This is a genomic window from Pedobacter sp. ASV1-7, assembly GCF_040203335.1.
In the GTDB taxonomy this organism is placed as follows: domain Bacteria; phylum Bacteroidota; class Bacteroidia; order Sphingobacteriales; family Sphingobacteriaceae; genus Pedobacter.
Genome location: NZ_JBEHBV010000001.1, coordinates 576,715 through 634,385, shown reverse-complemented (window position 1 = coordinate 634,385; position 57,671 = coordinate 576,715). Strand labels below are relative to the sequence as shown.

Genomic DNA, 57,671 nt, shown 5'->3' with positions numbered 1-57,671 from the left:
CTTTCCCAGAAGCACGTTTTACTGAGAAAGAAAGTTTTAGTACCAATCAGGCCTCAAATAGAATTTTAAGCAGATTAATTTCACTACTAGATGCAAGTAATGAAGGTGCGTTCGTTTACATCTCCGTTTATCAGATTAACCATGATGATGTACTGAATGCACTTAAAAGAGCAGACAACAGAGGGGTGCAGTTGCGTATCCTGGTTGACATGAGCAGATTAGAAAGTCAACGCATTAACCCTAAAGCTCTTAACTATTTAAGAAATCCTGCTCTAAGTAATACACAGGTATGGGACACCAATAATGACATTGCTGATGCAGCCCTAAATGAAAACAAGTTTGCTTTGTTTAGCGAAATTGAAACCACCACAGGAATGAAGCAGCACATAGTATTTCAGACCTCTCATAATTTTACAGAAACAGATTCACACATGGGCCATGATGCACTTACACTTTCGCATGAAGGGCTATATAATGCTTATCTTGTTTATTGGAATGAGCTAAAAAACAGGGCTGTTTCTGGAATGAAAGACTATAATTTCGCGACTTATAAATCAGCACCAGACGGGATAGAAGCCTATTTCTTACCACAAAGAAATAATGGCGCTACGATAAGTGGAGATTTAAGCCTTGACCTGCTGAACAAGATCAGCAACCCTGCAACTGCAGAAATCAAGGTAGCGATGTCGTTCTGGGACAATACACGCATCGCTATTCTTACCAAACTGGTTCAATTGCAGCAAGCTGGTGCAAAGGTGGAATTAGTGATAAAAAGTAATATCTCAGCTACACAATCCAGCTTTGAAGCATTGGAATCAAATGGTGGTTTTATCCGCATGTTAAATGTGAATGATAACAACAGACCATTAACCAATATGGATAATCGTTTTACGCTTATAAAGGGCACATTCGACGGAGTCCCTTCTAAAGTAGTAATCACCGGCACTCTATCATTCACAGGAAACTCCTTAAATAATAATAATGAAATAGTTTTATTATTAAAAAATGATGAGATATATGATCAGTATGAAGAATTCTTTGGTGAGTTAAAGTCACTTCCAGAGTACCGTACAGGTGGAATAATCTATCAAGGCTTTCCTGAAACCTTTGAAACTACAGATCCCAATTTTGCCAATGTTTATAAAGCAGGAACCAATGTGATCAATTTATCAACCGGTCAATGGAAATTTAATGATAGTGGATTCAGAGGGGATGCAGTTGATAAAATTGTGAGTGGCCGATATGCCTGGAGAAGTAATTTTAATATTAACTACTCTATTTACCTCGGTATGGAGTTTGATGTTCCAAATGCTTCCAAAGTAAGTTTCTACTACGGCGCATGGGGTACTGCTACCACTGGTGCAGCCTGTACTTTTGTATTGGAATATTCAACAGATCAAGGTACAACCTGGACACAAACAGGTAACCCGATTACTCAAGCGGTCTACACTCCAACACTGGCTACATTCCCTGTAGATTTCAATGTTCCTGTAAGGTTCAGAATTCACAGAAAGGGGCAAGTGGCAACAGGTGCAGGAAATGGTCGTTTAAACATTGATGACTTCTCGGTATACAAACAACCAACGAACTAAATAATGCTGGGAGTATTGGAAAACTGCAATACTCCCGCATTATACCAGACAAACATTGTTAAATCACAATAAATAAGTATGAAAAGGATAACGATTTCAATGGTATTTTTACTTTTTATTTTACCATTTACCAGTTTTTCACAGGAAAATAAACTCTATGCTAAATTTCCGGAGAGTTTTGAATCAGATAATAAATTAAACTACCAGATTGACGATGTAAACCTGCCGAGTGGTACATGGCGACTGGATAATGCGGTTATTCAAAGTCAGAAATATGAAAATCCAACCTCTGGAACTCATGCCCTTCGCATGGCTATGAATCATACAACATCAGCGTATGCTCAAATGATGTTTGACCTTCCTAATGGAGCCTCTAGAGTTTCATTCTGGTACAAATGTTTTGCGCTAGACAAACCCAGTATGTGCCAGCTGGAATATTCAACAGACAAAGGTAGAAACTGGCATGCTGTAGGTGACTTGATTGTGGCTACCAACAAAAATAAATATACAGAAGCTGTATTTGACCTTGAAATTGAAGGCCGTGTGCGTTTCAGAATTAACAAAATAGGTTTAGGTGACGGTTCAAAGAACCCTGACATTTCTAATGGTCGTCTAAATATAGACGATTTCGCAGTTTACCACAAATAGACATGCATAAGAACATGAAAAAGTATTTATTTGCAATGATCATTTGCTGTTTATATGCTTGTGGTAAAAAAGAAAATGACCCTAATGACCAATGGCTTTCTCCGATAAGAATAGCTAGCTATAACATTCAATATGACAACACAGTACAGGCACCTGCAAGTGTATGGAATAACCGGAAAGACATATTTAAAAAATTGGTAGAGAGACATGATTTTGATATCATCGGTGCACAGGAGCCTTACCTGATACAGCTAAATGATCTGAAAACACTATTACCTCAATACGCCTATATAGGTGTAAGCATCATTGGAGAAACCAGTAACCTCAGGCAACATTATACTCCTATCATTTATAAAAAAGACAAGTTTGAAGTTCTTGACTGGGGCACATTTTGGTACTCTCCAAATAGTACAACACCAGGTAGTATCGGCTGGGATGCCTATTCACCCAGAATATGTACCCGCGCTTTAATGAAAGATAAAACGACGGGAAAAATATTCACAGTCTTAAATTCTCATCTTGATCATATCGGAACTACGGCAAGAGATTTAAGTGTTCAGATGCTGTTGTCTTTAATTCCTGCTGTTTCTGCTAAATATCCAGTTATTCTTACCGGTGACTTCAACTTTAACCAAACCAGTGTAAATTATTCCAGAATAATTAACTCAGGCTTACTAAAAGATAGTTATAACCTTGCACAAACCCATACCAATAAGGATCGGGGAACACACAATAATTACGATTTAAACAGCAATACAACAACTAGAATAGACCATATTTTTCTATCAACTGGCAACGGATATGCTGTAAAAAGCCATAACATCATTACTGATGATTTTGACGGTAAATATCCATCGGATCATTTCCCAGTAATGATTGAACTGCTTTTGAAGAAATAGAATTTTCTTTATTAAAAGAACGGGTTGTATGAAATTATACAACCCGTTCTTTATTTGATGTCTTTTATAATTGTGGCACCAGTTTATAAATTTTACCGGGCGACTCAACAGCAATATAAATAAAGCCATCTGGTGCCATTCTCACATCTCTTACCCTACCAATATTCTTAAACAGAATCTCTTCTTTCACGACCTTGTTGTCTTTAAGCACAGAACGCTGCAAGAATTTAAACCTTAAAGAACCTGAAAGTAGATTGCCTTTCCAGTTTTTATACTTATCACCTGTTACAATTGCTAATCCGCTGGGTCCTATTGAAGGTATCCAATAATGAACAGGTTGTACCATTCCTTCTTTTGCAGTAAGGTTACTGATTGGTTTTCCATTATAATTGATACCGTAAGTTATAACCGGCCAACCATAATTTTTACCAGGCTCCTCAATATTAACTTCATCCCCTCCTCGTGGCCCATGTTCATTGGTCCATATTTTCCCCGTTACCGGATGAATAGTCATGCCCTGAGGATTTCTGTGACCATACGCGTATATCGAAGGACTAACACGCTTATTTTTCACAAAAGGATTATCTGCGGGAATACTACCATCGCTTTTAATTCGGTGCACTTTACCAAGACTATTTCCTTTTATCTCCTGTGGATTTCCCTGTTCATTTCCACGATCACCAACAGAGAAATACAAATATCCGTCTTTACCGAATTGCATTCTTGAACCATAATGATGCTGGGTTTTAGAATATGGTTCTGCGACGAAAATATCCTTTTGCTCCGATAATGTATTCCCATCCAGCTTTGCCCGCATAATTGCCGTGGTTGCCAGCACAGCACCATCCACATTTTTATACTTAGAATAGGAAAGGTATATCAATTTATTTACAGAGAATTTTGGATCTAAAGCAATATCCAACAACCCTCCTTGTCCTTTAGCAAGTACTTCCGGCACACCATTTATAAGCTGTAAAGATTTATCTGCTTTCACCTTATAAAACTTCCCGTTTCTATCAGTTACCAGCATTTCACCGGCAGGCAAAAATGCCATTCCCCAGGGAATATCCAACCCCTCTGCAACGGTTTCCAGCTTTATGGTCATTTCCTCTGTTTTAAACACATCAGAAATGGGTTCAGTAGCAGTTTTTGTATATTTATCTACATTCTTAATAGCATTCAGAATATAATCGGCAAGACCATTGATTTCCTTATCTGTTAAGCTTTCACCAAAAGCAGGCATCCCTTCATTGGCATGACCGAATGTAACCGATCTAATCAGATCTTCTTTTTTATTACCAAACTTCCATTTACGGTCAACAAACATATCTATTTTTTCACCATGACAACCGGCACAAAGATTCTTGTAATTTGTTGCCGGATCAGCAAGTAAAACAGCATCACGATGTGCTACATTAACCAGAAGATTCTTTTTTGCCGCATCATCAGTTCCATTTCCGAATCCAAAGCCTATCATTAATCCCGCACCTGTAATTGCAAATGCACCAATACGCTTTATACTAGCCATGTTCAACTATGCATTTTGGTTGATGAGCAATTGGGAAATTACAGGAATTAGCAATAAAACACATTTTATGTGCTTCATCGTGTAAAGCATTTGCTTTTTCAACTTGTGATTCGTCAGTAATAATCACAACTGGATAAAGTACAACTTCTGTAAAATGTCCGCTACCATCAGCGTTTTCCGTCATTTTTCCTACAGGAGTATCCTTATAATCCATGACAATGATCTCATTTTGAGAACAAAGGTGCAGATACCACAACATGTGGCATGATGAAATGGAAGTCAATAACAAGTCTTCGGGATTATGTTTGGTTTTATCACCAAGAAATGCAGAGTCAGACGAACCGAGTATATCAGCCTTATTATCAATTGAAATGATATAACTTCTGTCGTATGACCTGTAATCCATTGTTCCCGAGCCTTTGTTGCCCGCCCATGTAAGTGTCGCTTGATATTGATGTTCTTTAGCCATAACTGATCTCTTTTAGAATATTTACCAATTTAAACATTCTTATTTATCATTGGTAAATATTCTAAAGAATTCCTCCCATAACCGGATCACTGAAACTTTCCACTCCAGTTTCTACCCTTCCGGCGTACCGCTCTTCAAAAGCATCAATACCATCAGCTAAAACACTAAAGTCGTACCAACCATGGCTTTTTTTAAGATCAAAAACAAGCTCAGCAGTACCAGAAGCTGCAATTTTCTTCTTAACAGCCGCTTTTCCATAACCTTGATCTTTAATCGTAACACTAATTGGCTTAGCCTGTTTATTTATTAGTTTTAACAGGACATCTCCAGTCAGCTTCCCATTAACCTGATGATAGGCACAAAGCACGGTTAGTACATTTAGCTGCCCATTCCCTTTAAATTCTCTGTAATATCCATTCGGACCATTTACCCTCAGGTGATAATTTCCACCTTCAAAATGTTCTATCGGCCAGCTATAAGTTAAAGTATCACCTGCAATTGCTGCAAATGACCAATTTCTACAAATTTCGCTGGTTTTATCATCTTTAAATTTCACAGGTGCATAAACCGTGAAAGGCACACCTGCAGCTTTTTTACCAAACACAGCATTGCCTGCCTTGAATTTGATCTCAAAAGCTTTTTTATCCGCAGTCAGTTTTCCGTCTGAATAAATTTCATAAGGAAGTGCACAAGACGGTCGGATACCTTTTTCCTGAACAGACATCACATCACTTCCACGTGGGTTGGCATTAAAAGCAGTGATATCAGCTGCTGATAATTTCTTGAATCCGGATGGATCAGCTTTAAACTTTGCATTATAAATTGTTTCAACCATATTATTACGGTCGAGGTAGTTTATTTTACCTGGCTTCTCTCCATTAAAAGGATTAAATACCGAAGTCAGGTCACCACAAATGGTTCTTCGCCATTTGCTGATATTATCAAGATGGATTTTCTTTTTCAGCTTGTTACTAAAAAACACTTCCAAAAATTGCAAAGTAGAAGTATGATCAAACACTTCAGAACATACTCTTCCTCCCCTGCTCCAAGGCGAGGCAATTAGCATTGGAACTCTAAACCCTAGACCAATAGGTGCTTCTCGAGCTGCTTTTTCCGGAACACCTTGTTTCAGTTCATTAGCTAGCCTTACATGTTCTATTTCAGTATCAATCCCTTTAGAGACCAAGCCCGTTTCTGGTTTATTTTCATCAGGAATAGAGAATGGAGGTACATGATCAAAATAACCATCATTCTCATCATAAGTAGTTATAAAGATGGTCTTTTTCCATACCTCAGGATCTTTGGTCAAAATATCAAGCACTTCAGAAACATACCAGGCACCATACCATGGAGCACTAGGATGATCGGAGAAATTTTGTGGCCCTGCCAACCATGACACTGCAGGTAATTTACCAGTACTTACATCAGTCCGAAACTGATGTAAAACATCACCTTTAGGAACAGTTACCTCCCTTTTGGTTTGCCCTTCATTATAAGTCAATGTAGTGATATCTCTATACCCCGGATCCCCAGAATTAATTACAAAAGCATTTTTAAACAATTCCTTTTGTTGATCTGTGAGTTTATTATATGCGTCCTTACTCCATTTTTTTAAGTCTTCAGTTGCATTATCCAATGCTTTCATTTTATGGCTCAGGTCTGCCTGTATTTTTTTTGCAGCAGCCTCAGAAGAAGGGCTTGCTTCTTGTAACTTATTGATTTCACCAGGAAGTGTATCAACTAATTTTTGGAGATTTTCTACATTACGTTTAGAGAACTTAACATTATAAGCTGCAAAAAATTCGAGCAGATTACACCCAAAATTCCCTAACCAGGCACGTTCTTCACCTTTATATCCACCACCGCAGCTCAAGTCATTCTGGTAGAATCTCCAGGCAATTTTATTTTCCTGTAGTAGTTCAGGGAATGTCTTCCATGGTAATTTGCCATAGCTAAAATCATCATTTCTAATATTCACTTTCTGTAAACCATCCAGGTCATAACTAACCTTTCCTGTCCAGAAGAAAGACCGATTTGGTGTTGTACTGGTCATACCCGAACAAAAGTTCTGATCACAAACAGTAAAAGCATCTGCCATAGCATAATTAAATGGCAGATCTTCACGATTATAATGCCCTAAAGTGAGAGGCATGCCTTTATATTTTTTATTACCAGACTTTTTGGTGTTCAACCACTGGTCATACTTCCCATTATTATTGGCATCAACCTGGCTAGCCCTTGAGTGCGGTAAAGAGCCTATCCAGGTTACTTTAGAGTCTTTTATATTTAATCGGAATGGAGCATAGGTATCGCCAAGAGCATCCGTCTGCATCCATACAGGCTTCTGATCTGGCAAGGTTATAGCACGCGGGTCATTAAAACCCCTTACCCCCTGTAAAGTACCAAAGCAATGGTCAAAAGATCTATTTTCCTGCATCAGGATAACAATATGCTCGGCATCTAAAAAGGTACTACCTAATTTCGGATCAATTGCCAAAGCACGTTGTATAGATGCAGGCAACATAGTAGATAACCCTGCTGCTCCTGATAGCAACAATGATTTCCTAATAAATTCTCTTCTGGATTCCATAATAAATAACTTGTGTGTGTGCGTGTTGCTTAATGTTTTATTAAGTTTCTAATTTCAGGTTTTCAAGTTACGAATCCGATCGTTTAATATAAAACTTCTGTTAAAAAAAGATTAAAATGCTTTCATTTAATTAATACAACTTTCATTTCATTTCAATTGGTAAGCCATTATCGACTTTTTAAAGAAGGTAGGAATATATAAAATCTTCTTAATTGGGTCATACCCCAGATCGGCTGTATTTATCTTTTCTTTATTGGTATCCAGCAACAAATCGTATTTACCGTTAGCATATACATAATATACATAACCGCTCCAGCTTGTGACCAAAAAATCTCCATTACCAATTGGCTCCAGACCATCGCCTCCATGAGGCAGTTCAGCAATATTGGTCACGTTTTTTTTAGCATCCACTTTCATTACCGTTTTTCCACCAGCAACAAACAGATCATTACCTATAGCTTTTAAACCATTTACTCCGCTTATATTTTCCATATATACAGAAGGTATATTTTTTTCAATCTTGTGAATTAGCTTTCTCCTTGTATCAGAAACATATACTATTCCCTTATCACTAACTGTGATGTCATTTAAAAATACAGCACCTTCAATAGGAATCTTCTTAATCACTTTTGCCTTCGCAACATCAATGATGACCACATCTGTTAAATCGGCAGCATACATTGTATTACCCAATCTTGCCAGTCCTTTTGGCGCATTTAATCCGGTAATCCAATCCAGATCAATAACTTTACCGTCTAACCCAATTTTAGCCACCCCACCAATGCCATCCTTATCATTCGGACTATTTCCCATGACAGAGGTATAAAGCACTTTATTTTTTATATCCGGCAATACCGATTCCGGCATATTAATTACAGTATCAGTTTCCCAGATCTTTTCAATACGATGCTGAGCCTGAACATTTACAGATAAGGCCACAATAAAGGCCAGACCAAGATACTTCTTCATATATTTCAAATTAAAATGAATAATTACGGTTTTAATTTACATAATTAATTCAATTTCCCGATTTACGTAACAATCACACACTGATTTCATAAAAAAATACTGTTCCGTATTAGCCATGTTATCAGCGATCTTACCTATAAATTCCAATTTCCTTTCAAAACCCGACAATAACAGCTCCGGCTGTCAATACACAATTTTTAAAGCTTTCTATAAACCTTAACTTTAATTGGATAATTAATCAATAACCAATCAAAACATAAGAAATCAACATATAATTATGTACAAAAAACACATTATAATTATACTCTGGATTACGACTTCCCTAACCTTTAGCAATTCTGAAGGAATTTATGCTCAATCTAAGGCGGCCGATTTAAAAAACTGGCCTAAAGGCACTTCACCCAGGGAAATAGGTAATAGGATTGCAGAGCATTTTAATGCTACTCCACACACCAACTTCAATAGAACTACTCCTCCCCGTGTGATTACCTACCCTGAAAGCTGCACCTGGTATGGCGCCCTTACTTTTGCCGGAGAAAGCAAGAATAAACAACTCACGAAGAAACTACAAAAGCGCTTTGAACCATTGTTTAATGAAGAAGCGAAGATGATTCCAGTACCGGATCATGTAGATTACTGTGTATTTGGTGCTGTCCCATTAGAACTGTATATGCAAACCAAAGAAAAACGATATCTGGATATGGGCCTTGGCATTGCCGACAAACAATGGGGACCACCTGAAGGGCCAAGAGTAGTCAAAGAATCACAAGGATATTATGATCAAGGCTATACCTGGCAAACCAGGTTATGGATAGACGATATGTTTATGATCACCGCGATACAGGCTCAGGCTTTCAGAGCTACAGCCGACCAGAAATATATAGATCGTGCAGCTAAAGAAATGGTATTTTATCTTGACCAGTTACAAAGACCAAATGGTCTTTTTTATCATGCCCCTGATGTTCCATTTTACTGGGGACGGGGAAATGGCTGGATGGCAGTGGGTATGGCCGAATTATTGAGGTCACTTCCAGAGAACAATCCTAATTATGATAGAATTATGAAAGGCTATAAAGAAATGATGAGCTCTTTATTAAAATATCAGACTGAAGAGGGAATGTGGCGACAATTGGTTGATAAACCAGAGTCCTGGATCGAAACCTCAGGAACAGGAATGTTTACTTTCGCTTTCATTACAGGTGTAAAAAATGGTTGGCTGGATAAAGAGTTATATGGAAAAGCCGCCCGTAAAGCATGGCTTAAGCTGATTACTTATATTAATGAGAATGATGATATCACAGATGTTTGTGAGGGCACCAACAAGAAAAACGACTATCAATACTATTTAGACCGTAAAAGAAATACAGGGGACTTACATGGGCAGGCTCCTTTACTATGGTGTGCCACTGCACTGTTAAGATAATCTTGAAAAACACAATCTAAGATGAAAAAAATATTCATAATACCAGTTTTGCTATGCACAATGGTATTTTTCACACTCTATGCATTTAAGGAGATTAAAACTTTCCATAGCCCATCTCCAGATGCCGATAACGCAGGGCTAAAATTACCAGAGGGTTTCGGAGCTTTAAAAGTAGCAGATGTAGGTGCGAGAGCAAGACATATTGTTGTCACTCCACAAGGCATCATTTACGTAAAACTAGCTCGGGTTAAAGATAAAAAAGGAATCATTGTCTTAAAGGAAGATAACGATGGCAAAGCTAAAATAACAGGCAGCTTTGGCAATTATGGAGGAACCGGTATTTATTTAAAAGATGGTTATCTATATGCCTCTTCCAATACTGGAGTATTCAGATACAAGCTGAATGAAAAAAATGAAGTTGTAGATCCTGAAAATCCAGAAACTATTGTTCAGGGACTTAAGATGGGGCGCCAGCATGAGACAAAATCTCTTGTTTTAGATAATGATGGTAACCTATATGTAAACATAGGGGTTCCGTCTAATTCCTGTCAGGAAAATGACAGAGGCCTGAAATCACCCGGAATACCAGGTTGTCCGCTTTTAGATTCTGCAGGTGGCATCTGGCAATTTAAAGCAAACGAGTTAAACCAGAGCTACGCTCAGGGCAATAGATATGCCACAGGCTTAAGGAATGTGGTAGGGTTAGACTGGAACCAAGAGAACAACCAGCTTTTTGTAATGCAGCATGGAAGAGACAACCTAAATAGCTCCTGGCCAGACTTATACAACACCAAAGAATCCGCAGAATTACCAGCAGAATGCTTATATGCTCTTAAAAAAGGAGATGATGCAGGCTGGCCATTTATGTATTACGACGGGATACAGGGCAAAAAAATTGTAGCCCCGGAATATGGAGGTGACAAGAAAAAAGAAGCCAGCGCCAAATACCTGAATCCTGCAGCAGTTTACCCAGCGCACATGGCTCCAAATGGACTGCTATTTTATACCGGAAATATGTTTCCAGAGCGTTATAAAAACGGAGCCTTCATAGCCTTTCATGGTTCATGGAATCGTGCGCCAGAACCACAGAAAGGTTTTTTTGTCGTGTTTCAACCCTTTATAGACGGTAAGCCATCGGGCAACTGGGAAATTTTTGCCGATAATTTCGCCGGCTCTGCAGAGAAAGCAGCGATGAATAAAGCGGATCATCGTCCATGTGGACTTGCCCAGGGGGCTGATGGCTCTCTTTATGTTACTGATGATGTAAAAGGAAGCATATACCGCGTGGTTTATAATAAAAAATAAGAAAAATGAGATTCGTTTTCATCACAACAATACTGATCACTTTAGGTGGAATAAAATCAGCATCTGCTCAGACACAAAAAGGGGAAGCCACAGCTGTAAAAAATCAGATAATTAGTTCGACAGTAATATCAAACGGCAAAAAAATATATCAGCAATACTGTCTTACCTGTCATATGGCAGATGGCGCAGGAGTACCGAACATGAATCCCCCCCTGGTTAAAACAACCCGCGTTCTGGGTGATAAGGCAAAATTGATTCGAGTGATTCTTAAAGGATTGAATACTGGAGAAGAAATTGATGGGGAGACATATACCAACGTAATGCCTCCTCATAATTTCCTGAACGACCAGCAAATTGCCGATGTCCTGACATTTGTCAGAAATAGCTTTGGTAATAAAGCAACTAAAGTTACCGAAGCAGAAGTAAAAGCTGTACGCAATAAAAAAACAGAATGATATGATCAAACTCCCTGCCTTATTGCGCGGGGAGCTTGCCTTCACCAGCCCAATTTTTCAGCAATTCGTAAATTGTCCCGTTTCTTTGAGCTGCAGTAGTTACCTGATTAACAGCAGCACTACCCAGACGATCATTTAATTGGGCTATGTATAAGCTTCGAGGTAACACAGGCGTTCCCCAGCTTTCCCAGTAACCCGCACCATTCTTCTTCACAGCCACACAACCAATCCCCCAATTCATTGCACCTTTAGGACTCTCTACTTTGATCTCATAATTTGGGGATTTACAATTCCAGAACATGGTTTGTGCACCTGCCCATCCATGACCTGTACCCATTGCTTTTCGGTTCTGAACGATGATCTGCCCGCCATAAATATTATCAAACAAAATTCCTGTAGCCCAGCGATGATGCGGACCAATATCCGCCTTTGTATTTATAGAATAACTATCAAGAAAGACATTCGGACCTGGAACTGTTGACCCGGTTACATAATCGTGTCGGCCACCACTGGTATAACAACGCTGAAAAAGATTGAAAGATGAACCACCCTCAAGATTAAAAGAATATTTCCTACCGCCTGTTGTTTGCGATTTAGGGTCAACCATAGCACATTCTTCTATAGTATTATTTACTGACATTCCTGTAAGTGACACACAAGCATAACCAAAATACTGTGCCGTCACTTGTTTTACCCAACAATTTTCTGTTCTATTAAGCTCAATTCCATTCCAGCCGTGTAACTCATCATTGTCATTCGCATAAACAGATACCAATCTGATATTCTCCACGCCAGAATTACTGATCCGACCGGTTATATTCGTTTTAAATATATACCCACCTCCATATTTGCTTTGCATCGGATCAACCACAGGAGCATTTAAGGTAATCACATTACCATTAACTCCCATTATTATGCGCTCAAACCGAATCGCATAATTACTAAAAGTCCAGCCATACTGGCCCATAGCCAGATCATCGATCCATGCCTGATTTGGTGTGCGATAAATGGCAATCTGATCACCAACAGTATATTCAGCAGCTGATTCAACAGCGAGGCTCATTGCTCCTGTAGGTACATACTCAGTGGTGATTTTCTTTCTTGTTCCACTAACCTCGGGCATCCCGGAACCTGAACCATTTATCTCAATAAGATTATGTTCAGCTGTTTTAGTAGCCTTAATAACTGTTCCCGATAAACCTTGTCCCACTCCCCTTAACACCACGCCACTTTTGTCAATAATAAGTGTCCCATTTACCTCATAAGTACCAGCCTCCAGCAATACAGTTCCCCTATATCCATTGCCATCCTGAGGAAGATTTTTAACTTCATCAATTGCATTCTGAATATGAAGCCGGTTATCACCAGCAATTGGCGTAATGGTTTTCTTAACAGGGACATCAGGTAAAGCAACTCCGGCTCCTTTATAACCAGCATTAGAAAAATCAGGAATAACATTGTCTTTATTCGTTTCACCTTCATTTGCATACTTATTATAGGCTAATTTATTTGCAGAATTGAGGTACACCATAGCTGTTGCATTTTCCGGTGGTTCAACGACTGGAGGGGTTACCACAGGTGGCTGGGTTTCATTTACAGGAGCCGTTTTTTTCTTACAAGAAAATACATTAAAAAATACTAAGCCTAAAAGGCAGCATGTGAATATTCTATTCATAATTCAGAGCATAAAATGAAAAAAAACAGCCTCTGGAATTTAAAATAAATACACAGAGGCTGTTTTTAAAATGAATTTCAAAACTTATTAATTAGGTCTTCTAAATGGGTAAACGGTTGCACCATAAACATGTACCACACCATTAGTTGCAATATAGCCCCCAGACCTGTTTTTAGTCACACCATTAATTAATATAGGTGCTAAATCATCATTATTAACCAATTGCAGATCCATCTTACCTTCCTGGTCAAAGCCAAGCCCTCCATTTAAATAGCCAAGCATAGATGTTTTAGAGGCCACTTTACCAGGTGGCAATAAAGTCTGGGCCGTGGTATTGGTAATTGTGAGTTTATCAAAGTTATAATCGCCTTGTAGCATTAAATAAAGAAAATAGTTTTTTACATCTTCCTTCGGATAATCTTTCCAATCTGTTGCTGGCCTCGTGACAGGCACTCCAGTTGTGGGGTTAACACTTGTCACAATAGGAAAATCAAACCATAAACCTTTTGTTACTTTTTTAGTTTTAGAATCCCATACCATAATTGCTTCATTATGTAAAAGAATGAAGGTTCTGCCTGACTTTTCAAATTCTGCATAATCAATTTCAGCGTAGTCAAGCCCTTTTCTCATCCATTTGAAAATAGTGTCTTTTGCTGTCGGGTCGTAAGAACCGCGACTTTCTAGAAATTGCCTTGCCGAAATGCCAATATGTGGATCTAAGGTTTTATGTTCATATTTATAATTTTCCTGAAGGTCAAGACCAAACATTGAACACCCCGACAATAATATAACAGATGCCAAAGCACATCTTGTTGCTATTGATATTATCTTTTTCATATCACTTAAATTTAATCTGTGTAACCAGGATTTTGTTTCAATTTACTATTTGAGTTCAGGACATTTCTATTAATAGGCCAATAAACTCTTTTATCTGGATCAAGAAAGCCCGGAGCATTTATATTTCCACCATCCAATTGCCTCCTTTTAAGAATAGGATCCATCACTTCTTTTACATGATCAGTACGAACCAGGTCAAACCATCTTTTTCCCTCACCAAACAATTCTAACTGTCTTTCATTTAAAATCGCATCTTCCATTGCTTCTTTATTAGCAACCAAAGGATCAGTACCCAGATATTCAGCTACTCCAGCTCTTTTACGAACAATATTCAAGAACTTCAATGCATCGCTCAATTGATTATTTCCATTTAGAGCTTCTGCATAGAGAAGGTAAATATCAGCCAATCGGTACATCACGAGATAAACGGGCTCAAGCTCTCTTGAGGCGGGCCATTTATCAGCAGCCGTAGGATTTGCGGCAGTATTATACCATTTTATAAAACGATCTCTGTTGGGTTTAGTTTGAGCAAGAAATACATCAGCGGTTTGTTGTGGACGGATATCTGTAGTACGAGTGGCAACTTTGTACTGAGGTTGAAACCATTTCGCCCATATATCCTCATCAATTACGATTTGTTTATTATTAGAAGTCCATGATGTTTGCATACATGCACATCCATTCTTTTGATAATCCCAGTGTATACTCCAAATTGCTTCCTTACTGTTTGCGGGATTGGTAAAAACATTCTTCCAGGTTGCAGTAGCTTCGAGATTAGCAATAGTTGGATCAGCAATATTTTTAGCAAGGAATAAGTTTTTAATCCATATAATGGCATTAACATAGTCCTTTTTCCACATATAAACATCTGCGAGTGTAGCACAAACCGCAGAGCGGCTTATTCCATAAATACCGGATGATGGCGCGTTACCTGTACCAAATAAATCATAAGCTTTCTTTAAATCCGGAATAATTACCTCATCTATCACCTTATCTTTTGAAACCCTTTCTCCTTCAGAAGGGGCTTTTATATCCTCATATGGTTCCAATCTCACTACTGCATCACCCCAAACACGAACAATATAAAAATAACTCATTGCACGCATCGCATAAGACTCTGCCATATAACCATCAAAAAATTTAGTTGTGATTTTCGGATCTAGTGCTGCTGCTTGTGGAATATATTTAATGTTATTATTTGCTCTGCCAATTACAGCGTAAAGGCCTGTCCAATCAGAAAATTGATTAGTTGGCGTTAAGCTATTTAATACGATTTCATCAACATAATCTTTTGTATAGATTACAAATCTGTCAAAATTATCCGCGCGATACTCCCCCCAATACAAATACTTTTCCATGTATTGTTTATTGCCTACCATTTCTAGCTGGAAGGCTGAATACATCCCTGCTATAGCGGCATCAACATCAAATTGACTTTTGTAGAATTCTCCTAAAGTCACCTGCGTTAATGGAGCTTCCGTTAAGAACTTTTTACATGCTCCAAACATCATTATGGTTCCTAAAGCTCCTATTACTATTATTTTTTTCATCTCAATTAGAAATTAACATTTATACCAAGACCAAATTCTCTTCTCTTCGGGTATTTACCCGTATCATCACCAGGTGTTAAAGGATTATTGGTACTAAATTCCGGATCATACCCTGTGTAATTTGTCCATGTTAATAAATTCATACCATAAACATACGCAGTCACACCTTTTAAATACACCCTCTTTGTCCATTCAGGATCTAGTCGGTATGAGAGTCGTGCACTAGACAATCTGATAAAAGAACCATCCTCTATATATATGCTGTTTTGATCAGTTTTAAGGTTTCCTCTATTATCCTTTTCAATATAATATGGATACTTGGCAATGTCTCCTGGTTTCCTCCAGGAATTATAAACCATGTCAGGAGACCCCGCACCTGTATTGGAAGGCTTGTTTTGGGTTTGCAATAGTGAATTATAGATTTTTCCACCAAAAGATCCATTAAACAAGAACGATAGTGAGAAATTTTTATATCGGAAGTTGTTCATAATCCCCATGTAATAATCAGGAGTTGCATTCCCCAAAATCTGACGGTCAGCATCATCAATGATTCCGTCTTCCTTCAAGTCTTCCCATTCGGCATCTCCACCTTTTAGTTTACCATCAGGTGCGTATTTACTCTTAACATTACCAGTATATTCCTGCCCATTTAATGTATAAACAGGATTACCATTAAGATACTTTGGCTTGCCATTTTCTAAAACAACAGTTAACTTATTCCAGTTATCATCATAAGCATTTGACTCATCCCATTGATATACACCAAGATTCTTCCAACCATAAAAATTACCTATCCTACCACCATCTTCAGCATACCATTTATTACCCGGAAAAAATGGAATACCATCAGCTAGCTTTACAATCTTTCCTCTTTCAAAGGATATGTTACCTGTTACATTCCAATCAAAATTCTTATTTGTTATAGGTGTTCCACTTAATACAAACTCAAGACCTTTAGTCTGTATGGTACCTAAATTCACCTGTACCTTACTAAAACCTGTTTCCTTAGCTAGTTCTCTCGGGTAAAGAAGATCTTCAGTGCGCTTTACATAATAATCTGCGGTTAAACCTAATCTACCTTTAAAAAAGGTCAGGTCCAAACCAACATTATTCTGGGTAGTAGTTTCCCATTTGATAGATTCATTCCCTAAAATACTAGACAGCCCGGCACCACCGACACCTGCATAGTTTCCAAAAAAATCGACTTTAAGATAGGATTCATAATCGCCAATACGGTCATTCCCGAGCTGACCAAAACTGTATCTCACTTTAGCATCATCAAGGAAAGATTTACTCCAGGCCATAAACTTCTCGTCAGAAAAACGCCATGCTGCAGATCCCGAGAAGAAGCTACCCCAAAGATTTTCCGGACCAAACCTTGATGATCCGTCTCTACGATAAGTTCCCTGTAAAATATAACGGCCTTTATAATTATACCCTAAACGACTAAAAATAGACGCTGTAGTATTTGCAGTAGCGCTAGAATAACTTTTAGAAGAAGTGAGATAATCTGGAATTGTTACTAAAAGCGATTCACTTACACTGTTTAAATATTCTGTATGAATGCGATCAAACTTCCTTCTATCCGCACTAAACCCTAATAATGCAGTAAAATTATGATCCGCTTTAACAGTTTTATTATAATTTAAAAATGCCTGATACTCCCAGAAAAATGTTTTTGCCATTTCATTTCTTCCTGCATTCTTATCTTTATTTGCAGAGAGTATTCTTGGTGAGAAATACATATTCTGAAAATTATCCAGTTTAGCATTAAACAAAGTTGTAAATTTCAAATCATTTATAATCTGATAATCTAACTGATTGTTAAGCTGCGCGGAATAAGTTTCATCCTCATCCCTTTCAAACAATGCATTTGCAATAGGATTTCTTTTCGAAGCTATATAACTTGTCAGACTACCATCCGGATAATAAATTAAAGAGTAAGCGGGCCTATCGATTACCACCTTTACAGTATTACCAATAGGGGTCTGATTCCCTTTTTGCCAGGAGAAAGACATATTATTTGAATACTTTAATTTTGGCGACATCTGATAAATTACGTTAACGCGGGACTGTATTCTTTTCGCCCAACTATTCAAAATAATCGATTTATCGTCCAAGTAGTTTAAACTAGTATAATAACTAAGTCCTTTCTGCCCCCCACTAACACCCATTTTAATCTCTTTCTTTTGAGCAAGATTACCTAACAGTAAATCCTGAAGATCATTATCAGCATTAAAACTAGGATTAATAGAATCGGTACCATTTCCACGACCTTGGATAGTCCTAAATGCGCGTACTTCTGCTGAGTTACTTACTGGAATACTATTTGAAAGTTTACCGAATACATGATTATAGGTAAGATCGATCCTTGGCTTACCATCTATACCTTTTTTCGTGGTAATTAGAATTACACCATTCGCAGCCCGCGAACCATAGATTGAAGCTGAAGCCGCATCTTTTAATACCTCCACATTAGAAATATCTGATGGATTAATATTTGCACCATTCTCATCAATTACACCATCCACAATATACAATGGCCCATTTCCTCCATTTAAAGTCGAAGTACCACGAATCTGAATTGAACCATTTGCACCCGGAGCACCGCCACCATCATTTACAATCAATACCCCAGCAGCTTTACCCTGCAAAGCGTCAAAAAGGTTTATAGGCTGACGTTCTTCAATATCTTTTGAAGTGACAGAGGAACTTGCACCTGTTAAGTCCTTCTTTTTAGATACACCACCATAACCAGTTACCACCAACTCTTCAAGATTACTTAAATCTTCCTTTAAGCTGATGTTAATACTTGTTTTCGCTCCAACCGTAACTTCCTGTGGTAAAAAGCCGATGTAAGAGAAAACCAGTACTGATGATGAACCAGGAACAGTGAGGCTGTATTTACCACTATTACCCGTTGTTGCACCCATTGTTGTCCCCTTTACTTTAACCGTTACACCCGGTAATGTTTCTCCTTTATTATCAGTCACTACTCCTGATATTTTTATGGTCTGAGCGTAGGATTCTGCAGCAACCAGTTGCAGAAGGGTTGCGAAAAGCATCATCAGCTTAAGCCGACCCCATTTAAACCTATACACTTTCGTATTACAGGAGATTGCTCTAGTAGAATTTTTATTCATATCATTATATTTGGTTAAATTCAATATCTATTAGGATATATTCGTCATATGCAATTGACTAATAAGTTTCCAATTTTTAATTGCTCAGATTGGCCAAGCTGTCAATTATATTGGCGTACAAAATCAATTACTTTTTATTAGCAACTGATCACCCAAACCGCTAATCCATAAAGGGCCGATTCCTGTTGCCTTAAGTAAGTTTTTATGGACATTATCCAACTTATTCGCACCTGCATCTGGCGAAGAATAAAATGGATATGTGCCTACAAAAGCCCCATTAACAGGACTAGCTGGATCAGCAGTATAAGTACCATAATCATTTATAGTCAGCTTGGTATCAGCAATTAAAAATCCCGCCGGCAGACCAGTAACAGTGCCCATACCAAATGCAATATTTCCGCCATAAGTAAAGTTCTCCGGAATATCAGTAAACCTTATTAAAGATGAACCGCTTTTCAACTGCAGAACATTATTTGCGATTACGCAATTTGCCGGAGGAACGGTTCTGTTGTTTCCTCCTTTTCCAGCACCAATATCAAAACCCTGAGCACAATTTACAATTGTATTGCCAATAATCTTTACATTTTTAACCTGAAAATACCCGCTTGGCTCCGAATCAGGAACTCCATCCAATATAGAAATCGCACAAGTTTGTCCAGTAGTCGCAATTCCTTGTAAGTAATTGTTATATACCAAATGGCTCTCTCCAATAATCCTTATTCCTCCCGCACTATTAACGTTATTCCCAATCAGATAATTCCCATAGACCTCAGAATTATTTCCATGTCTGAGACATAACGTACCTCTGCTTTCAAAAAAGAAATTATTACGGATGGTATTTCTGCTCATCTTATTAGAAATAATCTCAGTTTCTCCGTTACACTTGTCAAAAATATTCTCTTCTATTACATTTAGGCTCTCACTTAAATAATAAGCACTAGTCCCCACCCTGATTGTTTCACCACCATTAGAACCCAGCTCCGGTCTGGAACCGAAATAATTATGATCTATCCTATGATTTAAGGCATCATTCGCACCCCATATTACTACCGTAGGTCCCAAATGCGCTTTCCCTTTAATGTAGCAATGATCAAGACGGTGGTTTTTGCCATTTAAGGAAACCCATCTGTAATCTACTGATTGATCTGCAGGATTATAATCTACTATTGAGGTGTTTGTTAATCTGCAATTCCTTGAGGCAGAAGTAAAATCAACAACATTCAATTTGGAAATGCTCAGGTCACCATTCTTAAAATTCAACCCATTAACCACTAACCAGCTTCCATCAATTACCAATGATGAAGTTCCTTTTAAAATCACCAAACCTTCCTTTTCTGCAATCAATACAATTGGTTTCTCAGCGGTCCCAGTCCCCTTAAAAATTATTTTTTGATTTATCCAGTCGCCCGATTCCATCATAACCGTATCTCCTGGTTTAAGGCTCAATGCAGCAACATCTGCTGCCGTTTTAACCTTTTTACATGACACACAGTTTTGATTTCCTTTACCCGGAATTTCCGTAGGAGGAGGCTCAACGGCTTGAGGTTTTTCACTTTTTTTACATGCTACTACCATAAATATTGGTACTGCAATTAGTAGAAAAAACCCGTTACACTTTATTTTCATAAATACCTGTTTATATTGGTTATAAAAAATTATTAAATCATCAACACTAAACTGATCAACATTTTTTGATTTTTAATCCAACATATTAACGAAGTACTCAACTATTCCAGCAGTTCTATACTTGAAAATTTAAGCCATCCTGCTTATGCGTCCTGCTATTGAAAAGTTACCTTCTCTGAAGCGCATAGGAAAATTTTGACCTTTTAGCGAAGCGGGCAAAAGGTTCCCGCGATGAAGAGAATGGTAACTTTTCACATTAAAAAAGCCCCAGTAAATCCTTTTTAGAAAGCGACTTATAAATTGAGACCTCTGTTTTAATCAGATCACCAACAAGATCCTTTTTTGTTTCCTGCAATTTCATGATCTTCTCTTCAATCGTATCCGGGCAAATTAACCTGACAGCGACAACATTTTTCTCCTGTCCAATGCGATATGTACGATCAATAGCTTGATTTTCTACTGCAGGGTTCCACCAGGGATCAACAATATAGACATAATCAGCACGGGTTAAGTTTAGTCCTACACCGCCAGCCTTTAAGCTGATCAGGAATACCCGAACTTCAGGGTTATCCTGAAAAGAGTTAACTACAGTCTCCCTGTTCCTGGTCTGCCCTGTCAGGTATTCATGAGCAATCCTCCTTTCATGTAGCTCCTTTCTAATCAGATCCAGCATCCCCACAAACTGAGAGAAGACCAGGATCTTATGATTTGATGCCTTATTTTCTATCTGTTCCAACAAAGTCTCCATTTTTGAAGATGCATTCCCGTAAAACTTATCATCCTTCAATAGTTCAGCAGAATTACAGATTTGTCGCAACCTCGTAATTCCCTGCAAAATATGCATGCTACTCTTCTTTAAATCATCTTCAGAAACACCCTCAATATAATCTTTTACATCTTGTACCGCAGCCTCATAAACTTCCCGCTGCTCCTTTCCCATCTCACAGTAAATGATCATTTCTGTCTTATCAGGTAATTCCTTAGCCACCTGCTCTTTCGTTCTCCGCAAAATAAAAGGGCTGATTCTTTGCTGTAACTCCTTAGCCCGCTTACTATCTTTAAACTGGTCAATAGGTACAGAATACAATTCTTTAAACTGTTGTTTAGTCCCCAATAATCCAGGACAGGCAAATGAAAGTTGTCCATATAAATCAAATGTATTGTTCTCTATTGGTGTTCCTGTTAAAACAACCTTATTTCTCGATTGTAAGAGCCTTACAGCTTTATAGCGTTGTGAATCGGGATTTTTAATACTTTGTGATTCATCCAGAAAAACATAATTGAAACGATATGCTTTTAAAAAGCGAATGTCAGCCAGTAAAGTGCCATACGATGTGAGTACAATTTCGTAATCATCAAATTCATGGATATCCTTTAATCTGTCTGCCCCATAAACAGTACGAATTTTAATAGATGGCGCAAACTTAGCAACCTCAGCTTGCCAGTTAAAAATTAAAGATGCAGGAACAACTACCAGATTTGTATTGTGGGCTGACTTTTCACGTTGACTGAGTATAAAAGCAATAATCTGTATGGTTTTACCTAAGCCCATATCATCTGCGAGACAGGCCCCAAAATTAAAATCATCCAGAAAATTAAGCCAGTTCAAACCATCATGCTGATAAGGACGCAATTCTGCATTTAAAGATTCTGGTATTTTTATAGGAGTAATCTGATCCGGGCCTGAAAGTTTCTTCCGGTAAATCGCCAGTTGATCTTTTACAGACTCATCAAAAAGCTGTTCATCATATAGCTCCGCAATCATATTATAATTGATCTTATGGGTATGAATACTTTCGTCGACTACCTCACCAGCATTAAAATAACCGGTAAACTTCTCTACCCATTCATCTGGCAAAATACCCATTGTACCATCGTCCAGCTTAATAAACTTACTCTTGTTACGAATAGATTTATGAAGATGTTTTAAAGAAATTGCCTCCCCGTTAGATTCCACTTTAGGCACGGTTTCAAACCAGTCAATCCCACTAATCACCTTAATAGAAATTTCAACTTTATATTGACTCAGGTTATTGTTATTGAGCTTATTAAATCCCATAACAGTAATTCCTTTACTCCGCCAGGCTTCAAAAGCATCCAAAAACCATCCAATATCCAAAAAATGTTTACGGTTCATATAAAAACAATCAGCAGTCAGTCCTTCCTTTATCTGTTCTGCAAAAAACGGATGCTGCTTTGCAATGTTTGCTATAAACTGAAGCTCTTCCTCCTCGTCACGCCTTAGCGTAAAGGAATTCCCATATTTATCTTTTGCAATAATCTGCTTTTTAGATAGGATAGGAATTTCCGTATTGCTATAACGCATTACTGGAGTAATGAGCACAAAATCTTCAGACTCCGATAAATATATGATCTGCTCATTTTCCAGATCAAAACCTTTCTCTTCAATCTGTGTCTTTGTTGCAGGTTTTAAATAAGAGTAATTGATTTTTACCTTTTCTTCCAATCTGGACAATATGGTTTCATAAAAATCATCAAACTTAGTTTTATGAATCAGCATTCTGCCATAATGCTTTTTAAAGAAATCAATTACCCTCAGGAAATCCGGGTTATCAATCAGATAAAGTTTGTTGTTTAGCTGAATAAAATAATGATGTTTAATAGCAAGATCCTCAATGAAGATCGGTAAACCATCCAATATCAATTTTCCTGAAACCTCATAAAAATCGCCTTTCTCGCTTACCGACAGTAGCAGGTCAATCCCCAAAACACGAAGTTCTGCCAACTTAATAGAGCTTGCAGAAATATTGACCGAGACTTTAGAATCATGTAAATACACACTCAGACCAAGCGGGTTTTTAGCCAATGCTTTTAGCCCTTCAAGGTCCGAAGCCGAGGCTTCATCATTATAGTTATTCTGAAACTTTAATATACCATGCAGGAATTTCAACTCGTCGCTGCTTTCCGAAGTCCAGATCAATGCTGAAGGATCAACAAGTTTCAATGGGTTTTTAATCTTCCCATCTTTACCTTCCAGGCCCTCGTATAATGAAACATTCAGGTGACTGTAAAAGCGATGCTGACTAAAAACTATAATAGTTTTTACATCTCTTTTAGTCAATCTGCCTGATATTGCCACTGGCAATTCGTTAACAGGTAGCAGAGTCTCGTTAAGCTCCGTTTTTGTTTGCTTATTAACGGGAAACAACGCTTTTACTTTAGGGCTGATACTCAGACTATCTTTAACATAGTCAATCTGAAAATGTACATCCAGATCCTTTTCATTCTCCAAACCATAATCCTTTGCAAACTCCTTCAATTTAACATTTCTCAGGGGCTGATCAAAAAATATTCGAAGTGAAGCCCGATCCATGATATTATACATTACCCTTGCCTGGTGTTCGCACAAACCAGTGAGAGTAGACATACAAGAACAAGAAAGCATTACACGATCTATTGTCTGGACAATAGTAATTGTCTGATTGTTTATCAAATCAGAGGTATCCCTGAAAACAGCAGAGTTAACCACAATCTCAGTAGGAGAAAGTTTATAAAATCCTTTTACTCCTGTATCTATGCTCGCTTTATTATGCTTTAATATACTGGAAATTGTTAATCCCGAAATATTAAAATTATCTAAAGTATAATGATGTGCCAGACCACTGATTTCGTTTTCCACCTGCAATTAATAATGTAAATAATAATAAACTAAATTAAGCGATGATCTTTCTAATTCGGCTTAATAATCTGTTTATTTGTATTAAGTTAATAAACACACAAATATAAACCTGATTGTTATGCTGCTGAGTATTTTAAACTCCATATTTTGCATTGCCTTTATTTTATTCGCTTATGTAAATCTAAATGACAGTGATTCATGGCTTTGGGTTCCCATTTATATGATTGCATCTGTTTGCTGCGGATTAGCCGTTTTTAATTATTTTTACCCTCTTGTATACCTGATTTCCATATCTTTTTATCTGATATATGCTTTATATTTATTTTTTGCTAAAGATGGGGTACGTGACTGGATTGTCAGATACAAAAGACCCACTCTTGTAGAAAGCATGCAGGCCACAAAACCTTATATTGAAAAAGCAAGGGAGTTTTTTGGTCTGTTAATCATCAGTGGCGCACTCGCGATAAACTATTTTATAGCTATCAATTAATTTATTATGCTGTTAATAGATACCATAAGTTTAAAAAAACTGAGTGATGTATTTTTGTTAATTCTGAGAAGAAACCTACGTCCAGAGGCTCTGGAGTGGCTACTGAATAAAATGGACTTAATTATAAAAGAAGAAAAGTCTGTACAATTGCACTTATGCTTTGCCCATCTTCCTCGTTTTGCTACAAAACAAACATTTGAAGTCCTTGATCAGGAAGTTAAACAGATTGAATGTCACCTAGCTGGATTTACAATTCATAACTGGACGCTGGATAAATTATCCAGAGTATGGTTATTGATGCAAATACCATCAGAGCACAAAGAAATCTATCTAAAGAAAATCAATAGCCTGTTTGCTACAGCAGAGATGAATGAACAAATTGTACTTTACACGGCCCTTCCACTTTACAACTATCCGGAAGAATGGGTGGCCAGATGTGAAGAAGGGATAAGAAGCAATATAGGAACAGTATTGGAAGCTATTATGTACCATAACCCATATCCTGCTCAGTTTCTATCTGAACCATCATGGAACCAACTGGTACTTAAAGCCTTTTTTACAGAAAAAGATGTGAATCAGATAATAGGTCTAAAGGAGCGTATGAATGAAAATTTATCCGCTACATTGCAAGACTATATACAGGAAAGACTAGCTGCGAGCAGGACGGTAGCACCCGAAATTTATCAACTGACACAACAAATGAACCCATAAATAGACAATGAATTATGTGCTGTAATGAAAATTTTGAAGAAAGGAATAAGGGAGAGAAGGTAACTACTTACCTTGACTTAAACGATATCAATGGAATGAGTTTTTTTGATCCGCATATTCACATGGTCTCCCGCACGACAGATGATTATCAGGCAATGGCCGATGCTGGTATAGTCGCCTTGATAGAACCGGCCTTCTGGCTGGGACAACCGCGTACAGGCGTACACAGTTTTACAGATTATTATAGTAGCTTGATTGGCTGGGAAAGGTTCAGATCCTCGCAATTCGGTATCAAACATTATTGTACGATTGGATTAAACTCTCGTGAAGCTAATAATGAAGCTCTGGCCGAACAGGTGATGGAAATACTGCCCCAGTTTATTTTTAAAGAAGGTGTGGTAGGTATTGGAGAAATAGGCTTCGATGACCAGACAGCCTTAGAAGAAAAATATTACCGTTTACAGCTAGACCTGGCCAAAGAAGCTGAGTTGCCTGTTCAAATCCATACTCCGCACCGTGATAAGAAAAAGGGAACCCAGCGCAGTATGGACATTGCTATAGAGCAAGGTTTGGAGCCACACATGGTTATTGTAGACCATAACAATGAGGAAACGGTAAAAGAAGTGTTAGATAGAGGTTTTTGGGCTGCCTTTACAATCTATCCGTTTACAAAGATGGGTAACGAGCGAATGGTTGAAGTAGTTAAACAATATGGTTCAGAAAGAATTATGATTAATTCTGCGGCCGATTGGGGAATCAGTGACCCTTTAGCTGTACCTAAAACTGCCGCTTTGATGAAAAGATCTGGCATCAGCTTAACAGATATTGAACTGGTTACTTATCGTAATGCGGTTACAGCTTTTGGGCAAAGCGGACAAATTGACGAGCAGGATTTTATCCGTGTTAAGAACATTGACCAAAGCCAGAAGTTCGCAAGTAACTCGGTATTAAGAGGCGGACAACAGCCAAGAATAGACAAAAACTCAATTATTATATCATAATTTAACATGAACAAATTAATAGGATACCTGCGTTTAATGCGTCCGGCAAATGTAGTTACAGCAGTGGCTGATGTATTGGCGGGGATAGCTGTAGCAGGTTACTTTATACAATCAGCTTCAGGAAATTTTGGATGGGGAGAACAAACTCAAATGCTTCCGATCATACTTTTATGTATTTCGACCATTGGCCTTTATAGTGGCGGGGTTATACTGAATGATGTTTTTGATGCAGAACTAGATGCAAAAGAACGCCCTGAGCGACCTATTCCCAGTGGCCTGATTTCCAAAAAAGGAGCTACCATTTTTGGAGGTATATTTTTCTTTATTGGCATCTTTTCAGCGGGACTTTATAATCCCAGTTCCCAGTATCTTGCTGCAGCGATTATGTTTTGTTGTCTTGTTTACAATAAATTTTTAAAACACAGTGCTATTTTCGGTCCCATAAACATGGGACTTTGCAGAGGTCTTAATTTACTACTTGGCATCAGTATCATTCCATCAGAAATTCAACACTGGTGGTTTTTAGCCATTATACCCATTATCTATATCGCTGCAATTACCATGATCAGCAGAGGTGAAGTACATGGTGGTAATAAAAAGACACTTTACTTTGCAGCAGCATTTTACATTGTAGTGATTTCAGCTATATTAGTTACTGCACAAATAAAAGGAAACTTACTCCCATCGCTTGTATTCATCATTCCCTTTACATTGATGATCTTTACCCCTTTATTTATAGCTATACAACAGCCTATAGGTAAATACATTGGCAAGGCTGTAAAATCAGGAGTTATAGCACTGATCTTAATGAATGCCGCATGGGCTTCGGCCTTTGGGGTACTCCAGATTGCAATATTCATTGTGATCCTATTACCTGTATCCATTTTATTAAGTAAAGCTTTTGCCGTTACCTAGTCGCCATTAATTATGAGTTATTTACAACAATCATTTAGTGTAAAATTCGAATATAAAATATACTTCACCAGCGCATTATTCAACCTGAGTAACATGACCCTTTCCAATTTCTTTAAGGAAAGAAAAACAGAAAGTGGTCAAAAAATCTATTTTGTGATAGATCAGGGTGTTTATTTAGCACACCCTGATCTTAGCAATGAGATTGCGGCTTATTTTGAACCCTTACAGGAAGTAAAACTGATACCAGATATGCTGATTGTTCCAGGCGGAGAAGCCTCAAAAAATGACACCTCATTATTTGACAAAATTGTTGAGGCGGTAGATAAGCATAGCATAGATAGACACTCTTACATTGTGGCCATTGGTGGTGGTGCAGTGCTTGATCTGGTGGGTTACGCTGCAGCAGTTTCGCATCGCGGTATTAAACACATCCGCATTCCTACCACAGTCCTTTCACAAAATGATTCGGGAATCGGGGTTAAAAATGGAATAAATTATAAAGGAAAGAAAAACTTCCTCGGCACTTTTGCACCACCTACAGCGGTTTTTAATGACGATCAGTTTTTACGGACCTTGAATGACAGAGATTACCGTTCTGGCATTTCGGAAGCCATAAAAGTGGCGTTAATTAAAGATGTTACCTTTTTTAACTGGATAGAAGCAAATACAGAAGCCCTGAAAAACAGAGATCAGGTAAATATGAATTATCTGATTAAGCACTGTGCAAAACTCCACTTAGATCATATTGCAGGTGATGATCCTTTTGAGACAGGATCGGCCAGACCACTCGACTTTGGTCATTGGAGTGCTCATAAACAAGAACAGTTGAGCAACTTCAGTATTTTACACGGCGAAGCTGTAGCAATGGGAATTGCACTGGATAGCACTTATTCCTTTTTAACAGGCTTACTTTCAGAGGATGAATTACAGCGCATTCTTAAAACACTGACAAATCTTGGTTTTGAAATAACCGACCCCATTATTAATATTGAAGACGAACAATCGCCCATTTTAAAAGGCTTGGAAGAATTCCAGGAACATCTTGGAGGTAAGCTTACTATCACACTTTTAACAGCTCTCGGAACTGGAAAAGAAGTACACGAAATGAATCATCAGTTGTTAATAAAGGCTAGCAAATATGTTCATGACTTTGCTAAAAACAACTTGATCTTAAACCCTGGCAACAATTAATATGAAAGTAAATACCGGACATCTGACTTATTGTACAAATATTCATGCTGGAAAAAACTGGACTGAAGACTTTGATAACTTAAAGGAGAATTTTCCTGCTATCAAACAAAATGTTTCTCCAGATCAGCCCCTGGGATTAGGCTTAAGGCTTTCCAATGCAGCCAGTATTCAATTAAGCACTCCTCATTATATATTAGAGTTAAAGCAATGGCTGCAACAAAATGAGGCTTATGTTTTTACTATGAATGGCTTCCCTTATGGAGATTTTCATCACGCCATTGTTAAAGAGAATGTGCATAGTCCAGACTGGACTACACAAGAGCGAAAAGATTATACCATCAGGTTGTTTCATATCCTAAAGTCATTACTCCCCGAAGGCATAGACGGCGGAATCTCTACTTCACCGCTAAGCTACAGACACTGGTTTAAAACCTCGTCGGACTTTGAAGCTGCCAAACAAACAGCAACACTTAACATTATTGAGGTAGCCAAGGCATTAATAGAGATATCAAAGGAAAATAACCAGGTGCTACATCTGGATATCGAACCAGAACCTGATGGAATATTGGAAACAGGTAGAGAATTTATTGATTGGTTCGAGAATGATTTACTCATTTCAGGAATTCCTGTTATTGCTGATCAGTTTGGTTGTTCTGAAAATGAGGCCGAAATACTATTAAAAAAACACGTATGCCTATGCTATGATGTTTGTCATTTCGCTGTAGGCTACGAAAATCATCAAGGCATATTAACAGAACTAGAACAAAAAAGTATAAGGGTTGGAAAAATACAGATTAGTGCAGCACTTAAAGCAAATTTAACTGGAACAATTGAAGATAAGACTTTAATAAAAACAAACTTTGCAACCTTCAACGAATCTACTTATTTACATCAGGTTGTTGCATTAAAAAAGGATGGGAGCTTAATCCGCTATACTGATCTTCCACCTGCACTTGAAGCCAGAAATGATGAGAATGTACTGGAATGGCGTTCTCATTTCCATGTCCCTATCTCCATTCAGAAAATTGGTCTGTTACAATCTACCCAGACAGATATTACTGAAGTGCTTCAATTGCAGAAAGCAAAACCATTTACCAACCACCTTGAAGTAGAAACCTATACCTGGGAAGTTTTACCAGAACAAATAAAATCACCCATTGCCCAGTCTATCAGCACTGAACTGAATTGGGTTATAAACTCACTCGCATAGACCAAAAGCCGTTAAGATGAAGAAAACTGTAGTTATAGATGTTGTAGGGTTATCCTCGAACCTGATCGGAAAATATACTCCATTTTTAGAACAATACGTTAAAACCAGGAATCTAAATAGCATTGCTCCTATGTTACCAGCTGTTACGACCGCAGTACAATCTACATATTTAACAGGCAAGCTACCCACCGACCATGGGATTGTCGGCAATGGATGGTATGACAAAACAGATGCAGAAATTAAGTTTTGGAAACAGTCGAACAAGCTGGTACAGGCAGAAAAAATCTGGGATCGTGCAAAGAAAGAAAATCCAGCTTTCACATGCTCTAATATGTTCTGGTGGTATAATATGTATTCCAATGCAGATTATTCAGCAACCCCACGTCCAAATTACCTGGCAGATGGCAGAAAAATGCCTGATTGCTATACCGATCCGGCAGAGTTGAGAGATCTTTTACAAAATAAATTAGGTCAGTTCCCCTTATTTCAATTCTGGGGGCCAGGTGCCAACATTAAATCATCGAAATGGATTGCCGATGCTTCTATGCTGACTGATGCACAATACGACCCGACACTTACCCTTGTATATCTCCCCCACCTGGATTATTGTCTGCAAAAATTTGGTCACGATTTTAATCTTATCGGTGATGAGCTAAACCAAATTGACGGTGTTTTAAAGGAACTTATTAACTATTATGAAAGCAAAAATGCCAATATCATTATTCTTTCAGAATATGGCATTACTCCTGTAAGCAATCCAATTCATTTGAATCGTATTTTTAGAGATGCAGGACTTTTACAAATCCGTGTCGAGCGAGGTTTGGAATTATTAGATGCTGGCGCCTCAAAAGCCTTTGCCGTGGCCGACCATCAGATCGCCCATGTTTACATCAATGATTCGACTGTTATAAAAAAAGTGAAGACTATTCTTGAGGAAATCCCAGGCATTGGTTTAATTTTAGACAAGGAAGGTATACAGGCTCATGGTCTGGAGCACGAACGTACAGGAGATTTTGTATTGGTTGCAGATGCACAAAGCTGGTTTACTTATTACTTCTGGTTAGATGATGCAGTAGCTCCTGATTATGCAAGATGCGTAGATATACATAAAAAACCGGGTTATGATCCTGTAGAGATGTTTATGTCTTCTAAACCAAGAGCAGCATATAAATTATTAAGGAAAAAAGCAGGGTTCAGATATATTATGGATGTAATCCCATTAGATGCGACTTTGATAAAAGGCTCACATGGAAGCGCAAATACACCTGCAGAATTCCAGCCGGTACTAATTACCGATAGTAATATAAACCAGGAAAATATAAACGCTACACAGGTTTATGATGTAATATGGAAGGCCTTGAACTTATAAAATAAAATATCTAAGTTTGGTTTACACAGATAATGTAAACCGTATGAGCTCAAGAAGAGAATTCCTAAAAAAAGCCGCAATATTGTCAGGAGCAGCAGGACTGCCTAATGTAATTCCAATGTCTATACAAAAGGCAATGGCTATTAGTGCCAATCCTGGAAGTACCTTCATGGACGCTGAACATATTGTATTCTTAATGCAGGAAAACCGATCTTTTGATCACATGTTCGGAAAGCTTAAAGGTGTCCGGGGATTTAACAACCCAAGAGCTTTTACTCAGGCTGATAAGCATAAAGTATGGCTGCAAAAGGATGGTCAAGGTAATACATACGCTCCATTTCATGTAGACATAAATAAGACAATGATTACCTGGCAAGGTGGCCTTCCCCATTCATGGAATGATCAGCTTGCAGCCCGTAACCATGGGAGCTACGATAGCTGGGTTCCTGTAAAAAGCGCTATGTCTTTAGCGTATTATGACCGAAATGATATCCCCTTTTATTACGCGATGGCTGATGCATTCACCATTTGTGATCACCATTTCTGTTCTTCATTGACAGGCACCACACCCAATAGGTTATTTTTCTGGACAGGCACTATCAGACCTGAACAAAATGGAGAGTCCGTTGCAACGGTAAATAATTCACAGGCAGAATCCCGTGATAACGTTTATGTAGACTGGGATACTTTTCCTGAAATTCTGGAGGACAATAACATCAGCTGGAAAATATATCAGAATGAATTGTGGACTTCAAGACTAAAGGGGGAGGGCATTGACAACTGGCTTGGCAATTATGGCGACAATGCTATTGAATATGTGAAGCGCTATAATGTTAAGCTTTCCGCTTATTTCAGAAAAAATGGTGACTCGTCTGTTAAACCACCCTTAACTGCTGAAGAAGTAAGAGCCAAATACGACAAGCTATCAAAAAGAGAAAAAAACCTGATAGACAAGGCTTTTGCGACTAATATTAATTCACCTAAAAACTATCTGGAGCTCCAGCCTTTCTCATTTACCGATGATAAAGGTCAGCAACAAAACCTAGCCATCCCCAAAAACGACATCTTCTATCAATTCCGATCGGATGTAGACAATGGCAAACTACCTACTGTTTCCTGGCTTGTAGCACCAGAGAAGTTCTCTGATCATACCAGTTCACCCTTGTATGGGACATGGTATGTTTCTGAAGCTATAGATATCCTTACTAAAAATCCAGAGGTTTGGAAGAAGACCATTTTCATTCTTACTTACGATGAAAACGATGGCTACTTTGACCATATACCACCTTATGTAGTACCAAGGCCTAATGCAACAGACACAGGTAAAGTTTCTGCGAAAATTGATGTGGCAGTAGATTATGAGTTTAAAAAAGATAGTCCGATTGGACTAGGTTACAGGGTTCCTATGTTAATCGCCTCACCGTGGAGCAAGGGTGGCTATGTCAATTCACAGGTATTTGACCATACCTCATGCCTGATGTTTCTAGAACATTTCTTAAGTAAAAAGACTGGAAAAACCATCAGGAGTAATAACATCAGTAGCTGGAGACGCGCCATTTGTGGGGACCTGACCTCTGTTTTCCGTCCAGCCACCGGAGTTCAGACCGACATCCCTCCTTTATTGAAAAAGGAAGATGTAATTATCAATATTAATAATGCAAAAAATAAACCTGCTCAAGTAAAGCCCAATCCTTTAACTTCTCAGGAAATAAAAAATATCAATGCTTATCCGCCTTTTTCCCCATCCTCTCCTACTGTAATGCCAAAACAGGAAAAAGGTACTAAACCAGCCTGTGCGCTTCCATACCAACTATTTGCAGATTGTAAATTAGATGCCAAGAAAGAAAACATTACATTGATTCTTGAATCTGGTAAAGGCAACTTCGGACAAAAAGTTGTTCCTGTAGGTGCCCCATTTCTATTATATACATCAGATATATACAAAGGGAAAGCAGGAAAAACCTGGAATTATGCCGTTACTAAAGGTGATAAAATTAGTGATTATATTAAGCTTAGTCATTTTGCTAAAGAACAATACGACCTTAAGGTAACTGCACCTAATGGTTTTTTCAGAAACTTTAAAGGCAGTAAAAATGATCCTTCATTAAACATTCACTGTCTCTATGAAAGCTCAGGGCGTTTAACAAAAAAAATAACAGGAAACATAGAATTACATTTAGAGAATCTAAGTAGCCAAAAAATTGAGATTGAGATAACTGATGATATTTATAAAAATATTGTTCGGAAAGTAATCACATTGGGAGCCATGCAGAAATCAAAATTAATACTGGATTTAAAAAGGAGCAATTGCTGGTACGATTTTACCATTAAGGTAAAAGACAGTCCTTTGTATTTAAGACATTATGCAGGGCATGTAGAAACTGAGAATGATTCGAGTACCGATCCTTTTATGGCTGGTCTGTTGTAAGGGGATCTATAATTTCTTCATGTTTATCTGAATCAAGCTGAACCTCTTCTTCATTTACCTTTTTTGCAAACATAATAGGATATAATAGCCATACCGAACCAACCAAAAGTAAAATGCCGGAAAACTTAAGCACATATATTGCTGATTCTATTTTATCAGCTTCCATGATTTTAAAGGCTATTAACCCTACTATTCCCAAAATAATGAGAAACACGGCTTTTTGAAGTTTCAATACCTTTATCATAATGCGCAGTATTAAGTTAGATTATCAATATTTAACAAATATTGAACCAATATTTCGCCTCATTTACTATGGTGCTTGCAATCCTATATTTTTTTCTTTAAATATAGTATGGATTTTAGCTGCAAACTTCGCTGCATGTTCGGTATCACTATGTAAACATATTGTATCTGCTTTGATGGCAACATCAAGACCATTTACACTGGTCACCAACCCTTCTTTTACCATTCGTAAAGACTGGGCCACCGCTTGTCCTTCATCACCAATTAATGCATTATGCAATTTCCTGGATGTCAGACTTCCATCATCCTGGTAAGTACGGTCTGCAAAGACCTCATTTGCTACCCTTAATCCAATTTTGCTCCCCGCCTTTGTTAACTCACTCCCCGATAAACCATATAACACTAATGCTGGATTAATCTTATACACCGCTTCTGCAATTGCTTCAGCAATGTCTGCATTTACAGCTGCCATATTGTAAAGTGCTCCATGTGGTTTAACATGATGCAAGGCTCCTCCTTCTGATTTTACAAAGCCCATCAATGCCCCTATCTGATAAACAACTATATCATAAGCTTCGTCAGCACTAACTGCCATTTCCCTTCTGCCAAATCCTTGCAAATCAGGCAAACCTGGGTGTGCTCCAATCTCTACATTATATTTTAAAGCTAGTTTTACAGTCCTTTTCATAACTGTAGGATCCCCCGCATGAAAGCCGCAAGCAATATTAGCAGAAGTGATATATGGAAAGATGGCTTCCTCATTACCAATCTGATAAGTCCCATAACTTTCCCCCATATCGCAATTCAGATCTACATTATATTGGTCATTACTCATAAATTGATGTTTTTAATTTCAATGCTTGTTTTAATTGTTTGATTTGCTTTTCTCTATTCAATAGAGCACTTCTAGCATCTTCCAGAGTAACCATTTTAAAATGAATCTGCTGACCGCTTTGCATTTGCGCCAGCTTTGTCAGATCTGCTGTGATGACCTGTAAAATCCTTGAATAACCACCGGTAGTCTGATGATCGGCCATTAACAAGATCATTCCACCATCGGGTGTAACCTGTACTGTTCCAAAGGTCACAGCTGATGAAAGCATTTCTTTTGGTTGACTTAATTGTAATGCTGATCCTTCCAGACGATAGCCCATCCTATCAGCCGCTTTACTAATCACATATTTTTTATTAAATAAGTCTGATATGCTTTGTTTGTTAAACAATTCAAACTCCGGTCCCTCCATGACTCTTATCTCTGGATTATTAAAATCAGGATACAACTTTAGATCGGCCGTCCATTTAAAAGAATCACCTGTTGGAAGATATGCTTTTCTAAAGGATAACTCATCATCTGCCTTAAGCGCCCTCCCGTTATACCCACCAATCCCCGCTTTTAAATACGTTGCATAACTGTCTAGTACTTTTGGTAAATCTAAACCACCAAAAAAGGCAATATATGAACGGCAACCTTTTACAGGTGTACCAAGATTCAGTATTGCACCTTCAGGGATAATGATTGGCCGCCACATATTTACAGATTTTCCATCAACTGTCGGGCTCAAATCTCCTCCTGTAATGGTCACCAGCTGTGTGGTTTTAAAAAGCAACTTTGGGCCAAGCAATGTGCATTCTAATCCTGCCTCGCTAATATCATTTCCTAAAAGTAAATTACCTATTTCAAGCGCCAATCTGTCCATAGCACCACTTACAATAATTCCTTCCTTGCGGTAGCCCATTCTTCCAAGATCTTGTACCGTAGTGAGCATCCCACCCTTTAAGACTTTAATCCCCATCATTTTCCCCTTTCATTTCATCAAATTCATCCTCAGTTATCGATACAAAGCGCAATTTGTTTCCTGTTTTGATTAATGCGGGAGGATTCCTGTTTACATCAAATAGTTTCAAAGGGGTCTGCCCGATGATTTGCCAGCCTCCGGGAGTTTCAATAGGATAAATTCCTGTCTGTATCCCGGCAATTCCAACAGAACCGGCAGGAATGTGTGTCGAGGGAACTTCTTTACGTGGGCTGGCGATCTTTTCATTCATCCCTCCCAGATAAGGGAAACCAGGTGCAAAACCTATCATATATACGAGGTATTCCTTTTCAGTATGCACATCAATAATTTCTGCTTCAGAAATCCCAGCATTTCTAGCCACAAAAGTAAGGTCAGGCCCCTGGACCCCTCCATATAAAACAGGAATATCTACAGTTACGACGGGCAAGGTACTTTCCTCTTCATTTACCTCATCAAGCATTTCCTTTAAAAGGATTTCAACCGTTTTATAATCAGTAATCAAAGGGTCATAGAATACCGTTACAGTAGTAAATGCTGGTACATATTCAATAAAACCATCAAAAGAATACTCTTCCAGAAAATTACCTATTGCGACGATATGATGATGAATCTTTTCAGAAATCACTTGTCCGAGTTCAATGACAACAGCGCTGTCTCCCAAAGGATAGTACAAAATAGATTCGACAGTTTTCATGAGATAGGATGTTGCTAATTGTAAATATATTAAACAAGGTACCAAATATCATTCCGGGAAATAGCAGATAAATTTTATAATCATCAAAAAAGCCCTTGAATCTAACTTCAAGGGCTTTCAGATTTCAAAACGAATCAAATTATAACGTTGCCATATCGATTACAAAACGATAACGTACATCACCTTTCACCATTCTGTCATAAGCTGTTTGAATATCCTTTATATCGATCATTTCAATATCAGAAACAATATTGTTATCAGCACAGAAATCGAGCATCTCCTGAGTTTCGGCAATTCCTCCTATTCCAGATCCAGCTAAACTTTTACGGCCACCAAGTAAGCTAAATGCAGCTACCTGAGCTGGCTCTGGTGGAACACCTACACAAATCATGGTACCATTAGTTCTCAATAAAGAAAGGTACAGGTTAAAGTCGTGAGGGGCAGACACCGTATCTAGAATAAAATCAAAAGAGCCGGTCGCTGCTTTCAACTGAGCAGGATCAGTAGTAACCACAAAATTGTGAGCCCCCAGTTTCCTAGCATCAGCTTCTTTATTTGGTGAGGTACTCAATACCGTTACATCAGCACCGAAAGCGACACCGAATTTAACTGCCATATGTCCCAGTCCACCTAAGCCCAATACAGCTAATTTGTGTCCTTTCCCAACTTTCCAATGCCTTAAAGGAGAATAAGTAGTAATACCTGCACATAACAATGGAGCAACAGCTGCAAGGTTTAATTTATCAGAAACGTGCAATACGAATTCCTCCCGGACTACAATAGTATTGGAATATCCACCATAAGTAGGCATAGAGCCATCACGTTCCATTCCATTGTAAGTTTGGGTGTTTCCCTCTAAACAATATTGTTCGAGGTCCTGCTTACAGTTTTCACATACCTGACAAGAATCAACCATACAGCCAGTACCTGCGATATCACCTATCTTAAACTTAGTTACCTTATCGCCAACCTTTACCACACGTCCAACGATCTCGTGACCTGGCACCATCGGGAATATCCCCGGAAACCAATCGTTTTTAATCTGATGCAAATCAGAGTGGCAAACACCACAAAACAATATATCAAATTGCACATCGTGTGGACCAACCTCGCGTCTGTTGAAAGTCCAGGGCGCTAATGGTGTTTTTTCGTCCTGTGCTGCATATCCTTTAGTCTCAATCATCTTAATAAGTTTTAGAAGTATAACTCATACTTACACAAATATAAAAGTTAAACGAGAGAAATTATGCATTAAATCCACCATCAATAGTTATAGCAGTTCCAGTAATGAATTTTCCTTCCTCACTGGCCAGAAATGTTACTAGACCAGCAATATCCTCTACTGTTCCATATTCAGACAGCGCCATTCTACTTCTTAAAAAATCGGCCACATCGCTATCCGAAGGATTCATATCAGTATTGATCGGTCCCGGTTGAACCAGGTTTACCGTAACCCCCTTTTTACCAAGGTCTCTGGCAAGTCCTCTTGTAAATCCAGCCAGTGCAGATTTACTCATGGTATAAAGTGTTGTATCGGACCCCGCAGCATGATCAGCCATATTACTACCTATCGTAATGACACGTCCACCTTCAGAAAAATGATTCGCCGCAGCAAGCGAGGCAGCATAAACTGCCTTTACATTAATTCCCATCATTTGATCATAATCTTCCAGTGTATGTTCCTCAAAAGCTTTAACCATAAAGAGGCCAGCATTATTGACCAAAATATCTATCCTTCCAAATTCTGCTACAACTTTATGAACCGCATGTCCTACAGCATGTGGATCTGCACTATCTGCTTCAATTGCTAAGGCCCGCCCCCCGGAAGCATTGATTTCTGCGGCTATTGCTTCGCCTTTTTCTCTGGATTTTGAATAGGTTAATACTACACTCGCACCTTCAACTGCTAATCTTTTTGTGATCGCTGCACCTATACCTCTACTTCCTCCCGTAACTAGAGCCACTTTGTTTTCAAATCTTTTCATCTTTTAATTTTTTATTGATGATCAAAAGTAAATTACAACAGTTATATTTGCTAGTACACATTAAATTGTTAGGTACTAACAAATAAGTAAGAAATGAGAAAAGAGACTTCTACGAACGCTTTTAATGAAAAGCAAATCAACGACATCTGTGGAATGGCTTATTCATTATCCATATTAGGGGGAAGGTGGAAACCAGCTATATTATGGAGGTTATCTGTTCAGACTATGCGTTATAGCGACCTTAAAAATTCCATTGCAAACATTTCGGAAAGGATGCTCATTGCACAATTGCGTGAACTTGAAGCAGACAAGATTGTAAAACGAACCGTTTATCCGGTAGTGCCTCCAAGAGTTGAATATGAACTGACCGAACTTGGCCAAACCATGAAACCTATGCTTCAGGCAATGTCGGACTGGGGAAACCTTCATAGGAACATTTCAAATGATGATAAAGAACGCTTAGAAGTTTCATTCTAAAACATTAACTTTGCAACCTTAATTTTTGGAGATACTTGATTGATGTATAGGGAATTTAAACAACTAGAACTAGCTAAAATAGGTAAAGAGATACTTGATTTTTGGAAGGAGGAAAACATCTTTGAAAAAAGCGTTTCAAGCCGTCCTGAATCGAACCCTTTTACCTTCTATGAAGGACCGCCCTCGGCAAATGGAATGCCTGGTATTCACCACGTAATGGCAAGGGCTATTAAAGATATTTTTTGCAGATACAAAACCCTTAAAGGTTACCAGGTTAAGCGTAAAGCTGGCTGGGATACACATGGTTTACCAGTAGAACTGGGAACTGAAAAGGAATTGGGAATTACCAAAGAAGATATTGGTAAAACCATTTCTATTGAAGCATACAATGAAGCCTGTAAAAAAACAGTAATGCGTTACACAGATGTGTGGAACGACCTGACTGAGAAAATGGGTTATTGGGTAGATATGGATGATCCGTATGTGACCTACAAATCCAAATATATGGAGTCCGTATGGTGGCTGTTGAAACAGATCTACGATAAAGGCCTTATTTACAAAGGTTATACAATCCAGCCTTACTCGCCTAAAGCAGGAACCGGATTAAGCTCGCACGAGGTAAATCAACCAGGTGCTTACCGCGATGTAACCGATACAACTATTGTTGCCCAGTTTAAAGCACTTGCAGATACATTACCTGCATTTTTACAAAACCTGGGAGATATTCACCTGATGGCATGGACAACTACTCCCTGGACTTTACCATCTAACACTGCATTAACTGTTGGCCCTAAAATAGACTACGTTTTAGTAAAGACTTTTAACCAATATACTTTCCTTCCGATAAATGTAATTCTTGCAAAGAACCTGGTTGGAAAGCAATTCAACAAAACTTATTTCGAAAGTAGTTCGGAAGAAGACTTCGCGAATTTCAACGCAGGTGATAAAAAAATTCCTTATCAGATTATAGCAGAATGTAAAGGAAATGATTTGGTTGGTATTAATTACGAACAATTATTGCCTTATGTACTGCCTTACCAAAATCCGGAAAATGCTTTCAGAGTAATTGCTGGCGATTTCGTAACTACGGAAGATGGTACTGGTATTGTACACACTGCTCCTACTTTTGGGGCTGATGATGCGAAAGTAGCTAAAGAAGCTGTTCCGGAAGTACCGCCAATGTTGGTACTTGACGAGAATGGTATCCCTGTTCCTTTGGTTGATTTACAAGGCAGGTTCACTGCTCATGTGGGCGATCTGGCTGGTAAATATGTTAAAAACGAGTACTACGAAGAAGGTCAAGCTCCGGAAAAATCTGTAGATGTTGAAATCGCGATTCGTTTAAAAGAAGAGAACAAAGCCTTTAAAGTAGAAAAATATGTTCATAGTTACCCACATAGCTGGAGAACTGATGAGCCGCTTTTATATTATCCTTTAGACTCCTGGTTCATTAAGGTTACTGATGTAAAGGACAGAATGTTCGATTTGAACGAAACCATCAACTGGAAACCAAAATCTACAGGTGAAGGTCGTTTCGGAAACTGGCTTAAAAATGCCAACGACTGGAACTTATCGCGTTCAAGATATTGGGGTATTCCATTGCCGATCTGGAGAACGGATGACAAAAAAGAAGAAGTACTGATCGGCTCTGTTGAAGAACTTTACAAAGCTATTGAGCATTCAATTGCCGCAGGTTTCCAAAAGGAGAATCCTTTTAAAGGTTTTGAAATTGGAAATATGTCTGAGGAGAATTACGACTTGGTAGACCTGCATAAAAATGTAGTTGACGATATCATTCTAGTTTCTCCTTCAGGAAAACCAATGAAACGTGAAAGTGACCTTATCGACGTATGGTTTGATTCTGGTGCTATGCCTTATGCACAATGGCATTATCCTTTTGAAAATAAAGATAAGATTGATGGGGGTACAGATTTCCCCGCTGATTTTATTGCTGAAGGTGTTGATCAGACTCGTGGATGGTTCTATACTTTACATGCCATAGGTACATTGGTTTTTGATAAGGTTGCTTACAAAAACGTAGTTTCAAATGGACTGGTACTGGATAAAAATGGACAAAAGATGTCTAAACGTTTAGGCAATGCCGTTGATCCATTCATTACTCTTGATGAGTTTGGTCCTGATGCTACACGCTGGTATATGATTTCGAATGCAAACCCCTGGGATAACCTCAGGTTTGACAGCGAAGGAATTGCCGAAATCCGCAGGAAGTTCTTTGGAACACTGTACAACACTTATGCTTTCTTCGCATTATATGCAAATATAGATAAGTTCAAGATTGACAAGTCCAACATGACACTTATTGAGGACCGTAGTGAGCTGGATCGTTGGATTCTTTCTTTACTTCAAACCTTAATTGCTGAAGTAGACGAAAGTTATAATGCTTACGAACCTACTAAAGCAACCAGAGCAATTCAAACTTTTGTTGATGAGCATCTAAGTAACTGGTATATTCGTTTATCTCGCCGTCGTTTCTGGAAAGGCGAAATGACGAAAGATAAGAAAGCAGCTTACGAAACACTATTCACCTGTTTAACAAGTGTTGCGCAGATCATGTCGCCAGTAGCACCTTTCTTTTCTGATTGGTTATTTAAGAACTTAACTGAAATGGATGAATCGAACAATTTCGAATCCATTCACCTTAGTCTTTGGGATGAGGCAATTGACAGCAGCCTAATCGATACAGAATTGAATGAGAGAATGCACCTTGCACAGGACATTTCATCAATGGTATTGTCATTGCGTAAAAAAACAGGCATCAATGTTCGTCAACCACTTGCTAAAATATTAATCCCAGTACTGGATAATAAATTTGCTGAAAGAGTGGAGCTGGTTAAAGAACTAATTCTATCAGAAACCAATATTAAGACAATTGAGTACATTACTGATACTGCGGGCTTTATCAAGAAAAAGATTAAGCCTAATTTCAAAACTTTAGGACCTAAAGTGGGTAAGGACATGAAACTTGTAGCAGAGTCTGTAAACAATATGACGCAGGAAGAGCTTACAAATTTCGAAAACACCGGCAAATTTGCTGTTAGCGGCACGGATTATGTGATTGAGCTGAGCGATGTAGAAATTATTGCAGAAGACATTCCAGGATGGCAAGTCACCAATATGGGAAGTTTAACTGTAGCACTTGATGTATCGATTACTGAAGCACTTAAACAAGAAGGTTTATCACGTGAATTGATCAACAGAATTCAAAATTTAAGAAAAGAGTTAAATTATGAAGTAACAGACAGAATTACCGTTAGTTTACAAAATCATAACTTGATAACCGAAGCGGTAGCACAAAATAAAACATACATTTGCTCGGAAATTCTAGCAGATAACATTAACTTAACCGAAACATTAAATAACGCAAACACGATTGTAATTGATGATGTTGAACTACAAATTCTGATTGCACAACAATAATTTTATTATGGAAAAAGAAAAAACAAGGTATTCTGACGTTGAATTACAAGAATTTAAAGACCTAATCCTGGAGAAATTGAGAATGGCAAGAGAAGAATTTCTTGACCTTACCAACTCATTAAGTAGTCCTAACTCTAACGGTACTGAAGATACTTCAGGAACTTATAAAACATTAGAAGATGGTTCAGCAACATTGGAAAAGGAGCAATTAAATCAGCTTGCTGCACGTCAGAAGAAGTTTATCGAAAATTTAGAAGCTGCTTTGGTACGCATTGAAAATAAAACTTACGGTATATGTCGCGAAACTGGAAAGTTAATCCAGAAAGAACGTTTACGTGCAGTACCTCATGCAACTTTAAGTATGGAAGCTAAACTGAAGCAGTCATAATGAAAGGCTATATTAAACCTTTATTAATTATTTTCTTTGTCTTATTGGCAGACCAACTGTTAAAAACCTGGATTAAAACCAATATGTATCTGGGCCAGGAATTCAAGATCATTGGCAACTGGTTTATTATCCACTTTACGGAAAATAACGGAATGGCCTTTGGCTTAGAGTTTGGCGGTGAATTTGGTAAGCTTGCTTTATCTTTGTTCAGAATAATTGCTGTTGCTGGAATTGCCTACGGATTGCATTATCTTATCCAAAGAAAATATCACAGAGGCTTGATTTTAAATGTAGCACTGATTTTTGCTGGTGCATTGGGTAACATCATTGACTCGGTCTTTTACGGCAAGATCTATGGTTATGCAACTTTATTCCATGGACGTGTAGTAGATATGTTCTACTTTCCTATATTACAAGGGCATTTTCCTGATTGGCTTCCAATATGGGGCGGTGAGGACTTCATTTTTTTCAGACCAGTATTTAATATTGCTGATGCAGCGATTTCTGTAGGCGTAGTACTTATCCTCATCTTCCAAAAATCTTATTTTAAAGAAGACATCATCGAAGAATTAGGACCTAATAATGAGATGGTTGAAGAATAATTGATTTTTTTTTGAAGTATAGATATGGAATCGGCATGATTGTTTCATCTATACTTCAAATACACATATGAAATATACCATTATGAAAAAATTATTAAGCCTTGCCATCGTTGCATTATTTAGTTTAAGCGCTATGGCTCAACAAACAGCAGATTTACGTAAGAAAATCAATGTTAGCGGAACCTCTGAAACAGAAATCACACCTGATATTCTATATATCAACATCTCGTTAAAGGAATATCTTAAAGATGGCAACAGTAAGAAAAAAGTAAATATTACTGATCTTGAAAATGAGTTATTTAATGCGGTACAAAAAGCTGGCATCAGTAAAGAGAACTTGACAATCAACAACTTGTCTAGTTATTCAACTATTATTTCTAAGAAAAAAGATCCTGAATATTTAGCTAGCAAACAATACCGTTTAAAAGTAACAGACCTGAATAAATGGAATAATATTATTGGTAGCATAGACTCCAAAGGAATATTAAGCACCAATGTTGATAGTTATGATTATTCCAAAATTGAAAGCCTAAGAAAAGAGCTTAAAATTAAAGCTATTTTAGCCGCAAAGGATAAAGCAACTTATTTGGTTGAAGCACTTGGTGATAAACTAGGTAGTGCAATTGATATTCAGGAAATCAATAATGATATATTCCCTCAACCTAATTATCGTGCAAATGTAATGATGATGAAAGCTGAAAGTGCTGATATGGCAGGAGCTGGAGCAGCCGAAATTGATTTCAAAAAGATAAAATTAAGCTACACCATGAATGTAGTATTTCAAATCAAAGGATTTTAATTCTGACCTGTAGAGTATACAGTTTAATTCAAATTAATTCAAAAAACATAAAAAAACCTACCAATTAGATTTGGTAGGTTTTTTGTTATTATCAATATACCATCTTTATTAAGCGCTTAAAAATAGTATACAATTAAAAACTAGAAAATATGAAAAAGTTAATCTACTCATTAATCTTAATCTTTACACTGGGACTAAGCGCAAATACTGTAAGTGCAGCAGACAATAACAGAGCGAAAACTGAAATGACTGCAGAACAAAAAGTTCAATTGGAGAGAATAACGAACCGTGTAGAAGAAATTAGAAATATGGATAAATCAGATTTATCCAGAGCAGAGAAAAAAGAACTGCGTAAAGAGCTTAAAGAGTTAAAATCTCAGGCACGTGCTATGGGTGGTGGAGTATACCTTTCTGTAGGTGCAATTATCATTATCATTTTGTTGCTGATACTTATTTTATAGCATTTATTAACTAACCTATAATACTTTTATTACCAATTAACATCTACCTGTTAAAAACAAAAAGCTTCCCTGAAAGGAAGCTTTTTTTATGTATCATATTTCTGGACTACTAGTCAATATATTCGAACCCTGTATAAGGGACCAATACCTCAGGAATCTTAATCCCCTTATCTGTCTGATTATTTTCTAAAATAGCTGCAACAATACGTGGCAATGCCAATGCACTTCCATTTAAAGTATGTGCTAATTGCGTCTTTCCTGTAGCCCCTTTAAATCTTAACTTAAGTCTGTTACTCTGATAAGTTTCAAAGTTCGATACTGAAGATACTTCCAACCAGCGCTGTTGCGCAGCACTCCAAACCTCCATATCATAAGTCATAGCCGCTGTAAAGCCCATATCGCCTGCACATAATCTCAATACACGATAATGTAAACCAAGCTTCTGTAACAAGGATTGAACATATGCACTCATTTGCTCAAGTATTTCGTAAGACTGATCAGGATGAACTATCTGAACAATCTCTACTTTATCAAATTGATGAAGCCTGTTTAAACCACGCACATGAGCACCATAAGAACCGGCTTCACGACGAAAACATGGTGTATAGCCAGTGTTTTTTACAGGGAGCTCATCTTCTTTTAAAATAACATCCCTATATAGATTCGTTACCGGAACTTCCGCTGTAGGAATAAGATAAAGATTATCAACTCCAACATGGTACATCTGCCCTTCTTTATCTGGCAATTGCCCTGTTCCAAAGCCTGAAGCTTCGTTAACAAGGTGTGGCACCTGCATTTCCCTGTACCCCGCAGCGGTCGACTGATCTAAAAAGAAATTGATCAACGCACGTTGTAAACGCGCTCCTTTACCTTTATAAACCGGAAAACCGGCCCCAGCAATCTTTGTTCCTAATTCGAAATCAATAATATCGTATTTGGAAGTCAGCTCCCAATGTGGTAAAGCATTCGCAGATATTTCTGCCGCAGCACCATGTGTATAAACAATTTCGTTCTCTTCAGCTGTGCTCCCTGCCGGAACCAAATGGTGCGGTAAATTAGGCAGTTGGACAATCAGGTTGTGTAACTTCTCTTCAGCAACAGCCAGTTCATCAGAAAGATTTTTAATCTGTTCTTTATTAGCTGTAGTCTCTGCTTTCAATGCTTCCGCCTCATCCTTTTTACCGTTACGCATCAATTCACCAATCTGTTTTGCGCTCGAGTTTGCAATTGCAGAGAGATTGTCTAACGAAGTTTGAGATTGTCTTCTTTCTTCATCAGTTTTAATAATTTCATCAACCAACTCTGGTTGTTTAAAGTTTCTCAGGTTTAAGCCTGCTAAAACTTTATCTCTGTTTTCGCGGATATAGTTAACTTGCAGCATTATATATATTTTTGAACAAAGATAAGATTGATTTACAATTTTCAGGCTCAAGAGCACCGTTTTTTATAAGGAGATTGACACAAGTATATTTAGTTATCTATATATGCTCGAAAACCTTATCCAGTTGTGGTTTCTGCATTAATTAGTAAATTTGGGGGCATTGCATGAGCAATCCAGCTTCATAAATTGTAAAATAAAGTACAAATGGGTAAACTTTTTCTTGTTCCTACACCAATTGGCAATCTGGAAGATATGACTTTCAGGGCTATAAGGATTTTAAAAGAAGCGGATGTGATTCTTGCGGAAGATACACGTACCAGTGCTCCTTTATTAAAGCATTTTGGAATAGATAAAAAAGCTTATTCACATCATCAGCACAATGAGCACCAGGCGACAACTGAAATTATCCGTTTATTAAAAGAGGGTAAAAACGTTGCTTTAATTTCAGATGCCGGAACTCCTGCAATATCCGATCCCGGCTTTTTCCTGGTAAGGGAAAGCTTAAAGAACGGTCTTGAAGTAGAGTGCTTACCCGGGGCCACCGCATTTGTACCCGCCTTGGTAAACTCTGGCTTACCTTGTGATGCTTTCGTATTCGAAGGATTTTTACCAGTAAAAAAAGGAAGACAAACCCGTTTAAAAAAACTGACAACTGAAGAAAGGACAATGATCTTTTATGAAAGTCCGCATCGTCTACTTAAAACACTCGAAGAATTTGCACAATATATGGGGGCTGAAAGACAAGCCTCTGTCAGCAGAGAATTAACCAAACTTTACGAAGAGACGGTAAGAGGTACTTTAACAGAAATTAAATCACATTTTGAAAACAATATATTAAAGGGAGAATTTGTAATTTGTGTTGCCGGAGCAGAAGAGGAAGTAAAGAAGAAAAACAAATATAAAAACGACGAGGAATAACCTCTAAAGACATACATTACCATAAGAAACATCATGAATTTAATAGATAGATTTTTAAGTGACGAACAAGATCCTAAAGCCGTTGAAAAGGTATTGGGTAAGCTAAATGATATGCTCACTGCAAACGAGGAACTGATTTATATGGCGGTACAAAAAAAACCTGCTGTAAACCTGCTTCCTGATTGCATTGCTGTAAGTAACAAACGTATTTTTTATTGTGAGCCAGGCAACTTTGGTATCACCATGAACTTTAAAGATATTTCGTGGAAAAGTGTTAAAGAAGTTTCTTTTAAAGAGGAAATATTTGGTTCTAAATTCATCTGCGTTCCTTTACATGGTGAAAATATTATCACTGAGTATATTCCGAAAGTTCAAGCACGCAAGTTGTACCAGGCAGCATACGAGCAATTGGAAGACTATAAAGAGCAACAAAGACAAGCTGAACTCGAAGAAAGACGTTCAACTACCTCTCCGGTTACTGTAAATACAGTTCCATCAGAGCCTGCTGAAGAACCTGTCGCTTTGTTTTCAGCTCCTCCTGCTGAACCTATTCATGTTGAAGAACCTGAAGATGAAACGACATTAAAGTTGAGGAAGTTAAAAAGTCTGTACGACAAACACCTGATTACACAAGAGGAATATGAAGCGAAAAAAGCAGACATTTTAGACAGCTTATAAACAGCAAAAATGAACTTTAAAAGTACTGCCCCGCTGGCCCTGCTAAGCGCATTTATAATGTGGCTGGCCTGGCCACCAATTCCCTATACCACTCCATTATTATTAGTTGGATTGGTACCTTTACTTATTGGACTTGACAGGATCATCCTTAAAAATGAAGGTAAAACTGGCGAACAGATTTTCTTTACCGCCGGACTGACCTTTTTACTTTGGAATACAGCTTCTATTTATTGGGTATATAATGCCATCAGCGCTGTAAACAACCCTGTAGTCTCTGCATTTGTATCGCTTATTCCTTTTGGTTTGGGTGCATTGCTAATGACATTTGCTTTCTGGATGTATTACCAATTACAAAAGGTAAGCAATAAGAAAGTTGCTTATGCCGGACTGGTTTCCTTTTATGTGGCGATGGAATATCTGCACCAAAGCTGGGATCTCGCATTTCCATGGATGACCTTGGGGAACGGATTATCGGGCATGCACCAATTGGCACAATGGTATGAATATACTGGTATATATGGTGGTTCCGTTTGGATATTACTTAGCAATATACTTGCTTTTGAAGCCTATAAACAATTCAGATCTGGTGCTAATGGATATTTAAAATTCAGGCCTGTTCTTTTATGGGCACTATTTATCATACTTCCTATAGCGCTATCTTTAACCAAATATTACCAATATCAGGAAAAGTCTGTCCCTGTAAATGTAGTTACGGTACAACCAAACATTGATCCCTATCAGAAATTCGGAAGCCTTTCTGCTGCCGAACAATTAGATATACTAACACAGCTTTCCGATTCTGTTGCACAACCTAACACAGAATACTTTATCTGGCCTGAAACAGCCATTCCTGAAAGGGTAAATGAAGATCAGATCAGAAGTAACTCTGATTTTAAAATTGCCCAGAACTTTTTAGAAAAATATAAAAATGGAACGCTTATAACTGGTATCGAAAGTTATAAGTTTTACTCAGATCAACAAACATTATCGGCCAAGAAGTACGACAACGGCATTTATGTTGATGCCTTTAACGCTGCCGTTCAAATAGAAAACTCTGCTAATGTACAGTTTTATCATAAATCAAAACTAGTTCCTGGTGTAGAAAAAATGCCATTCCCGACCGCATTATCTATCCTGAATCCCTTATTTGAGGGTTTTGGAGGTACAGTCGGTGGGTATGGATGGCAAAAAGAATCAGGCGTATTTTTCGCCTATAGCGGCATCGGGGTGGCTCCTGTAATTTGCTATGAATCTTTATGGGGGGAGTGGATTGGAAATGCAGTTAAAAATGGAGCTCAATTCATCGCAATCATCACCAATGACGGTTGGTGGGGCAATACCTCAGGAAAAGATCAACATCTCTTATACGCAAAATTACGTGCTATTGAAAGCCGCCGTTATGTAGTACGTTCTGCAAACACAGGGATATCTTGTTTCATAAATCAAAAGGGAGATGTAATTAAACAAGCAGGCTGGTGGACCAGAACTGCCTTAAAAGCAGACATCAATCTGAATGATGAACTAACTGTGTATGTAAAAACAGGTGATATTATTGCAAAACTGTTATGTGTTATAGCACTAATATTAGCTGCGATTATTCCGATTAGAAAATTGGTTAAAAAAACTGCATAAGCCGTTTTATGAGTTAAAACTCATGCAGCTACGACAAATATTTCCCTACAATAGGCATTCTGCGCCCCATGCCAAATGCTTTTGGTGATACTCGCAGTATTGGCGGGGTTTGATAACGCTTGAACTCCGCTGTATTTACCATTTTAATTATCCGTCTGACTAAAGCCTCCTCATATCCTTGAGCTATAATAGCTGATGAACTTTTCTTCAATTCGATATATTGAAAAAGTATTTTATCCAGCGTATCATAATCAGGTAGGGAATCAGAATCTTTCTGATCCGGCCTAAGCTCAGCTGATGGCGGCTTCACAATTGTATTCATTGGAATTACAACACCGTCTTTATTGATAAACTGTGCCAGTTCGTATACCTGAGTTTTATAAACATCACCAAGAACACCAATAGCACCACACATATCTCCATATAAAGTGCCATAGCCTACTGCACATTCACTTTTATTTGAAGTGTTCAATAAGATATACCCGAATTTGTTAGACATCGCCATCACAATTACGCCACGACATCTTGCCTGAATATTTTCTTCAGTAAGGTTAAATGGAAGACCTGTAAAAACCGGAGCCATAACCTTATCAAAGGCATCAGCAACATCCTTTATAGGAATAATTTCATGCTTACATCCAAGATTCTCTGCCAGTTCCAAAGCATCCTGAACAGAATGATCAGAAGAATATTTAGAAGGCATCAATACTCCCATTACATTCTCGGGGCCTAAAGCACGACAAGCTAAAGCACATACTATTGCAGAATCAATACCGCCAGATAAACCTAAAACAGCCTTTGTAAAACCTGATTTCACAAAATAGTCTTTGATACCTAACACTAATGCCTCGTAGATCTGCTCAATATCTGGTACAGTCTGTTGTTGAATTGGCTCAAGCCCTTGAATTTTATTATCCTCAAAATCATAGATACGCATGTCCTCAATAAAATAAGGCATTTCATCAATCATGTTTCCTTTAGCGTCAAAAGCCATCGAGCCTCCGTCAAATATGATTTCTGTTTGCGCTCCTATCTGATTTACATATAATAAGGGCAAATTGTATTGTTTAGCATTCGCAGAAAGAACAACAGCACGTGTTTCATCATGGATATAAGAAAAAGGAGAAGCAGCAATATTAATCATTAGCTTAGGTTTCTGTCTGGCTAATTCGTCCATTGGACAAGAAACATAAAGCGGATTATTATTGATATTCCATAAATCTTCGCAAATGGTAACAGCTATTTTAATCCCTTTAAAGTCTATACACTCAAAGTTTTTTCCAGGTTCAAAATAACGATACTCATCAAACACATCATAATTGGGCAACAGCGCTTTTTTTACAATCCGCTTTAACTGCCCATCTTCAATAAAATAAGCCGCATTATATAAATCCTTACCAGCAAGAGCTTCGTTTTTAACGGGTAAACCTACTATACAGGCAATTCCTTTACAATGTGAGGCAATCTGATAAGCCGCCTTTTCACACAGCTCAATAAACTCATCAAACTCCAGAAAATCCCGTGGAGGATAACCACATATAGCAAGCTCAGCAAAAACAATCAGGTCAACTCCTTTGTCCTTTGCCTGTTCAATGCTCTCGATGATTTTATTGGTGTTATATTCAAAATTACCAATGTGATAATTGAGTTGTGCTAATGCTATTTTCATTTTTTAATGCGGTAAGATTATCGAAGTTTTGTTCTTAAAAGAAAACGCCAAAGTTAAGACCAATATAATGATTCCTTACTTTGCGGTCACTATCACTTGCAATGTCAGTAAAACCATTATTCAAGGTTAAACCTGTTGTTATACTTGTGTTTCCAGAAACATCAAATTCACCTCCCACACCTAAAATCAATCCTGCTCTGTAAAAGTTAGTCTGCTTAGAAATTCCTTTATTTTCTATTATTACTTTGCTTCCGCTTCCTGATTCAGATGCATTTTGTTTGGCGCCTATATTAAATCCATTAGATAAACCAAACTGTCCATACCACTTGACCTCACCAATTTTATCTGTTTTCAATTTCAAAGTAAGTGGAATTTCAATATACTGAAGCTTATACTTAAGATCATAAGCAATTTGTGAACCTGAACCATCATAGTAAGGTTTTACATTCACTTCAGTACTCTTACCATTGATTGTTGTAATGGTTAATCCTGTCGCAAAAGCATAGTTCTCAGCAAAATTAAAGTCGGCAAGTAAGCCATATGAAAAACCCAATGCCACACTATTTGTTTTACCTGTTTCTGGTTTTATCCAGCCTATTGTTGGGTGCGCTGTTAAACCTAATCTGAAATCATATTCTGGAAGTGACCGCTGAGCAAAAAGCTGACTTGTGAAAAATAAACAGAATAAGCCTATAATTGTTCTTTTCATTACTTGTTTTTATATTAAGGTGCTATAGCATGAATAAACTTCGTTTATATTTGTTCATCATGAACTACTATAACGTTAAATTCAGCCAAAGCTATCTATTTTTTCTGTTTATATTAACTTTTCTTTCCTGTAAACAGACTACTAAACCTGATGTAAGCAAAATAAAGCTGGACATAAAGATCGAACGTTTTGACAAGGATCTGTACAATAACAAAGCAAAAAATCTTAAAGAAGCAGACTTAACCCTACAAAAAAAGTATGGTAACTTTTATGATGATTATATGCATAAAATGGTAGGTAACTATGAATACAGCAATGAAGAAATTCTGTCGACCTTATTTAATGATCAAGCCTATGAAGATTTGAATCAGGAAAAGGAAAAAGCCTTTCCCAACCTTGCTCCTATTGAAAAGGAATTGACTCAATCATTTAAGTATATCAAGTATTATTACCCCAAAGCAAACGTTCCCCGCTTTATTTCCTTCATTTCTGGATTTGCAGTACAAACACCTATTGGTAATGACTATATGGGTATTGGTCTCGATATGTTTTTAGGAAAAGATAGTAAGTTCTATCCAGCAATTGTTGAAAGTGTCCCAGTATATCTATCCAAACGCTTTGCACCACAATACATCGTCCCGAGAGTAACAGAAACCTATGCCAGAGAAGAGCTTTTTACTGAACGTGATGAAGACCGTACTCTACTTGCAAAAATGATTCATAATGGTAAAATTCTGTATTTTATGGATCAGGTACTGGCTGATGAAGTACCAGACTCCGTTAAAATAGGTTATACAGAAAAACAGCTTAAATGGTGCCAGACCTATGAAGGCAATATATGGGGTTATTACCTGGAAAATGATTTGTTGTTCCAGACAGATTACCAGAAAATACAGGTTTTAATAAGTGAAGGTCCATTTACTCCGGGGCTGGGTGAAAAAAATGAATCTGCTCCAAAGCTGGGAATATGGACCGGTTGGCAGATTGTTAGAAAATACATGAAAGAAAATCCATCTGTAACCTTACAACAATTGATGGCTGAGAAAGACCCGCAAAAAATATTGCAGGCCTCTAAATACAAGCCAAAGTAATCTGACGTTATAAACATATGGCAAAAGTTGGAATCGTATTAGCAGGGGGAGGCATCCGGGGTATTGCACATTTGGGTGTATTAAAAGCCTTTACTAATGCAGGAATAACCTTTAGTCATGTAACAGGCACCAGTGCCGGCTCTATTGCAGGCGCATTATATGCCGCAGGTATCGACCCGGAAGATGCGCTGAATATTTTTCTGAAAACTAAATTATTACGTTTTTTAAGACCCACCCTTGGTTTAGGATTGCTCAATTTTGAAAATACAGCAGAACTATTGAAATCCTATTTACCGCAGAATATTGAAGATTTAAAAGTCCCACTTACCATTGCAGCTACCAATTTTAGTGAGGGGAAACTTGTTTACTTCAATAAAGGCCCACTCATCAGGGCAGTACAAGCCTCTAGCTGCGTCCCTGGCATTTTTAAGCCTATAATGATCGATAAAAAAATGTATGTTGATGGTGGTTTATTGAATAATTTCCCGGTAGAACCACTTCTTAAGGATTGTGACTTCATCATCGGTTCGTCCTGCAATCACTTAAACCCGGTTGATAAGATCACAAATATTACCGCTTTGCTTACCCGGGCAGCATTAATGTCGATCAATAAAGACATGGAAGAAAAAACAAGCCTGTGTGATATACTGATAGAGCCAAAAGGCATGGGTAGCATTAATATTTTTGATACTGCCAAGGCAGAAACCATTTACTGGCTAGCCTACGAAGAGACTCTTAAAACGATAAAAAACAATGAAAGGTTTAGTGAATTAAGCCTTTAAAGCTATTAATGTATCTCCAATCAATACAGGAATCGTCTCGCAGATATTACGCTGTAAACAGAACTTCACATCTTCCTCAATATTAAGCTGAGCAAGGCGATGACTGTGTGAAGATTTATGTAAGTAGGTTCTCAGATCATCCTTAGCCAACAGGTAAATATCTTCTGCAACTACGCAAGAATCATCAAAATGTGTAAAGTCCTTACGCAATTCATTTACAACAGCACCAGCAAAAAGGGTGTCTTCAAGATTAAATTTATCTTTCCATCCGGCACAAAGTAATAAAACATTCTTTTCCTGAACTTTAAGCCACTTACACAATGCATTCAAATTAAGGAATGAACCAATTACAACCTGGTAAGCTTCTTCGCGTGCCATGTGCATAGCTTTAGTACCGTTAGTTGTAGTTAATACGATCGTCCGTCCTTTAACCCTCTCACTAGTATAAGAAAATGGAGAATTGCCAAAATCATAGCCTTCAACAACTTCTCCATTTCTCTCTGCAGCCAATAAAAATCCTTTGTCTGCATAATTTATACAATCTTCTACATGTGCAACCGGTATAATCGCCTCAGCTCCGTTGTCAATACCATACACTATAGACGATGTTGCCCTTAAAATATCAATAACAACAACAATACTATTACTAGTATCATATAAATTCAATAGTGCGGGCGTTAAACAAACTTCTATGCTTTTTTGATCAGGCATCGGCTGGGTAATACAGAGATTTAAAATACGGTTATTTAGAATTATTTATAAAAAGGGAATTTAACAACTTTAGCTTTAATCTGGTTATTGCGGATATTGATAAAAATTTCCGTTCCCTCTTTAGCTAATGCTTTATCAATATACCCCATCCCAATTGCTTTTTGTAGAGATGGCGACTGGGTACCAGAAGTAACGTTACCCACTACTTCACCTTCAGCATTTACAATTTCGTAACCATGACGAGGAATTCCTCTGTCAACCATTTCAAAACCAATAAGCTTACGTATTACGCCAACCTCTTTCTCAGCCTGCAAAGCTTCAGAATTGGTGAAGGCCTTAGAAAATTTGGTAATCCACCCTAAGCCCGCAGAGATTGGTGAAGTTGTATCATCAATATCATTACCATATAAGCAGAAGCCCATTTCCAGACGTAAGGTATCTCTGGCTCCTAAACCAATAGGTTTAATGTTAAATGGTTTACCAGCTTCGAAAATAGCATCCCAGATTTCTTCAGCATGTTTATTTTCAAAATAAACCTCAAAACCACCAGCTCCAGTATATCCTGTGGCCGAAATCAACACATTATCAACACCAGCAAATTTTGCTTTTGCAAAGTTGTAATACTCCATTGAAGCCAGATCTACATCAGTTAAACTTTGTAAAGCTTCAGCAGCTTTTGGCCCTTGGATGGCAAACAAAGAAGTCTTATCTGAAATATTATGCATTTCAACACCTTTGGTATTGAACTTCTGAATCCAGTTCCAGTCTTTCTCAATGTTAGAGGCATTTACAACCAACATATAAGTTAACTCGTCTATACGATAAACTAGTAAATCATCGACAATTCCACCGTTTTCATTTGGCAGGCAAGAATATTGAATCTTGCCATCATATAATTTTGATGCATCATTACTGCATACACGTTGAATTAAATCTAATGCGTTTTCACCTTTTAAAATGAACTCGCCCATGTGACTAACATCAAAAACACCTACACCATTCCTTACTGTAGCGTGCTCTGCATTTATGCCTTCGTATTGTACAGGCATATTGTATCCGGCAAAAGGCACCATTTTGGCACCCAATGAAATGTGTTTCTCAGTTAACGGGGTATTCTTCATACAGTTTAATATAAATAAAAGCGCCGCAAAGGTATATAAATTTAGGCACTAATTAATTTTTGATAGACTTTCAACATTCTTTCTGAAATAACATTCACATCGTGATCCTTTTCAACTGTTTTACGGGCATTATCTCCGATTTCACGCCACTTTTTAGGATTAGTGATGCATTGCAGAATAGACCTATAAAATTCATCGGCAGTATTGGCAATAAGAATATCCTTACCATGTTGGTATTTAATTCCCTCCGCGGCCATACTTGTGGCAATAATACACTTACGCATGGCCATTCCCTCTATAATTTTAACACGCATTCCGCTTGCAGAAAGAAGAGGCACAATCATGATAGATTTAGAGTTTATAAACTCTACAGCATCAAATATTTCTCCTTCCACTACCAGGTTTTCGGATTCATATTCATAAAACTCCCTGGGCATATTCTTGCCGGCAATATAAAATCTTAGCTCACTGTTTAGTTTTTCAATGTCTGGCCAGATCTCATCCAGAAACCATTCAAGCCCCTCTTTATTTGGTCGCCAATCCATAGCCCCCAAATGAAATAATGTAGGAAACCCTACCGAAGAGTGGTCCGTTACATATTGATCAAAATCTATAGCTACCGGAAAAACATCAAGAGGTACTTCACAACCAAATTGCACTATATGTTGTCTGTCACGTTCGCTAATAGCAAAGACCTGATGAAACCTATTAATCTGTTCAGTTTCATAATGTTTTAACCGACGGGCAAGAAATTGAAGATACTTTCTTCTTGGTGTAAACTGTTCCCTCATTGCAATACGTTCCCAGACATCGAATTCGATATTATGTGCACGATAAATCACCTTGGCTTGACTATTTGCTTTTACCACATCCAGATAAGGCACAACAAACAAGCCCTCAAACTGGATAATATCAAATACATTTTCCTTTAAAATATCTTCCAGCTGACGCTCAGCATCCTCATTAAAAAATCTGGAAACATTATATGATTCATTAGAAAAAATATTGGTGAGTGCATCCCATACGTTTACTTCAATATCAATACTATGAGAGTGGAATTCAATCTGCTCAAAAACAGGGTCATAAATATCATCCACATCAATTCTGTGTTTACTGGTATTGATGCTAAACAAGGTAATTTCTACTCCAAGTTTTAGCAGCCCCTTAATGGTATTGTAAACCACTATGGGATAACCACTATTGGGTGGGAAAGGGACTCTATTTGTGAGGATAAGTGCTTTCAACAACGTGAAAATACGAATTATCCGTCTATTTCAGAAAACAAGGCAAGTTGAGGTGCACTAACAGTAAAAGTTTTACGATGATATGGCGATAAACCATGTGTCAATGCAGCAGTTCTGTGCACCGTTGTAGGATACCCCTTATTCTGATGCCATTGATAATAAGGATATTCATCAGAGATCCGCTCCATAAATTCATCCCTGTGGGTCTTAGCTAAAATAGATGCGGCAGCAATATTTAAATATTTACCATCTCCTTTAACAACGCAAGTATGAGGAATATCTCGATATTTCTTGAATCTGTTTCCATCGATACTTAGATATTGAGGTTGCACTTTTAGCTTTTCTATAGCTCTGTGCATTGCCAAAAAAGAAGCATTAAGAATATTGATCTGATCAATTTCTATGTTATCCACTTCAGCCACAGCCCAGGCAATTGCTTCTCTTTCTATAATTACCCTAAGCTCCTTACGTTGTTTATGATTGAGTTTCTTGGAGTCATTCAACTCTCCGGCAATAAAATCTGCAGGTAAAATTACCGCCGCTGCAAATACGGGGCCGGCTAAACAACCTCTACCCGCTTCATCACATCCGGCTTCTATAAATTCTTGCTGATAACAGTTTAATAACATAGCGACCAAAGTTAATAAATCCGTAAACTAAACCGATATATTCTGAGATTTTACATCAAATGCATCTCTTAGGCCAATAGCCAATAAGTTAAAAGCATAAACAGTTAACATAATAGCCAATCCGGGTAACAGCGCCAGGTAAGCTGCGTCCATAATAATATAAGCATAATGCTCCTTAATCATTGTTCCCCAACTAGGCATAGGAGGTTGTGCACCAAAACCAAGGAAACTTAAGCCTGTTTCTAACAAAATCGCAGCTGCAAAGTTAGCCGAAGCAACTACAAGTATTGGCCCCGCCATATTCGGTAAAATATGTCTGATAATAATTCTTGGTGTAGAAAAACCCAATGCCTTGGCAGCTTCAACAAATTCCACTTCTTTAAGACTCATTACCTGCCCGCGAACCAATCTTGACACATCCACCCAGGTAGATAGTCCAACGGCAATAAAAATCTGCCAGAAGCCCTTACCTAATGCAAAAGATATAGCAATAACCAATAATAAAGAAGGCAAAGACCAGATTACATTCATAAACCAGCTGATTGCACCATCCGTTTTG

General features: G+C 37.8%; 49 protein-coding genes (2 of these 49 only partly in view). 25 read left to right on the top strand and 24 right to left on the bottom strand.

What is annotated here, in order from left to right; genetic code table 11:
• From ABDJ41_RS02770 to ABDJ41_RS02760, 3 genes are all read left to right on the top strand, one after another.
• On the top strand, window positions 1–1,592 hold the 3' portion of the coding sequence (locus ABDJ41_RS02770; protein WP_349784216.1) for a phospholipase D-like domain-containing protein. Its footprint begins 151 nt before the window's first position; only the last 1,592 of its 1,743 coding nucleotides appear in the window; its start codon lies off the left edge, out of view; its stop codon occupies window positions 1,590–1,592.
• Window positions 1,593–1,670: 78 nt separating this feature from the next.
• Window positions 1,671–2,240, top strand: a complete 570-nt coding sequence (locus tag ABDJ41_RS02765) for a hypothetical protein (RefSeq protein ID WP_349784215.1) — start codon at window positions 1,671–1,673, stop codon at window positions 2,238–2,240.
• Between the two features lie 14 nt (window positions 2,241–2,254).
• A complete protein-coding gene (locus tag ABDJ41_RS02760; RefSeq protein ID WP_349784214.1) occupies window positions 2,255–3,139 on the top strand; it encodes an endonuclease/exonuclease/phosphatase family protein in 885 nt (294 codons plus the stop codon).
• A 64-nt stretch (window positions 3,140–3,203) separates the two neighbouring features.
• On the opposite strand, the gene ABDJ41_RS02755 is transcribed toward ABDJ41_RS02760, so the two are convergent.
• The 4 genes from ABDJ41_RS02755 to ABDJ41_RS02740 all read right to left on the bottom strand — a co-directional run bounded on the left by ABDJ41_RS02755 (window position 3,204) and on the right by ABDJ41_RS02740 (window position 8,695).
• Window positions 3,204–4,667, bottom strand: coding sequence for a PQQ-dependent sugar dehydrogenase (locus tag ABDJ41_RS02755; protein WP_349784213.1), 1,464 nt, complete (start codon window positions 4,665–4,667; stop codon window positions 3,204–3,206).
• Complete coding sequence (locus tag ABDJ41_RS02750; RefSeq protein WP_349784212.1) at window positions 4,660–5,136, bottom strand: OsmC family protein; 477 nt, start codon at window positions 5,134–5,136, stop codon at window positions 4,660–4,662. Before ABDJ41_RS02750 ends, ABDJ41_RS02755 begins: the two co-directional genes overlap by 8 nt.
• A gap of 61 nt (window positions 5,137–5,197) precedes the next feature.
• A complete protein-coding gene (locus ABDJ41_RS02745) occupies window positions 5,198–7,726 on the bottom strand; it encodes a phosphocholine-specific phospholipase C (protein ID WP_349784211.1) in 2,529 nt (842 codons plus the stop codon).
• Between the two features lie 147 nt (window positions 7,727–7,873).
• Complete coding sequence (locus ABDJ41_RS02740; protein WP_349784210.1) at window positions 7,874–8,695, bottom strand: ATP-binding protein; 822 nt, start codon at window positions 8,693–8,695, stop codon at window positions 7,874–7,876.
• A gap of 277 nt (window positions 8,696–8,972) precedes the next feature.
• Here ABDJ41_RS02740 and ABDJ41_RS02735 point away from each other — a divergent pair, with 277 nt between their 5' ends.
• Genes ABDJ41_RS02735 through ABDJ41_RS02725 form a run of 3 tightly spaced genes read left to right on the top strand, consistent with a single transcriptional unit; the run spans window position 8,973 to window position 11,878 of the window.
• On the top strand, window positions 8,973–10,118 hold the full coding sequence (locus ABDJ41_RS02735; protein WP_349784209.1) for a glycoside hydrolase family 88/105 protein: 1,146 nt from the start codon (window positions 8,973–8,975) through the stop codon (window positions 10,116–10,118).
• A gap of 21 nt (window positions 10,119–10,139) precedes the next feature.
• A complete protein-coding gene (locus ABDJ41_RS02730) occupies window positions 10,140–11,423 on the top strand; it encodes a PQQ-dependent sugar dehydrogenase (RefSeq protein WP_349784208.1) in 1,284 nt (427 codons plus the stop codon).
• A gap of 5 nt (window positions 11,424–11,428) precedes the next feature.
• On the top strand, window positions 11,429–11,878 hold the full coding sequence (locus ABDJ41_RS02725; RefSeq protein WP_349784207.1) for a c-type cytochrome: 450 nt from the start codon (window positions 11,429–11,431) through the stop codon (window positions 11,876–11,878).
• Window positions 11,879–11,897: 19 nt separating this feature from the next.
• Here the strand turns inward: ABDJ41_RS02725 and ABDJ41_RS02720 are convergent, their stop codons facing one another.
• From ABDJ41_RS02720 to ABDJ41_RS02695, 6 genes are all read right to left on the bottom strand, one after another.
• Window positions 11,898–13,553, bottom strand: a complete 1,656-nt coding sequence (locus tag ABDJ41_RS02720) for a hypothetical protein (protein WP_349784206.1) — start codon at window positions 13,551–13,553, stop codon at window positions 11,898–11,900.
• A gap of 87 nt (window positions 13,554–13,640) precedes the next feature.
• The gene (locus ABDJ41_RS02715) at window positions 13,641–14,390 is read right to left on the bottom strand and encodes a hypothetical protein (RefSeq protein ID WP_349784205.1); all 750 of its coding nucleotides are present in this window, start codon (window positions 14,388–14,390) and stop codon (window positions 13,641–13,643) included.
• A gap of 11 nt (window positions 14,391–14,401) precedes the next feature.
• Complete coding sequence (locus tag ABDJ41_RS02710; RefSeq protein WP_349784204.1) at window positions 14,402–15,940, bottom strand: RagB/SusD family nutrient uptake outer membrane protein; 1,539 nt, start codon at window positions 15,938–15,940, stop codon at window positions 14,402–14,404.
• Between the two features lie 5 nt (window positions 15,941–15,945).
• Window positions 15,946–19,083 carry a SusC/RagA family TonB-linked outer membrane protein gene (locus ABDJ41_RS02705; protein WP_349784203.1) on the bottom strand — a complete coding sequence of 1,046 codons (3,138 nt, stop codon included), beginning with the start codon at window positions 19,081–19,083 and terminating at the stop codon, window positions 15,946–15,948.
• A gap of 123 nt (window positions 19,084–19,206) precedes the next feature.
• Window positions 19,207–20,709, bottom strand: coding sequence for a polysaccharide lyase 6 family protein (locus tag ABDJ41_RS02700; RefSeq protein ID WP_349784202.1), 1,503 nt, complete (start codon window positions 20,707–20,709; stop codon window positions 19,207–19,209).
• A 256-nt stretch (window positions 20,710–20,965) separates the two neighbouring features.
• Window positions 20,966–24,349 carry a DEAD/DEAH box helicase gene (locus ABDJ41_RS02695; RefSeq protein ID WP_349784201.1) on the bottom strand — a complete coding sequence of 1,128 codons (3,384 nt, stop codon included), beginning with the start codon at window positions 24,347–24,349 and terminating at the stop codon, window positions 20,966–20,968.
• A 118-nt stretch (window positions 24,350–24,467) separates the two neighbouring features.
• Here ABDJ41_RS02695 and ABDJ41_RS02690 point away from each other — a divergent pair, with 118 nt between their 5' ends.
• From ABDJ41_RS02690 to ABDJ41_RS02655, 8 genes are read left to right on the top strand one after another with little or no spacing between them, the layout of a single operon-like run.
• Window positions 24,468–24,839 carry a transmembrane 220 family protein gene (locus ABDJ41_RS02690; protein ID WP_349784200.1) on the top strand — a complete coding sequence of 124 codons (372 nt, stop codon included), beginning with the start codon at window positions 24,468–24,470 and terminating at the stop codon, window positions 24,837–24,839.
• Between the two features lie 6 nt (window positions 24,840–24,845).
• Complete coding sequence (locus ABDJ41_RS02685; RefSeq protein WP_349784199.1) at window positions 24,846–25,550, top strand: EboA domain-containing protein; 705 nt, start codon at window positions 24,846–24,848, stop codon at window positions 25,548–25,550.
• Between the two features lie 14 nt (window positions 25,551–25,564).
• Window positions 25,565–26,551, top strand: a complete 987-nt coding sequence (locus ABDJ41_RS02680) for a TatD family hydrolase (protein WP_349784198.1) — start codon at window positions 25,565–25,567, stop codon at window positions 26,549–26,551.
• A 6-nt stretch (window positions 26,552–26,557) separates the two neighbouring features.
• Complete coding sequence (eboC, locus tag ABDJ41_RS02675) at window positions 26,558–27,466, top strand: UbiA-like protein EboC (protein WP_349784197.1); 909 nt, start codon at window positions 26,558–26,560, stop codon at window positions 27,464–27,466.
• Between the two features lie 12 nt (window positions 27,467–27,478).
• Window positions 27,479–28,657 carry a 3-dehydroquinate synthase gene (locus ABDJ41_RS02670; RefSeq protein WP_349784196.1) on the top strand — a complete coding sequence of 393 codons (1,179 nt, stop codon included), beginning with the start codon at window positions 27,479–27,481 and terminating at the stop codon, window positions 28,655–28,657.
• 1 nt (window position 28,658) lies between these two features.
• Entirely contained in the window at window positions 28,659–29,867 is a 1,209-nt protein-coding gene (eboE, locus tag ABDJ41_RS02665) for a metabolite traffic protein EboE (RefSeq protein WP_349784195.1), read from the top strand.
• A 16-nt stretch (window positions 29,868–29,883) separates the two neighbouring features.
• Window positions 29,884–31,236 (top strand): alkaline phosphatase family protein, encoded by a 1,353-nt coding sequence (locus ABDJ41_RS02660; protein ID WP_349784194.1) that lies wholly within the window; start codon window positions 29,884–29,886, stop codon window positions 31,234–31,236.
• Window positions 31,237–31,279: 43 nt separating this feature from the next.
• On the top strand, window positions 31,280–33,664 hold the full coding sequence (locus ABDJ41_RS02655; RefSeq protein WP_349784193.1) for a phosphocholine-specific phospholipase C: 2,385 nt from the start codon (window positions 31,280–31,282) through the stop codon (window positions 33,662–33,664).
• On the opposite strand, the gene ABDJ41_RS02650 is transcribed toward ABDJ41_RS02655, so the two are convergent.
• The 6 genes from ABDJ41_RS02650 to ABDJ41_RS02625 form a co-directional block, all read right to left on the bottom strand.
• Window positions 33,645–33,908: an isoleucyl-tRNA synthetase gene (locus ABDJ41_RS02650; RefSeq protein WP_349784192.1), complete on the bottom strand. Its 264-nt coding sequence runs from the start codon at window positions 33,906–33,908 to the stop codon at window positions 33,645–33,647. The two genes, ABDJ41_RS02655 and ABDJ41_RS02650, sit on opposite strands and share 20 nt — an antisense overlap.
• Window positions 33,909–33,974: 66 nt before the next feature.
• On the bottom strand, window positions 33,975–34,742 hold the full coding sequence (locus ABDJ41_RS02645; protein WP_349784191.1) for a LamB/YcsF family protein: 768 nt from the start codon (window positions 34,740–34,742) through the stop codon (window positions 33,975–33,977).
• On the bottom strand, window positions 34,735–35,703 hold the full coding sequence (locus ABDJ41_RS02640) for a 5-oxoprolinase subunit C family protein (protein ID WP_349784190.1): 969 nt from the start codon (window positions 35,701–35,703) through the stop codon (window positions 34,735–34,737). Before ABDJ41_RS02640 ends, ABDJ41_RS02645 begins: the two co-directional genes overlap by 8 nt.
• A complete protein-coding gene (gene pxpB, locus ABDJ41_RS02635) occupies window positions 35,690–36,397 on the bottom strand; it encodes a 5-oxoprolinase subunit PxpB (RefSeq protein WP_349784189.1) in 708 nt (235 codons plus the stop codon). Before pxpB ends, ABDJ41_RS02640 begins: the two co-directional genes overlap by 14 nt.
• Window positions 36,398–36,536: 139 nt before the next feature.
• Window positions 36,537–37,580 (bottom strand): NAD(P)-dependent alcohol dehydrogenase, encoded by a 1,044-nt coding sequence (locus ABDJ41_RS02630; protein ID WP_349784188.1) that lies wholly within the window; start codon window positions 37,578–37,580, stop codon window positions 36,537–36,539.
• Window positions 37,581–37,641: 61 nt separating this feature from the next.
• The gene (locus tag ABDJ41_RS02625; RefSeq protein ID WP_349784187.1) at window positions 37,642–38,382 is read right to left on the bottom strand and encodes an SDR family NAD(P)-dependent oxidoreductase; all 741 of its coding nucleotides are present in this window, start codon (window positions 38,380–38,382) and stop codon (window positions 37,642–37,644) included.
• 93 nt (window positions 38,383–38,475) lie between these two features.
• On the opposite strand from ABDJ41_RS02625, the gene ABDJ41_RS02620 reads away from it, so the two are divergent.
• The 6 genes from ABDJ41_RS02620 (at window position 38,476) to ABDJ41_RS02595 (ending at window position 44,547) form a co-directional block, all read left to right on the top strand.
• On the top strand, window positions 38,476–38,859 hold the full coding sequence (locus ABDJ41_RS02620; protein WP_349784186.1) for a winged helix-turn-helix transcriptional regulator: 384 nt from the start codon (window positions 38,476–38,478) through the stop codon (window positions 38,857–38,859).
• Window positions 38,860–38,901: 42 nt separating this feature from the next.
• Entirely contained in the window at window positions 38,902–42,297 is a 3,396-nt protein-coding gene (ileS, locus tag ABDJ41_RS02615) for an isoleucine--tRNA ligase (protein ID WP_349784185.1), read from the top strand.
• Window positions 42,298–42,304: 7 nt separating this feature from the next.
• Complete coding sequence (locus tag ABDJ41_RS02610) at window positions 42,305–42,685, top strand: TraR/DksA family transcriptional regulator (RefSeq protein WP_349784184.1); 381 nt, start codon at window positions 42,305–42,307, stop codon at window positions 42,683–42,685.
• Entirely contained in the window at window positions 42,685–43,287 is a 603-nt protein-coding gene (locus ABDJ41_RS02605; protein WP_349784183.1) for a lipoprotein signal peptidase, read from the top strand. Before ABDJ41_RS02610 ends, ABDJ41_RS02605 begins: the two co-directional genes overlap by 1 nt.
• An 82-nt stretch (window positions 43,288–43,369) precedes the next feature.
• Entirely contained in the window at window positions 43,370–44,086 is a 717-nt protein-coding gene (locus ABDJ41_RS02600) for an SIMPL domain-containing protein (RefSeq protein ID WP_349784182.1), read from the top strand.
• Between the two features lie 149 nt (window positions 44,087–44,235).
• Window positions 44,236–44,547, top strand: a complete 312-nt coding sequence (locus tag ABDJ41_RS02595) for a hypothetical protein (RefSeq protein WP_349784181.1) — start codon at window positions 44,236–44,238, stop codon at window positions 44,545–44,547.
• A gap of 109 nt (window positions 44,548–44,656) precedes the next feature.
• Here ABDJ41_RS02595 and serS read toward each other — a convergent pair whose 3' ends face one another.
• On the bottom strand, window positions 44,657–45,928 hold the full coding sequence (gene serS, locus ABDJ41_RS02590) for a serine--tRNA ligase (RefSeq protein WP_349784180.1): 1,272 nt from the start codon (window positions 45,926–45,928) through the stop codon (window positions 44,657–44,659).
• Window positions 45,929–46,132: 204 nt separating this feature from the next.
• On the opposite strand from serS, the gene rsmI reads away from it, so the two are divergent.
• The 3 genes from rsmI to lnt are packed head-to-tail and all read left to right on the top strand — an operon-like array spanning window position 46,133 to window position 49,156.
• Window positions 46,133–46,846 (top strand): 16S rRNA (cytidine(1402)-2'-O)-methyltransferase, encoded by a 714-nt coding sequence (rsmI, locus tag ABDJ41_RS02585; RefSeq protein WP_349784179.1) that lies wholly within the window; start codon window positions 46,133–46,135, stop codon window positions 46,844–46,846.
• A gap of 33 nt (window positions 46,847–46,879) precedes the next feature.
• Entirely contained in the window at window positions 46,880–47,524 is a 645-nt protein-coding gene (locus ABDJ41_RS02580; protein WP_349784178.1) for a PH domain-containing protein, read from the top strand.
• A 9-nt stretch (window positions 47,525–47,533) separates the two neighbouring features.
• On the top strand, window positions 47,534–49,156 hold the full coding sequence (lnt, locus tag ABDJ41_RS02575) for an apolipoprotein N-acyltransferase (protein ID WP_349784177.1): 1,623 nt from the start codon (window positions 47,534–47,536) through the stop codon (window positions 49,154–49,156).
• 28 nt (window positions 49,157–49,184) lie between these two features.
• Here the strand turns inward: lnt and ABDJ41_RS02570 are convergent, their stop codons facing one another.
• On the bottom strand, window positions 49,185–50,825 hold the full coding sequence (locus tag ABDJ41_RS02570) for an NAD+ synthase (RefSeq protein WP_349784176.1): 1,641 nt from the start codon (window positions 50,823–50,825) through the stop codon (window positions 49,185–49,187).
• A gap of 34 nt (window positions 50,826–50,859) precedes the next feature.
• Window positions 50,860–51,534, bottom strand: coding sequence for a porin family protein (locus ABDJ41_RS02565; protein ID WP_349784175.1), 675 nt, complete (start codon window positions 51,532–51,534; stop codon window positions 50,860–50,862).
• 59 nt (window positions 51,535–51,593) lie between these two features.
• Between ABDJ41_RS02565 and gldB the strand changes: the two genes are divergently transcribed.
• Together gldB and ABDJ41_RS02555 are read left to right on the top strand one after the other, a co-directional pair.
• Window positions 51,594–52,625, top strand: coding sequence for a gliding motility lipoprotein GldB (gene gldB / locus ABDJ41_RS02560; protein WP_349784174.1), 1,032 nt, complete (start codon window positions 51,594–51,596; stop codon window positions 52,623–52,625).
• Between the two features lie 17 nt (window positions 52,626–52,642).
• A complete protein-coding gene (locus ABDJ41_RS02555) occupies window positions 52,643–53,407 on the top strand; it encodes a patatin-like phospholipase family protein (RefSeq protein WP_349784173.1) in 765 nt (254 codons plus the stop codon).
• Here ABDJ41_RS02555 and ABDJ41_RS02550 read toward each other — a convergent pair.
• The 5 genes in view from ABDJ41_RS02550 to ABDJ41_RS02530 are tightly spaced (at most 41 nt apart) and all read right to left on the bottom strand, a layout consistent with a single transcriptional unit that may run on beyond the window.
• On the bottom strand, window positions 53,396–54,118 hold the full coding sequence (locus ABDJ41_RS02550) for a 2-phosphosulfolactate phosphatase (RefSeq protein WP_349784172.1): 723 nt from the start codon (window positions 54,116–54,118) through the stop codon (window positions 53,396–53,398). The two genes, ABDJ41_RS02555 and ABDJ41_RS02550, sit on opposite strands and share 12 nt — an antisense overlap.
• Before the next feature lie 41 nt (window positions 54,119–54,159).
• A complete protein-coding gene (gene gcvT, locus ABDJ41_RS02545; protein ID WP_349784171.1) occupies window positions 54,160–55,239 on the bottom strand; it encodes a glycine cleavage system aminomethyltransferase GcvT in 1,080 nt (359 codons plus the stop codon).
• 41 nt (window positions 55,240–55,280) lie between these two features.
• Window positions 55,281–56,483 carry a glycosyltransferase family 4 protein gene (locus ABDJ41_RS02540; protein ID WP_349784170.1) on the bottom strand — a complete coding sequence of 401 codons (1,203 nt, stop codon included), beginning with the start codon at window positions 56,481–56,483 and terminating at the stop codon, window positions 55,281–55,283.
• Between the two features lie 17 nt (window positions 56,484–56,500).
• The gene (rnhB, locus tag ABDJ41_RS02535) at window positions 56,501–57,112 is read right to left on the bottom strand and encodes a ribonuclease HII (protein WP_349784169.1); all 612 of its coding nucleotides are present in this window, start codon (window positions 57,110–57,112) and stop codon (window positions 56,501–56,503) included.
• Between the two features lie 27 nt (window positions 57,113–57,139).
• Window positions 57,140–57,671: the end of an ABC transporter permease gene (locus tag ABDJ41_RS02530; RefSeq protein ID WP_349784168.1), read on the bottom strand. It continues 554 nt past the right edge of the window; the window shows 532 of its 1,086 coding nt (coding positions 555–1,086); its start codon lies off the right edge, out of view; the stop codon is at window positions 57,140–57,142.

Excerpts from the sequence above, each read along its gene's own strand:
- ABDJ41_RS02765 (WP_349784215.1), top strand. The coding sequence starts at position 1,671 with ATGAAAAGGATAACGATTTCAATGGTATTTTTACTTTTTATTTTACCA.
- ABDJ41_RS02760 (WP_349784214.1), top strand. The coding sequence starts at position 2,255 with ATGAAAAAGTATTTATTTGCAATGATCATTTGCTGTTTATATGCTTGT.
- ABDJ41_RS02755 (WP_349784213.1), bottom strand. The coding sequence starts at position 4,667 with ATGGCTAGTATAAAGCGTATTGGTGCATTTGCAATTACAGGTGCGGGA.
- ABDJ41_RS02750 (WP_349784212.1), bottom strand. The coding sequence starts at position 5,136 with ATGGCTAAAGAACATCAATATCAAGCGACACTTACATGGGCGGGCAAC.
- ABDJ41_RS02745 (WP_349784211.1), bottom strand. The coding sequence starts at position 7,726 with ATGGAATCCAGAAGAGAATTTATTAGGAAATCATTGTTGCTATCAGGA.
- ABDJ41_RS02740 (WP_349784210.1), bottom strand. The coding sequence starts at position 8,695 with ATGAAGAAGTATCTTGGTCTGGCCTTTATTGTGGCCTTATCTGTAAAT.
- ABDJ41_RS02735 (WP_349784209.1), top strand. The coding sequence starts at position 8,973 with ATGTACAAAAAACACATTATAATTATACTCTGGATTACGACTTCCCTA.
- ABDJ41_RS02730 (WP_349784208.1), top strand. The coding sequence starts at position 10,140 with ATGAAAAAAATATTCATAATACCAGTTTTGCTATGCACAATGGTATTT.
- ABDJ41_RS02725 (WP_349784207.1), top strand. The coding sequence starts at position 11,429 with ATGAGATTCGTTTTCATCACAACAATACTGATCACTTTAGGTGGAATA.
- ABDJ41_RS02720 (WP_349784206.1), bottom strand. The coding sequence starts at position 13,553 with ATGAATAGAATATTCACATGCTGCCTTTTAGGCTTAGTATTTTTTAAT.
- ABDJ41_RS02715 (WP_349784205.1), bottom strand. The coding sequence starts at position 14,390 with ATGAAAAAGATAATATCAATAGCAACAAGATGTGCTTTGGCATCTGTT.
- ABDJ41_RS02710 (WP_349784204.1), bottom strand. The coding sequence starts at position 15,940 with ATGAAAAAAATAATAGTAATAGGAGCTTTAGGAACCATAATGATGTTT.
- ABDJ41_RS02705 (WP_349784203.1), bottom strand. The coding sequence starts at position 19,083 with ATGAATAAAAATTCTACTAGAGCAATCTCCTGTAATACGAAAGTGTAT.
- ABDJ41_RS02700 (WP_349784202.1), bottom strand. The coding sequence starts at position 20,709 with ATGAAAATAAAGTGTAACGGGTTTTTTCTACTAATTGCAGTACCAATA.
- ABDJ41_RS02690 (WP_349784200.1), top strand. The coding sequence starts at position 24,468 with ATGCTGCTGAGTATTTTAAACTCCATATTTTGCATTGCCTTTATTTTA.
- ABDJ41_RS02685 (WP_349784199.1), top strand. The coding sequence starts at position 24,846 with ATGCTGTTAATAGATACCATAAGTTTAAAAAAACTGAGTGATGTATTT.
- ABDJ41_RS02680 (WP_349784198.1), top strand. The coding sequence starts at position 25,565 with ATGTGCTGTAATGAAAATTTTGAAGAAAGGAATAAGGGAGAGAAGGTA.
- eboC (WP_349784197.1), top strand. The coding sequence starts at position 26,558 with ATGAACAAATTAATAGGATACCTGCGTTTAATGCGTCCGGCAAATGTA.
- ABDJ41_RS02670 (WP_349784196.1), top strand. The coding sequence starts at position 27,479 with ATGAGTTATTTACAACAATCATTTAGTGTAAAATTCGAATATAAAATA.
- eboE (WP_349784195.1), top strand. The coding sequence starts at position 28,659 with ATGAAAGTAAATACCGGACATCTGACTTATTGTACAAATATTCATGCT.
- ABDJ41_RS02660 (WP_349784194.1), top strand. The coding sequence starts at position 29,884 with ATGAAGAAAACTGTAGTTATAGATGTTGTAGGGTTATCCTCGAACCTG.
- ABDJ41_RS02655 (WP_349784193.1), top strand. The coding sequence starts at position 31,280 with ATGAGCTCAAGAAGAGAATTCCTAAAAAAAGCCGCAATATTGTCAGGA.
- ABDJ41_RS02650 (WP_349784192.1), bottom strand. The coding sequence starts at position 33,908 with ATGATAAAGGTATTGAAACTTCAAAAAGCCGTGTTTCTCATTATTTTG.
- ABDJ41_RS02645 (WP_349784191.1), bottom strand. The coding sequence starts at position 34,742 with ATGAGTAATGACCAATATAATGTAGATCTGAATTGCGATATGGGGGAA.
- ABDJ41_RS02640 (WP_349784190.1), bottom strand. The coding sequence starts at position 35,703 with ATGATGGGGATTAAAGTCTTAAAGGGTGGGATGCTCACTACGGTACAA.
- pxpB (WP_349784189.1), bottom strand. The coding sequence starts at position 36,397 with ATGAAAACTGTCGAATCTATTTTGTACTATCCTTTGGGAGACAGCGCT.
- ABDJ41_RS02630 (WP_349784188.1), bottom strand. The coding sequence starts at position 37,580 with ATGATTGAGACTAAAGGATATGCAGCACAGGACGAAAAAACACCATTA.
- ABDJ41_RS02625 (WP_349784187.1), bottom strand. The coding sequence starts at position 38,382 with ATGAAAAGATTTGAAAACAAAGTGGCTCTAGTTACGGGAGGAAGTAGA.
- ABDJ41_RS02620 (WP_349784186.1), top strand. The coding sequence starts at position 38,476 with ATGAGAAAAGAGACTTCTACGAACGCTTTTAATGAAAAGCAAATCAAC.
- ileS (WP_349784185.1), top strand. The coding sequence starts at position 38,902 with ATGTATAGGGAATTTAAACAACTAGAACTAGCTAAAATAGGTAAAGAG.
- ABDJ41_RS02610 (WP_349784184.1), top strand. The coding sequence starts at position 42,305 with ATGGAAAAAGAAAAAACAAGGTATTCTGACGTTGAATTACAAGAATTT.
- ABDJ41_RS02605 (WP_349784183.1), top strand. The coding sequence starts at position 42,685 with ATGAAAGGCTATATTAAACCTTTATTAATTATTTTCTTTGTCTTATTG.
- ABDJ41_RS02600 (WP_349784182.1), top strand. The coding sequence starts at position 43,370 with ATGAAAAAATTATTAAGCCTTGCCATCGTTGCATTATTTAGTTTAAGC.
- ABDJ41_RS02595 (WP_349784181.1), top strand. The coding sequence starts at position 44,236 with ATGAAAAAGTTAATCTACTCATTAATCTTAATCTTTACACTGGGACTA.
- serS (WP_349784180.1), bottom strand. The coding sequence starts at position 45,928 with ATGCTGCAAGTTAACTATATCCGCGAAAACAGAGATAAAGTTTTAGCA.
- rsmI (WP_349784179.1), top strand. The coding sequence starts at position 46,133 with ATGGGTAAACTTTTTCTTGTTCCTACACCAATTGGCAATCTGGAAGAT.
- ABDJ41_RS02580 (WP_349784178.1), top strand. The coding sequence starts at position 46,880 with ATGAATTTAATAGATAGATTTTTAAGTGACGAACAAGATCCTAAAGCC.
- lnt (WP_349784177.1), top strand. The coding sequence starts at position 47,534 with ATGAACTTTAAAAGTACTGCCCCGCTGGCCCTGCTAAGCGCATTTATA.
- ABDJ41_RS02570 (WP_349784176.1), bottom strand. The coding sequence starts at position 50,825 with ATGAAAATAGCATTAGCACAACTCAATTATCACATTGGTAATTTTGAA.
- ABDJ41_RS02565 (WP_349784175.1), bottom strand. The coding sequence starts at position 51,534 with ATGAAAAGAACAATTATAGGCTTATTCTGTTTATTTTTCACAAGTCAG.
- gldB (WP_349784174.1), top strand. The coding sequence starts at position 51,594 with ATGAACTACTATAACGTTAAATTCAGCCAAAGCTATCTATTTTTTCTG.
- ABDJ41_RS02555 (WP_349784173.1), top strand. The coding sequence starts at position 52,643 with ATGGCAAAAGTTGGAATCGTATTAGCAGGGGGAGGCATCCGGGGTATT.
- ABDJ41_RS02550 (WP_349784172.1), bottom strand. The coding sequence starts at position 54,118 with ATGCCTGATCAAAAAAGCATAGAAGTTTGTTTAACGCCCGCACTATTG.
- gcvT (WP_349784171.1), bottom strand. The coding sequence starts at position 55,239 with ATGAAGAATACCCCGTTAACTGAGAAACACATTTCATTGGGTGCCAAA.
- rnhB (WP_349784169.1), bottom strand. The coding sequence starts at position 57,112 with ATGTTATTAAACTGTTATCAGCAAGAATTTATAGAAGCCGGATGTGAT.